53 protein-coding genes, 2 pseudogenes and 1 riboswitch (1 of these 56 running past the window's edge) are annotated in these 57,671 nt (G+C 54.6%); of the genes and pseudogenes, 22 read left to right on the plus strand and 33 right to left on the minus strand.

Annotated features, from left to right (window positions below):
* Positions 1-203 precede the first annotated feature (203 nt).
* The 8 genes from DI14_RS01870 to gatC form a co-directional block, all read right to left on the minus strand.
* Positions 204-521, minus strand: coding sequence for a hypothetical protein (locus DI14_RS01870; RefSeq protein WP_034804491.1), 318 nt, complete (start codon positions 519-521; stop codon positions 204-206).
* Between the two features lie 11 nt (positions 522-532).
* Entirely contained in the window at positions 533-1,795 is a 1,263-nt protein-coding gene (locus tag DI14_RS01875; RefSeq protein ID WP_034804493.1) for a hypothetical protein, read from the minus strand.
* 93 nt (positions 1,796-1,888) lie between these two features.
* Complete coding sequence (locus DI14_RS01880; protein WP_034804496.1) at positions 1,889-2,227, minus strand: hypothetical protein; 339 nt, start codon at positions 2,225-2,227, stop codon at positions 1,889-1,891.
* Positions 2,228-2,587: 360 nt separating this feature from the next.
* The gene (rlmD, locus tag DI14_RS01885; RefSeq protein ID WP_034804498.1) at positions 2,588-3,946 is read right to left on the minus strand and encodes a 23S rRNA (uracil(1939)-C(5))-methyltransferase RlmD; all 1,359 of its coding nucleotides are present in this window, start codon (positions 3,944-3,946) and stop codon (positions 2,588-2,590) included.
* A gap of 94 nt (positions 3,947-4,040) precedes the next feature.
* Positions 4,041-5,039 (minus strand): diacylglycerol kinase, encoded by a 999-nt coding sequence (locus tag DI14_RS01890; RefSeq protein WP_034804501.1) that lies wholly within the window; start codon positions 5,037-5,039, stop codon positions 4,041-4,043.
* 62 nt (positions 5,040-5,101) lie between these two features.
* Positions 5,102-6,532: an Asp-tRNA(Asn)/Glu-tRNA(Gln) amidotransferase subunit GatB gene (gatB, locus tag DI14_RS01895; RefSeq protein ID WP_034804504.1), complete on the minus strand. Its 1,431-nt coding sequence runs from the start codon at positions 6,530-6,532 to the stop codon at positions 5,102-5,104.
* 12 nt (positions 6,533-6,544) lie between these two features.
* A complete protein-coding gene (gene gatA / locus DI14_RS01900; RefSeq protein ID WP_034804506.1) occupies positions 6,545-7,987 on the minus strand; it encodes an Asp-tRNA(Asn)/Glu-tRNA(Gln) amidotransferase subunit GatA in 1,443 nt (480 codons plus the stop codon).
* Positions 7,988-7,997: 10 nt separating this feature from the next.
* Positions 7,998-8,288 carry an Asp-tRNA(Asn)/Glu-tRNA(Gln) amidotransferase subunit GatC gene (gatC, locus tag DI14_RS01905; RefSeq protein ID WP_024370560.1) on the minus strand — a complete coding sequence of 97 codons (291 nt, stop codon included), beginning with the start codon at positions 8,286-8,288 and terminating at the stop codon, positions 7,998-8,000.
* A 217-nt stretch (positions 8,289-8,505) separates the two neighbouring features.
* Between gatC and DI14_RS01910 the strand changes: the two genes are divergently transcribed.
* The gene (locus DI14_RS01910) at positions 8,506-10,209 is read left to right on the plus strand and encodes a methyl-accepting chemotaxis protein (protein WP_034804509.1); all 1,704 of its coding nucleotides are present in this window, start codon (positions 8,506-8,508) and stop codon (positions 10,207-10,209) included.
* 38 nt (positions 10,210-10,247) lie between these two features.
* Here the strand turns inward: DI14_RS01910 and DI14_RS01915 are convergent.
* From DI14_RS01915 to DI14_RS01925, 3 genes and pseudogenes are all read right to left on the minus strand, one after another.
* A pseudogene (locus DI14_RS01915) lies at positions 10,248-11,609 on the minus strand (alanine/glycine:cation symporter family protein).
* A 225-nt stretch (positions 11,610-11,834) separates the two neighbouring features.
* Entirely contained in the window at positions 11,835-12,272 is a 438-nt protein-coding gene (bcp, locus tag DI14_RS01920) for a thioredoxin-dependent thiol peroxidase (protein ID WP_081825801.1), read from the minus strand.
* A 13-nt stretch (positions 12,273-12,285) separates the two neighbouring features.
* A complete protein-coding gene (locus DI14_RS01925; RefSeq protein ID WP_034804515.1) occupies positions 12,286-13,089 on the minus strand; it encodes a hypothetical protein in 804 nt (267 codons plus the stop codon).
* Between the two features lie 170 nt (positions 13,090-13,259).
* Here DI14_RS01925 and pruA point away from each other — a divergent pair, with 170 nt between their 5' ends.
* Together pruA and DI14_RS01935 are read left to right on the plus strand one after the other, a co-directional pair.
* Complete coding sequence (pruA, locus tag DI14_RS01930; RefSeq protein ID WP_034804518.1) at positions 13,260-14,804, plus strand: L-glutamate gamma-semialdehyde dehydrogenase; 1,545 nt, start codon at positions 13,260-13,262, stop codon at positions 14,802-14,804.
* Positions 14,805-14,857: 53 nt separating this feature from the next.
* The gene (locus DI14_RS01935) at positions 14,858-15,226 is read left to right on the plus strand and encodes an iron chaperone (protein ID WP_034804522.1); all 369 of its coding nucleotides are present in this window, start codon (positions 14,858-14,860) and stop codon (positions 15,224-15,226) included.
* Positions 15,227-15,267: 41 nt separating this feature from the next.
* On the opposite strand, the gene DI14_RS01940 is transcribed toward DI14_RS01935, so the two are convergent.
* The 6 genes from DI14_RS01940 to DI14_RS01965 form a co-directional block, all read right to left on the minus strand.
* Positions 15,268-16,083 carry a ZIP family metal transporter gene (locus DI14_RS01940; RefSeq protein ID WP_034804655.1) on the minus strand — a complete coding sequence of 272 codons (816 nt, stop codon included), beginning with the start codon at positions 16,081-16,083 and terminating at the stop codon, positions 15,268-15,270.
* 128 nt (positions 16,084-16,211) lie between these two features.
* Positions 16,212-16,676, minus strand: a complete 465-nt coding sequence (gene ribE / locus DI14_RS01945) for a 6,7-dimethyl-8-ribityllumazine synthase (protein ID WP_034804525.1) — start codon at positions 16,674-16,676, stop codon at positions 16,212-16,214.
* Entirely contained in the window at positions 16,676-17,857 is a 1,182-nt protein-coding gene (locus DI14_RS01950; RefSeq protein WP_034804528.1) for a bifunctional 3,4-dihydroxy-2-butanone-4-phosphate synthase/GTP cyclohydrolase II, read from the minus strand. The genes ribE (DI14_RS01945) and DI14_RS01950 overlap by 1 nt, the downstream gene beginning before the upstream one ends.
* Positions 17,857-18,498 (minus strand): riboflavin synthase, encoded by a 642-nt coding sequence (gene ribE, locus DI14_RS01955; protein WP_034804531.1) that lies wholly within the window; start codon positions 18,496-18,498, stop codon positions 17,857-17,859. Before ribE (DI14_RS01955) ends, DI14_RS01950 begins: the two co-directional genes overlap by 1 nt.
* Complete coding sequence (gene ribD, locus DI14_RS01960) at positions 18,479-19,561, minus strand: bifunctional diaminohydroxyphosphoribosylaminopyrimidine deaminase/5-amino-6-(5-phosphoribosylamino)uracil reductase RibD (RefSeq protein WP_034804535.1); 1,083 nt, start codon at positions 19,559-19,561, stop codon at positions 18,479-18,481. The genes ribE (DI14_RS01955) and ribD overlap by 20 nt, the downstream gene beginning before the upstream one ends.
* 152 nt (positions 19,562-19,713) lie before the next feature.
* A riboswitch (FMN riboswitch) is annotated at positions 19,714-19,856 on the minus strand.
* A gap of 92 nt (positions 19,857-19,948) precedes the next feature.
* Complete coding sequence (locus DI14_RS01965) at positions 19,949-20,761, minus strand: undecaprenyl-diphosphate phosphatase (protein WP_034804538.1); 813 nt, start codon at positions 20,759-20,761, stop codon at positions 19,949-19,951.
* Positions 20,762-21,213: 452 nt separating this feature from the next.
* Between DI14_RS01965 and DI14_RS01970 the strand changes: the two genes are divergently transcribed.
* Positions 21,214-21,855 carry a homing endonuclease associated repeat-containing protein gene (locus DI14_RS01970; protein WP_235193366.1) on the plus strand — a complete coding sequence of 214 codons (642 nt, stop codon included), beginning with the start codon at positions 21,214-21,216 and terminating at the stop codon, positions 21,853-21,855.
* Between the two features lie 47 nt (positions 21,856-21,902).
* Here the strand turns inward: DI14_RS01970 and DI14_RS01975 are convergent, their stop codons facing one another.
* Positions 21,903-23,585 (minus strand): GGDEF domain-containing protein, encoded by a 1,683-nt coding sequence (locus tag DI14_RS01975; protein WP_034804541.1) that lies wholly within the window; start codon positions 23,583-23,585, stop codon positions 21,903-21,905.
* 121 nt (positions 23,586-23,706) lie between these two features.
* Entirely contained in the window at positions 23,707-24,537 is an 831-nt protein-coding gene (locus DI14_RS01980) for a DegV family protein (protein WP_034804544.1), read from the minus strand.
* 174 nt (positions 24,538-24,711) lie between these two features.
* On the opposite strand from DI14_RS01980, the gene DI14_RS01985 reads away from it, so the two are divergent.
* From DI14_RS01985 to DI14_RS02000, 4 genes are all read left to right on the plus strand, one after another.
* Positions 24,712-25,410 (plus strand): ABC transporter ATP-binding protein, encoded by a 699-nt coding sequence (locus DI14_RS01985; protein ID WP_081825802.1) that lies wholly within the window; start codon positions 24,712-24,714, stop codon positions 25,408-25,410.
* 5 nt (positions 25,411-25,415) lie between these two features.
* Positions 25,416-27,737, plus strand: coding sequence for an FtsX-like permease family protein (locus tag DI14_RS01990; protein ID WP_034804550.1), 2,322 nt, complete (start codon positions 25,416-25,418; stop codon positions 27,735-27,737).
* An 85-nt stretch (positions 27,738-27,822) separates the two neighbouring features.
* On the plus strand, positions 27,823-28,551 hold the full coding sequence (locus tag DI14_RS01995; RefSeq protein ID WP_235193367.1) for a hypothetical protein: 729 nt from the start codon (positions 27,823-27,825) through the stop codon (positions 28,549-28,551).
* A gap of 105 nt (positions 28,552-28,656) precedes the next feature.
* Complete coding sequence (locus tag DI14_RS02000; RefSeq protein ID WP_034804556.1) at positions 28,657-29,931, plus strand: RNA-binding domain-containing protein; 1,275 nt, start codon at positions 28,657-28,659, stop codon at positions 29,929-29,931.
* 8 nt (positions 29,932-29,939) lie between these two features.
* Here the strand turns inward: DI14_RS02000 and DI14_RS02005 are convergent, their stop codons facing one another.
* Positions 29,940-30,914, minus strand: coding sequence for a DUF5996 family protein (locus DI14_RS02005; RefSeq protein WP_152545852.1), 975 nt, complete (start codon positions 30,912-30,914; stop codon positions 29,940-29,942).
* A gap of 33 nt (positions 30,915-30,947) precedes the next feature.
* Here DI14_RS02005 and tnpA point away from each other — a divergent pair, with 33 nt between their 5' ends.
* Together tnpA and tnpB are read left to right on the plus strand one after the other, a co-directional pair.
* Positions 30,948-31,346 (plus strand): IS200/IS605 family transposase, encoded by a 399-nt coding sequence (tnpA, locus tag DI14_RS02010; RefSeq protein WP_034804558.1) that lies wholly within the window; start codon positions 30,948-30,950, stop codon positions 31,344-31,346.
* 5 nt (positions 31,347-31,351) lie between these two features.
* Positions 31,352-32,443, plus strand: coding sequence for an IS200/IS605 family element RNA-guided endonuclease TnpB (tnpB, locus tag DI14_RS02015; RefSeq protein ID WP_034804561.1), 1,092 nt, complete (start codon positions 31,352-31,354; stop codon positions 32,441-32,443).
* A 200-nt stretch (positions 32,444-32,643) separates the two neighbouring features.
* Here tnpB and DI14_RS02020 read toward each other — a convergent pair whose 3' ends face one another.
* The 5 genes from DI14_RS02020 to pulA form a co-directional block, all read right to left on the minus strand.
* Positions 32,644-32,967, minus strand: coding sequence for a thioredoxin family protein (locus DI14_RS02020; protein ID WP_034804564.1), 324 nt, complete (start codon positions 32,965-32,967; stop codon positions 32,644-32,646).
* 17 nt (positions 32,968-32,984) lie between these two features.
* The gene (locus DI14_RS02025) at positions 32,985-33,836 is read right to left on the minus strand and encodes a DegV family protein (RefSeq protein WP_034804567.1); all 852 of its coding nucleotides are present in this window, start codon (positions 33,834-33,836) and stop codon (positions 32,985-32,987) included.
* Positions 33,837-33,948: 112 nt separating this feature from the next.
* Positions 33,949-34,365 carry an RDD family protein gene (locus tag DI14_RS02030; RefSeq protein WP_235193368.1) on the minus strand — a complete coding sequence of 139 codons (417 nt, stop codon included), beginning with the start codon at positions 34,363-34,365 and terminating at the stop codon, positions 33,949-33,951.
* A gap of 18 nt (positions 34,366-34,383) precedes the next feature.
* Entirely contained in the window at positions 34,384-35,457 is a 1,074-nt protein-coding gene (locus tag DI14_RS02035; protein ID WP_034804572.1) for a nitric oxide synthase oxygenase, read from the minus strand.
* Between the two features lie 131 nt (positions 35,458-35,588).
* Positions 35,589-38,510: a type I pullulanase gene (gene pulA, locus DI14_RS02040; protein ID WP_034804574.1), complete on the minus strand. Its 2,922-nt coding sequence runs from the start codon at positions 38,508-38,510 to the stop codon at positions 35,589-35,591.
* A 215-nt stretch (positions 38,511-38,725) separates the two neighbouring features.
* On the opposite strand from pulA, the gene DI14_RS02045 reads away from it, so the two are divergent.
* Complete coding sequence (locus DI14_RS02045; protein WP_034804576.1) at positions 38,726-39,856, plus strand: GGDEF domain-containing protein; 1,131 nt, start codon at positions 38,726-38,728, stop codon at positions 39,854-39,856.
* A 234-nt stretch (positions 39,857-40,090) separates the two neighbouring features.
* On the opposite strand, the gene DI14_RS02050 is transcribed toward DI14_RS02045, so the two are convergent.
* Genes DI14_RS02050 through DI14_RS02075 form a run of 6 tightly spaced genes read right to left on the minus strand, consistent with a single transcriptional unit; the run spans position 40,091 to position 45,818 of the window.
* A complete protein-coding gene (locus DI14_RS02050; protein ID WP_034804577.1) occupies positions 40,091-41,749 on the minus strand; it encodes an FAD-dependent oxidoreductase in 1,659 nt (552 codons plus the stop codon).
* A gap of 12 nt (positions 41,750-41,761) precedes the next feature.
* Positions 41,762-43,048, minus strand: coding sequence for an arsenic transporter (locus DI14_RS02055; protein ID WP_034804579.1), 1,287 nt, complete (start codon positions 43,046-43,048; stop codon positions 41,762-41,764).
* A gap of 35 nt (positions 43,049-43,083) precedes the next feature.
* Entirely contained in the window at positions 43,084-43,362 is a 279-nt protein-coding gene (locus DI14_RS02060; protein WP_034804581.1) for a hypothetical protein, read from the minus strand.
* Positions 43,359-45,116: an arsenical pump-driving ATPase gene (gene arsA / locus DI14_RS02065; RefSeq protein WP_081825803.1), complete on the minus strand. Its 1,758-nt coding sequence runs from the start codon at positions 45,114-45,116 to the stop codon at positions 43,359-43,361. The genes DI14_RS02060 and arsA overlap by 4 nt, the downstream gene beginning before the upstream one ends.
* A gap of 11 nt (positions 45,117-45,127) precedes the next feature.
* On the minus strand, positions 45,128-45,487 hold the full coding sequence (gene arsD / locus DI14_RS02070) for an arsenite efflux transporter metallochaperone ArsD (protein WP_034804586.1): 360 nt from the start codon (positions 45,485-45,487) through the stop codon (positions 45,128-45,130).
* 13 nt (positions 45,488-45,500) lie between these two features.
* A complete protein-coding gene (locus tag DI14_RS02075) occupies positions 45,501-45,818 on the minus strand; it encodes a helix-turn-helix transcriptional regulator (protein WP_034804588.1) in 318 nt (105 codons plus the stop codon).
* 221 nt (positions 45,819-46,039) lie between these two features.
* Here DI14_RS02075 and DI14_RS02080 point away from each other — a divergent pair.
* The 8 genes and pseudogenes from DI14_RS02080 (at position 46,040) to DI14_RS02115 (ending at position 53,935) form a co-directional block, all read left to right on the plus strand.
* Positions 46,040-47,433 (plus strand): annotated as a pseudogene (locus tag DI14_RS02080) (SulP family inorganic anion transporter).
* 71 nt (positions 47,434-47,504) lie between these two features.
* Positions 47,505-47,915 carry a universal stress protein gene (locus DI14_RS02085; protein ID WP_034804590.1) on the plus strand — a complete coding sequence of 137 codons (411 nt, stop codon included), beginning with the start codon at positions 47,505-47,507 and terminating at the stop codon, positions 47,913-47,915.
* A 111-nt stretch (positions 47,916-48,026) separates the two neighbouring features.
* Complete coding sequence (locus DI14_RS02090) at positions 48,027-48,233, plus strand: PLD nuclease N-terminal domain-containing protein (protein ID WP_024370596.1); 207 nt, start codon at positions 48,027-48,029, stop codon at positions 48,231-48,233.
* Positions 48,230-49,075, plus strand: a complete 846-nt coding sequence (locus DI14_RS02095) for an ABC transporter ATP-binding protein (RefSeq protein WP_034804592.1) — start codon at positions 48,230-48,232, stop codon at positions 49,073-49,075. The genes DI14_RS02090 and DI14_RS02095 overlap by 4 nt, the downstream gene beginning before the upstream one ends.
* Positions 49,072-49,830, plus strand: a complete 759-nt coding sequence (locus DI14_RS02100; protein WP_034804594.1) for a hypothetical protein — start codon at positions 49,072-49,074, stop codon at positions 49,828-49,830. The genes DI14_RS02095 and DI14_RS02100 overlap by 4 nt, the downstream gene beginning before the upstream one ends.
* A gap of 108 nt (positions 49,831-49,938) precedes the next feature.
* Positions 49,939-51,495: a C39 family peptidase gene (locus tag DI14_RS02105; protein ID WP_034804596.1), complete on the plus strand. Its 1,557-nt coding sequence runs from the start codon at positions 49,939-49,941 to the stop codon at positions 51,493-51,495.
* 223 nt (positions 51,496-51,718) lie between these two features.
* Complete coding sequence (locus DI14_RS02110; RefSeq protein ID WP_235193370.1) at positions 51,719-52,897, plus strand: exo-beta-N-acetylmuramidase NamZ domain-containing protein; 1,179 nt, start codon at positions 51,719-51,721, stop codon at positions 52,895-52,897.
* Positions 52,898-53,008: 111 nt separating this feature from the next.
* Complete coding sequence (locus tag DI14_RS02115; protein ID WP_034804600.1) at positions 53,009-53,935, plus strand: CAP domain-containing protein; 927 nt, start codon at positions 53,009-53,011, stop codon at positions 53,933-53,935.
* A 28-nt stretch (positions 53,936-53,963) separates the two neighbouring features.
* Here the strand turns inward: DI14_RS02115 and DI14_RS02120 are convergent, their stop codons facing one another.
* A complete protein-coding gene (locus DI14_RS02120) occupies positions 53,964-54,164 on the minus strand; it encodes a CsbD family protein (protein WP_034804601.1) in 201 nt (66 codons plus the stop codon).
* 56 nt (positions 54,165-54,220) lie between these two features.
* Positions 54,221-54,619 carry a hypothetical protein gene (locus DI14_RS02125; RefSeq protein ID WP_034804603.1) on the minus strand — a complete coding sequence of 133 codons (399 nt, stop codon included), beginning with the start codon at positions 54,617-54,619 and terminating at the stop codon, positions 54,221-54,223.
* Between the two features lie 136 nt (positions 54,620-54,755).
* Between DI14_RS02125 and DI14_RS02130 the strand changes: the two genes are divergently transcribed.
* The 3 genes in view from DI14_RS02130 to DI14_RS02140 are tightly spaced (at most 5 nt apart) and all read left to right on the plus strand, a layout consistent with a single transcriptional unit that may run on beyond the window.
* A complete protein-coding gene (locus tag DI14_RS02130; protein WP_034804606.1) occupies positions 54,756-55,688 on the plus strand; it encodes an ABC transporter ATP-binding protein in 933 nt (310 codons plus the stop codon).
* 5 nt (positions 55,689-55,693) lie between these two features.
* Complete coding sequence (locus DI14_RS02135) at positions 55,694-56,833, plus strand: ABC transporter permease (protein ID WP_235193369.1); 1,140 nt, start codon at positions 55,694-55,696, stop codon at positions 56,831-56,833.
* Positions 56,820-57,671: the 5' portion of an ABC transporter permease gene (locus tag DI14_RS02140; RefSeq protein ID WP_034804612.1), read on the plus strand. Its footprint extends 252 nt past the window's final position; 852 of the gene's 1,104 nt are visible here — the first part of the coding sequence; its start codon is at positions 56,820-56,822; its stop codon lies beyond the right edge, outside the window. The genes DI14_RS02135 and DI14_RS02140 overlap by 14 nt, the downstream gene beginning before the upstream one ends.

A 57,671-nucleotide genomic window follows, 5' to 3' on the forward strand; every position in this document is an offset into this window, starting at 1 on the left:
AATTTTATAATCCCGAATTAAATACTTTAACTCAGCTATCTTTGAGATGAACGAATACTCGTCATTATTAACTTTGTATATTTCTTTGTTATTGGTAAGTAAAATATTGTTGATAGTCGAAATTAAATCTTCAAGAGTTTCCTTCGACTTAAGTTTATTATGTTCTTCATCCCAAGTAGATGGATTTTTAAATATCCCACAAGCTAAATCTTTAAAATATTTAAGTTAATTTTAAACGTCGATTTGAAAATTTCAAAAAGTATATTTTCATTTATGGATGTAACTACAGACAACTTTATTGATAACTTATCTAAGATTCTATTTTCCGTTAGTAAATCAGACAAGTTAATTTCATTAATTATTGTACCAATCATTTCATTTATTCTTTCATTGGACTCTTCTCTTTCTTTCGTTAGGGATACTAATGAGTCAAGCTGTTTCTCCTGTTTCTCTAGTTCTTCAATCAATGGTTTAGCTTCAATCCTGTCACCATATGCTCGATAAATTTCACTCACTTTCATTTCTGAAATCTTCAGTTTAATTTTTCTAGTGAAACATTAATAGAATCAATTTTTCGATTTAACTCTCCCTCAATTTCTGTATTTAATTTATTCAATTGAGATTTGTAAAGTTCATGGATAGAGTTAATTATTGGTCTTTTATCCGCTGGTAAACTAGAATTTAAAGCATAAAAATTAATTTGTTTTATAGATTCATAGTTTTTAATTTCCTGATTCAATCGCGATTCATTTGATATTTGATTTTGCATTTCTCGATTAAGCTTTTCAAAGTCATCGTCTTGAAACTTATTATCACTATACAGACTCTTTAATTTACTTTTTACTTCTTCGATATTATCTTTAATTTGATGTTCAGTTTGAAACTTATTGATTGTAGAAACTAAGGTGAGATTCGATTGACGTTCCCTCATCATTTTTATATTAATCTCTGTTACTACTTTGATTTTTTGATCAAGAATCATTTGTCGATTTTGATTGTCTTCGCCTATAATCTCAATAATAAATTTATTTCTCTTATTAACATCAGACGCAATTTCTTGAAGTTTGTCTTGATAAAAAAACTCTATTAATGTATCTCCATTAGTCGCTGAACCATCTAAAAGAAAGGCATTTGTATCTTCCAATTTCTCTTGTATCAATTGCTCGTATAAATTATTATTTCGTTTTAACGAGCTTACGTTACCAACTTTTTTTGCTAATAGAGAAAGAAGTAATGATTTCCCACTAGAGCGTCCACCGACAATTACATTCATTCCTGAATTAAAGTATATATGTTGCCCATCAAAATCTTTTTGAGGAAGCTTTATGTAATCTATCACTTTAGATTTCAGCTTTAAATCAGGGCTATTCGATTGAATACAAACTCTTTCTTCAGGTTCAAATAAAATTGATTTTAGACCATAAAAAGTCTTATCGGCTTTAATCCATGTGGTTTTTTCAATCTCATACTCAGTAAATCTTTCAAACGAATGAGCGTCCGAACCAGAAATGCATGGGTAAGTTTTATCATATATACTTCTGCATTCGTTTAGATAAAATAGTTTATCTTTTTTGTTGATGGTCTGGATTATATCTACCATTTCCTTCATAAAATTAAGATTTTGGGCGAATCCATTTCCTTCTTCTTTTGAAATTCCATCACTTCCGTTAGGAATTAATATAATACAGTCATCTTTATATCTGTCACCTAGACTTTTTATTAAAGCTTGTTTTACTGTTTCTATACTAGGTAGACTTGGAATTTTCCCGTTACTTATTAAAAAATTCAATGTCATCACTAAAGTTCATTGATTTACCGTTAGTACCAGATACTTCTAAATACCTTAAGAATTTTGTCAATTTGATTTCCTCAATGTTCTCATTAAAAATCAAATGAATATTAACATGGCTGTGCGGCTTTTTTTGTTTTTAGCTGAAATTAACCCCGTTACCCTCAATTCAATATTAGGGAATAACACAATTTCATTATTTAAGCCCCATTCTTCCCTATTGATTCGAAGTTTAAGGAAATTTTCAACAGAGAAATAATCAGTAATACCAAAACAACTAATCCCACTTTCATTTAGTTTCTCACAATATTCTTTCCATATTAATTGATTTTCAGATTGTTTTATACTTTTCCCTTCACTATCCAAAAATTGGTCATTAAGTTTTGTACCTGGCGTATGTATATGTAGTTCCCATTTGCTCCACAGTGACCCTCTCATAACTTACCTCCCCTGTTTAATTTAACGTTTCTATCTAATAAAACTCTATTTAATAAAACCCAAACTCGCATTTATTAAATATATGTAATCCCTCATTATTCTTCTTATGAATATCTCCCCTCTATTATATATTTCTATTTATTAATACTACTTTATAAAGTATGACAATAATAATGTTGAATTTCCATATTTAATTCATTTACATCCAATTACTTATATAAAAAAACCCCAAAATGAACTGCCCCACCAAAGTTGGACATGAAAAATCCAACTTTGGTGGGGCAGTTCAGTGTGGTAATTTTCAAGTGTCCATCATTCGGGGTTCAGTTCAATTATTGTCGTTCTTAAGCTCTTTAATTACTATAGTTTCTCCAACCACGCCACCGTCTCCACATGCGCCGTATGGGGGAACATGTCGACCGGTGTGACTTCGACAAGTCGGTAGCCGCGGTCGGCGAGGTAACGCATATCGCGCGCCTGCGTCGCGACGTTACACGACACGTAGACGATCCGCTTTGGTGCCATCTCGACCATCGTCTCGAGGAACGACTCGGCACAGCCTTTACGTGGTGGATCGACGACGATGACGTCCGGATTGATGCCATCCTGCTTCCACTTTGGAAGCACGTCTTCGGCTGCGCCACACGCGTACGTCACATTGTCGATCTCGTTGACGAGCGCGTTCTGTTTCGCGTCCTCAATCGCTTCCGGTACGACTTCGACGCCGTACACGTGCGCCGCTTTCCGGGCGAGGAACAGACTGATCGTCCCGATGCCGCAATAGGCGTCGACGACTTGTTCCGTCCCGGTCAGTTGCGCGTATTCGAGCGCCTTGCCGTATAACTTCTCCGTCTGGACCGGGTTGACCTGGAAGAACGAGTGCGGGGAAATCGTGAACGTCAGTCCACCGATCTTGTCCTCAATCGTCTCATGGCCATACAACAATTTGTTTGTCGAACCCAAGATGACGTTCGTCTTGTCCGGGTTGATGTTTTGCATGATCGACGTCACGTCCGGCAGACGTTTCACGATGTCGGCGACAATCTCGTTCACGCCTTTTATTTTCGTCGTCTTCGTGATCAGGACGATCATCAATTCACCCGAATGGTAGCCGTAACGGGCCATGACGTGGCGGATGACGCCGCGCCCGGTCTTCTCATCGTACGCCGGCACACCGTGCGCCGCGAGCACGTCACGGACGACTTGGACGGCCTCATCGTTGCGCTCATCTTGGATGAGACATTCCTTCATCTCGACGATATCGTGCGAACGTGGACGATAGAAACCGGCGACGAGGCGGCCGGCCTCGTCTTTGAACGGCACTTGTGCCTTGTTGCGGTAACGCCATGGTTCCGGCATGCCGATTGTCTCGTGGACAGGCACATCGAATTGGCCAAGTCGCTTCAACGCATCGACGACACGGTCCCGTTTTTGACGGAGCTGGCCGTCGTAGCTGAAGTGTTGGAGCTGACAGCCCCCGCACTGATAGAAAATCGGGCACGGTGGCTCAACGCGGTCCGCACTCGCTTGTTTCACATCGATCAAGCGGGCGAACCCGTACTGTTTGTTCGTCTTCGTCACGACGATCTCGACCGTCTCCCCTGGGAGCGCGTTCGGGACGAACAACGTATAGCCGTCGACGCGCGCCACGCCTGCCCCTTCGTGGGTGAGGTCGTGGATGTCGACGTCGAGACGGTCATTCTTTTTCACTGGTAGCATGTGCCTCTCCTTTCTCGATTCCAAAATTCCTGTATATACCGTTACCCGTTCGAGGCGAACGAAAAGCTCGACGTGTGCGCCACGCCGAGCCGACTCATTCTGCTTTCTCGATTGACACGTTGAACAGCTGTTTGATCATCTGTTCGCGCTCATATCGGGCGTTCAGTTCTTCCATCTCGCGAATGCGCGCGTTCGGTGCGAGCACCGTCAAGTGACGGAACAAGTTGCGCATCTCGCCGGTACATTCCCCGCCGTACTCGCCGTCGATGTTGAGGCTCATCGACTCCGTCGTCTTCATCTTGACGTGGCTCGTCTTGAAATGTTCGACGAGCGGGCTCGTCAAGTGCTCGCCACGGAGCAACAGACCGACGACATGGATGAACTCGAACAAATTACATTTCCGTAAGATGAACAAGTCGAACAAGCCATCGTTCAATGACGCGTGCGGTGAGATTTTCTCAAATCCGCCGACCGAGTTCGAGTTCGACGTGAGGAAAATCATCACCTCGCCGCTGAACGTCCCTTCGTCATGTTCGAGTTCGATGTACGTCGGTTTGATGAGCGGTAGCTTCTCCATCCCTTTGACGTAATACGCGAGCTGGCCGAGCGCCGTCTTCAACTTCGACGGCACTTCGTATGACAGCTCGGTCATGATGCCGCCGCCGGCGATATTGATGAAGTAGTGGATGTCACCCTTCTCGCCTTCAATCTCACCGAGGTCGACCGGCATCTCGAAGCCGTCGCAGATGACGTCGAGCGCCCCGACGACACTCAATGGAATACGCATCGCACGGGCGAAGTCGTTCGTCGTGCCGACCGGAATGAGCCCGATCGTTGGACGTGTCTCGAGCGGTGCAAGGCCCGAGACGACTTCGTTCAGCGTCCCGTCCCCGCCGGCCGCGATAATCAAATCGAACTCGGCCGCAGCGGCCCGGACGGCTTCCTGCGTCGCGTCACCAATCGCTTTCGTCGCGTACGTCGACGTCTCATAACCCGCATCCTCTAAGCGGTTCAAGATGTACGGGAGCTCCCGTTTGATCACTTCTTTTCCTGATGTCGGGTTATAGATGACCCGCGCACGTTTCCGTTGCATACTCTTTCTCTCCCTTTGCTCATATCGAGCGAAAAGCGAGGCACAAGTGCCTCGCCGCTTTATCAGCGTTTGGCAATCTCTTCGTGGAACAAGCCATCGAGGAGTGCCGGGTTCGCCATCCCTTTCGTCTGTTTCATGATTTGCCCGATGATGAAGCCTTTCGCCCGGTCTTTCCCGTTCTTAAAGTCTTCAATCATTTGCGGATGCGCCTCGAACAACTCAAGGATGTAGCCGCGAAGCAAGTTCTCGTCCGAGATTTGGGCGAGGCCGTTCGCTTCCACATACGCTTTCGGTTCGGCGCCTTCTTCCATCATGGCCGTGAACACACGCTTGGCGATCTTCGAAGAAATTGTACCGTCTCCAATCAAACGAATCAACTCTGCGAGCGCGCCCGGTGTGAGTTTCATCGTCTCGATCGTCTCGTCCGACTTGTTCAAGTGGCCGAGCACTTCACCCATGAGCCAGTTCGCCGCGGCTTTCGGCTCGGCACCGGCCGCCGTCGTCGCTTCGAAGAAGTCCGAGAACTCACGCGTCGACGTGAGCGCCTTCGCGTCATACGCCGACAAGCCGTAATTGCTCATGTAGCGTTCGCGACGGGCCGCCGGCAGTTCCGGAAGTGTCGCCCGGATGCGTTCTTTCCACGCCTCGTCAATCTCGAGACGGACGAGGTCCGGCTCTGGGAAGTAGCGATAGTCGGCCGCGCCTTCTTTGACACGCATGAGAATCGTCTTCTTCGCCGCCTCGTCGAAACGAAGCGTCTCTTGACGCATGACGCCACCCGTGATGAGGAGTTTGCGATGACGGTCTTCTTCATACTCGAGCGCCTTCAACACGTTCGAGAACGAGTTCAAGTTTTTGAGTTCCGTCTTCGTCCCGAACGGTTCTTGACCGAACGGACGGACCGAGATGTTACAGTCGCAACGAAGCGACCCTTCTTCCATCTTGACGTCCGAGACGCCCGCGAACGAGAGCACTTCTTTCAAGCGCTCGAGGTACGCGACGGCGTCTTTCGGTGAGCGCATGTCGGCCTCACTGACGATTTCGATGAGCGGTGAGCCGGTCCGGTTGAAGTCGACGACCGAATGCTTCTCACCCGTGTGGTTCATCTTCCCGGCATCTTCTTCGAGGTGGACCCGCTCGATGCGGAACCGTTTCATCTCGCCGTCGACTTCGACGTCGACGTGACCGTTGAAGCCGATCGGCTGGTCGAACTGCGAGATTTGGTACGCTTTCGGCGTGTCCGGATAGAAGTAGTTCTTGCGGTCGAACTTCGTGTCGGTCGCGACTTCACAGTTCAGTGCCATCGCGGCCTTGATGGCGAGGTTGACCGCCTCTTCGTTCAATTTAGGCAAGACGCCCGGGTGTCCGAGACAAATCGGACACGTCTGTGTATTCGTTTCGGCACCGTACGTGCGCGAGCAGCCACACCAAATCTTCGACTTCGTGCTCAGCTCGGCGTGCACCTCGATCCCGATGATCGTTTCAAAGTTCATCGTCCGTCCTCCTTAAAGCTGTGGCATTTTGAAACCGCCGTTTGCTTGTTCGAAAGCATGGGCCACGCGGTAGAGTGTTGGTTCACTGTAATGGTTCCCGATGATTTGAAGACCGACCGGGAGTCCTTCTGACAGGCCGGCCGGGACCGAGATGGCCGGGACGCCCGCCAAGTTGACCGGGATCGTCATAATATCGTTGGCGTACATCGTGAGCGGGTCTTCGAGCTGGTCACCGAGTTTGAACGCGATCGTCGGCGCAGTCGGTCCGATGATGGCATCATACTTTTCGAACACGTTCGCGAAGTCTTGCTTCATGAGCGTGCGAACTTGTTGCGACTTCTTGTAGAACGCATCGTAGTAACCAGAGCTAAGAGCGTACGTTCCGAGCATGATGCGACGTTTCACTTCTTCGCCGAACCCTTGCTCACGCGAGTACGTGAACACTTCTTCGAGCGCGTCGGCCTCGGCGCGGCGTCCGTAACGGATGCCGTCGAAGCGGGCGAGGTTCGAAGATGCTTCAGACGAAGCGAGCAAGTAATATGTCGGGAGCGCGTATTTCACCGTCGGGAGCGATACCGTCTCGACCGTCGCACCGAGCGACTTGAGCGTCTCGATCGCTTCCTCGATTTGTTTACGGACACCGTCCGATACGCCTTCCCCCATGAACTCTTCCGGGAGTGCGAGTTTCAAGCCTTTGATGTCGCCGTGAAGCGACTTCGTGTAGTCCGGAAGCTCGACCGTCGATGACGTCGAGTCCATCTCGCAATGCCCGGCAATCGCGTTCAACAAGTAGGCGTTGTCTTCGACCGTACGTGTGAGCGGACCGATTTGGTCGAGCGACGAGGCGAAGGCGACGAGGCCGTAACGTGAGACGAGACCATACGTCGGTTTCATCCCGACGACGCCACAATAGGCCGCCGGTTGACGAATCGAACCGCCCGTATCCGAGCCAAGGCTAAAGAGGACTTGTCCGGCCGCGACCGTTGCGGCCGAACCGCCTGAAGAACCTCCTGGTACACGCGTCGGGTCCCATGGGTTGCGGACGACTTTGAACGCCGAGTTCTCGTTTGACGAGCCCATCGCGAACTCGTCCATGTTGAGCTTCCCGATCGTGACGGCACCGGCGTCATGGAGACGCTCGACGACCGTCGCGTCATGGGCCGGGACGAAGTTCTCGAGGAACTTCGAGGCACACGTCGTCCGCGTCCCTTTCGTGACGATATTGTCTTTGACGCCGATCGGCAATCCGAAGAGCGGGTTGTCCGCTGTCTTCGCGAGGTCGTCCATCCGTTTTGCCTGCTCGAACGCATCCTCGTTGAGCGCCAAGAACGCACCGATTTTCTCATCCGTGCGTTCAATTTGGTCGAACGATTCTTTGACGAGGTCCGTCACCGTGACCTCGCCTTCTTTTAATAAGGCATGCAGCTTCGCTACACCGTGGTCGAATAAACTCATAGGGGCCTCCTTATTCAAAGACGGCTGGGACGCGGACTTGGCCGTTTTCCCAATCAGGTGCCATCCGTTCGACTTCCTCGCGTGGAAGCGACGGGCGGACCTCGTCTTTGCGTAGTACGTTTTTCAAATCTAGGGCATGGGTCGTCGGGATGACGCCCGTTGTATCGAGTTCATCGAGTTGCTCCGCGAACTCGAGGATTTTTGTCAATTGCTCCGTGAAGTGCGTCACCTCATCATCTGTGATCGCAAGGCGGGCGAGTCCGGCGACGTGCCGTACTTCATCTTCTGTGATTCGAGTCAATCTTCACACCTCCAACATGGTTTCATACATCGTTCCTTATCATACCACTATTTCATAAGACAAAAAAGAAAATCCAATCCGGTAAAAATCAGCTTCATTTTTTACAAACATGGGAAATCTGACCCGAACATTGACTCGTTTCCAAAAACGGCTATTCGATGAACCGCCCAATCTCCTTATGCTTAAAGAGAAGACTGTACATATGGGGAGGATCACTATGTCAATCCGGAATAAACTGATTGCCGCGTTCACCGTCTTGCTCGTCTTGTTGCTCGGTGTGAGCGGTTATGCGTTATACGCCTTGAACGCCTCGAAGGCCGCACAAGAAGATATGACCGTGTCGTGGGTGCCAGGCATGGACCAGATTCATCAAGTCGACAAACAGTTGCTCGAGATACGGCGCCATCTGATTCGACACGCTCTCGTCGAGGACGAAGTGACGAAACAGAACGTCGAGCGCGACGTCGAGACGGGCGTCACGATTTTAAAGCAACGGATGAGCGGCTATGAATCGACGATCATCACACAAGCTGACCAAGAACTGTTCGATCAGGCCGAGACGCAGTGGACGACGTTTCAAACGAACATCACGGAACTATTGCGCATCTCAAACGAGGAAGGCCAAGCTGAGGCCGAGGCGTATATCCGCGACACGGCGACGCCGAGTGCGGATGCGCTGTCGAACACGCTCGGCCTTCTCGTCAACTTGAACCGTGACGCCATCATCTCCGACACGGAACAAGGCGAGGCGCTGTTTGAACAAGTACAGCTCACGCTCATCGTCATCATGGTGCTCGCGGCCATCTTCACGGTGTCCATGATGCTGTTCATCTTCCGCTCCATCTTCGAACCGCTCAACGAGTTCAAAGTAAAGATGCGGGAACTCGCGACGAGCGAAGGCGATTTGACGACGGCAATTCCGGTGAAGCGCCGAGACGAGTTTTCGGGGCTCGCACGCGACTTCAACCAATTCATCGCCAACTTGCGTCAACTCATCCTACAGGTGAACGACGTGTCTCGCGGTGTCGCCGCACAGTCGGCCAACACGTATGAAGAGCTAAAAGCGCTCGACACGTATATGACGACGACGGCCGCGACGACCGAGGACTTGACGGCCGGCATGCAACAGACGGCCGCGAGCGCCCAGGAAATGAACGCTTCGGCTTCCGACATGGAACGGACGCTCCAACACATCGTCTCGATGGCCGCCGAACGAAAAGACGAGGCGAAACGGGTCGATGCCCGGGCCGTCGCCCTCCGTGGCCATGCCGTCGAAGCGAAATCGTCCGCTCTCCACGTCCTCGATTCGACCCGGCAACGATTAGAGCGGGCGATGCAAGACGCGAAGGCGGTACGCGAGATTGCGACGCTCACGAACGACATTCTAGACATCGCCGCCCAGACGAACCTGTTGTCTTTGAACGCCTCAATCGAAGCCGCGCGTGCCGGTGAAGCGGGCCGCGGATTCGCCGTCGTCGCCGACGAGATTCGAAAGCTCGCCGAGACGAGCCGCTCGACCGTCGAACGGATCCAAGGCATCTCGGCGACCGTGCTCCAGTCGGTAGACCATCTGAACGAGACGTCGAGCGAGATGCTCTCCTTCCTCGACACGAACGTCGTCAAAGACTACGACCAACTCGAAGAGGCGGCCGAACAGTACAGCGCAGACGCGGGACGGTTCGAGACGACCGCTTCCGAGTTCGCCGACGCCGCGACCGAGCTCGAACAGTTGACGTCGAACATGATATCTGTCATCCAAGACGTCGCCGTCACAGTGAACAACGGCGCGCTCGGCACGCAAGAGATTGCTGAGAAAGTGACCCTCTCGGTCGACCGGTTCGGGGAGTTGAACCGTGCCACCGAGATGTCGCAACAAAAGATGGACGAGTTGAACGAACTGATTAGCCAATTCAAAGTATAAAAAATGGAAGCTTCCTGTGAAGGAGGCTTCCATTTTGATTAAGCGATGGACTTCCGCAACTCTTTCTGTCGTTCCAACTCGAACCGTTTCGTCTCTGCGACGACGACGCCGGACAAGAACAATAACCCGATCAAGTTCGGGATTGCCATCAACCCGTTGAACACGTCCGAGATGGCCCAGATGAGGTTCAAATTCGTCGTCATGGCGCCGAGTCCGGCGACAACGATGTATAGGACACGATACGGCACGATCGACCGCTCGCCGAACAAGTAATAAATCGATCGTTCCCCGTAGTAGCACCAGCCGATCACTGTCGAGAAGGCGAAGAAGACGAGCGAGATGGTGACGATCAGCTCGCCGACCGGTCCGAGGAAATACGCGAACGACGCTTGCATCAACTCGATGCCTTGCAGACCGCTCGCGTATTGCCCGCTCATGACGATCGTCAAGCCCGTGATCGAACAGACGATGAGCGTATCGATCAACACTTGCGTCATCGAGACGAGCGCCTGTCGTCCCGGGAAATCAGTCTTTGCGGCCGCGGCCGCGATCGGTGCCGAACCGAGTCCGGCCTCGTTCGAGAACACGCCGCGCGCGACACCGTATCGAATCGCGGCCCCAAGCGCCCCGCCGCCGATCGCTTCAGCGCTGAACGTGCTCGCGAAGATGGTCGCGAACGCCGACGGAATCAACTCGAAGTTCATGACGAGAATGGTGAGACCACCGACGACGTAGGCGAAAATCATGACCGGCACGAACACGCCGACGACTTTCCCGATTGACTTCACGCCACCGAGGATGACGAACGCCGTCAACACCATGAGCGTGAGCCCGGTCACAATCATCGGGACGCCGAACGACGTGTTGAGCGCGAGGCTAATCGAGTTCGTCTGTACGCCGTTGCCGATCCCGAACGCGGCGATGGCCGCGAACAAGGCGAACGTCATGCCGAGCCAACGTTTCTTCAAGCCGTGCTCCAAATAATACATCGGGCCACCGGCAATCTCGCCCCGCTCATCGACGACGCGATATTTGACGGCAAGGATGGCCTACGCGTATTTCGTCGCCATCCCGATAAAGCCGGATAGCCACATCCAGACGATGGCGCCCGGCCCACCGAGGACGACTGCCGTCGCGACCCCGACCATGTTCCCGGTTCCGACCGTCGCGGCGAGCGCGGTCATGAGTGCCTGGAAATGGGTGATGTCCCCGCGTTGCTTCTTCTGTTCAGCTTTCGCTTTCGGGATGAACGCCTCTCTCAAGCCGAACCCGAGTCGCGTCACTTGGATGAAGCCGAGTCGGACGGTCAAGAAGATTCCCGTCCCAATCAATAAAATAAGTAAGTGTGGACCCCAGACAAGGTCCGATAACGCCGTTAACCAGTTTTCAAATTGTGTCATCTGTCCGTTCCCCCTATGTCGTACCGTTGCCCTTCCCATTTTTCAGAAGATTCACATACACGTCCAGTTCGTCCTGGCGCAAAATCCCCTCCTCCCCGTGTAAACAACTTGTCACAAACGGGCTGAGGCGTTCATATACGTGGACATCCATCACGGGAGATTGACATCAAATTGTAAACGATACCTACAAAAAAAAGGCCCCCTTTTTGGGAGACCGATTCAAACTTATGACGTGACGGCCGCGACGACTTCGTCGACGTGCCCGTTCACTTTGACGCTCCGCCACTCCTGTTCGATATAGCCGTCCTCATTGATGAGGAACGTCGAACGGACGATGCCGTAGTACTCTTTCCCGTAGTTCTTCTTCAGTTGCCAGACGCCGTAAAGCTCCGACACTTCATGGTCGGCGTCGACGAGCAGGTCGAACGGGAGCTCGTGCTTGTTGATGAAGTTTTGATGCTTCTTCTGGCTGTCGGCCGAGATACCGATGACGACGGCGCCTGACAGTTTCGGCATCGCGTCGCGGAAGTCACACGCCTCGGTCGTGCAGCCCGGCGTCGAATCTTTCGGGTAGAAATAGAGGACGACCTTTTGGCCGCGGTACTGTTCAAGCGAGATCATGTCGCCGTTTTGGTTCGGTAATGTGAATGTCGGTGCTAACATCATCGTTTCCTCCTTAACCGAACGACGGATCGACGAGTCGTTCGTCGTAGCCGTCGATGGCTTGTTCTAGTTTTTGTTTGAGCGGCTCGAGCACTTCCAAATACTCGACCGGGTCTTCCGTCGCGGCCGCCGCGCGTAACCCATCTTCCTGTTCATCATACCAGTTCACGTACGCCTCGAAATAGTCGACCATCACTTGCTGGTTCTCCGGGACGGTAAGCGTCTCCGACAACAGGAGGAAGACGTTGTTGTCCGCTTCGAGCGCGACATAGTCCGTCTGCGCGTTGACGCGGTCGTAAATCGGGGCGGCCTCGTCTTCCGGTACGTCAGCGAGACGGGCGTTCGCTTCCGGGTTGACCCCGTACTCGTTCGCTTCGATGCCGGTCAATAACTCGCCGACCTCGCCGATGACATCAATCGGGAGCACGGCCGGTGTCACGACGAGCTTCCAGTCCTCCCCGTCTTTGATGGCGACTTTCGCCAACCGGTTCGGCAGTTCATTCCCGTCCGCGTCTTCCATCTCGTGAACGAGATACGCCACGTCTCCGGCCTCGTTCACCCAACTCTCATAGATGTCTCCAGGGGAAAGTTCACGCGTCACGGCACCGGTCGCCGGGATATCGGTCCGCTCGCCCGCATAATCGAGGGCCGCGAGCGCCTCGGCGTCACCTTGTCGAAGCGCTTCCTGATAGTCCGCATAGACGGTCTCGACCGCTTCCGGGAGCGGTCGTTTCACCTCTTCGGCCGGTTGCTCTTCCCCGTTGCCGCACGCGCCGAGCATCACGACGAGCACGAGCGGAAGGATCCACTTCTTCATCCAATCATCCTTTCTCGTTACCTCTCTTGTCCTCATCCTACCATGACTTGATTTTGAGCGAAAACGACACGCTTTTCTGGAAAATTGTTTCACTAGGATTTCCCTTGATTTTTCGATACAATACAGACGTAAGCGCTTAAATGCACAATCACTTTTAAGGGGGAACGAGAATGATTCCATACAAACATGAACCATTCACAGACTTTACAAACAAAGAGAACGCCGCGGCCATCCAAGCGGCAATCGAGAAAGTGAACGGTGAACTCGGGAAAGACTATCCGCTCGTCATCGGTGGGGAGAAAGTGACGACAGAAGGCAAAATCACGTCTTACAACCCGGCGAACAAAGAGGAAGTCATCGGACACGTCTCGAAAGCGAACCAAGAGCTCGCGGAGCGTGCGATGCAAGAAGCGCTCACAGCGTTCGACTCATGGCGCCACGTCGACCCGGCTGTCCGTGCCGACGTCTTGTTCAAAGCGGCGAACATCGTCCGTAAACGGAAACATGAATTCTCGGCATACCTCGTGAAAGAAGCGGGCAAGCCATGGAACGAGGCGGACGCGGACACAGCGGAAGCGATTGACTTCATGGAGTACTATGCGCGCCAAATGCTCGAACTCAAACCAGGTAAAAAAGTCGAGAGCCGTCCGGGCGAATACAACCGCTATGACTACATCCCACTCGGGGTCGGGATCGTCATCAGCCCTTGGAACTTCCCGTTCGCGATCATGGCAGGGACGGCCGTCGCGGCCATCGTTGCCGGGAACACGATCCTCTTGAAGCCAGCTTCGACGACACCGATCGTCGCAGCGAAATTCGTCGAGGTCATGGAAGAGGCAGGTCTGCCGAAAGGTGTCCTCAACTTCATCCCAGGGCCGGGCGCTGAAGTCGGTGACTATCTCGTCGACCATCCGAAGACGCGCTTCATCAGCTTCACAGGTTCACGCGACGTCGGCCTCCGCATCAACGAGCGCGCCTCGAAATTGAACGACGGGCAAATCTGGCTCAAGCGTGTCATCGCCGAGATGGGCGGGAAAGACACGATCGTCGTCGACGAGTCAGCGGACCTTGAGCTCGCAGCACAGTCGATCGTCAAATCGGCGTTCGGCTTCTCAGGACAAAAATGTTCGGCTTGTTCACGTGCCGTCATCGTCGACAGCGTGTATGACACGGTTCTCGACCGCGTCGTCGAGTTGACGAACGAACTCTCGGTCGGAAACACAGAGAAGAACGAACACTTCATGGGGCCGGTCATCGATGCGGCCGCGTTCAAGAAGATCACGTCGTACTTCGACGTCGCGAAAGAAGAAGGACGCATCGTCGCCGGTGGGAAAGCCGATGACTCGACAGGCTACTTCATCGAGCCGACAGTCGTCGCGGACGTCGCGCCGAAAGCGCGTCTCATGCAAGAAGAGATCTTCGGACCGATCGTCGCGTTCACGAAAGCGAGCGACTTCAAAGAAGCGATCGACATCGCCAACAACACAGAGTACGGCTTGACAGGTGCCGTCCTCACACGTGACCGCTCGAACCAAGAGTATGCGCGTCAAAACTTCCACGTCGGGAACTTGTACTTCAACCGTGGCTGCACAGGCGCCATCGTCGGCTACCAGCCGTTCGGCGGGTTCAACATGTCAGGGACAGACTCGAAAGCAGGCGGACCGGATTACATCCAGCTCCACATGCAAGCGAAAACGACGTCTGAGACGTTTTAATCTTCAAGTCCGGCTCAACGTGAGCCGGGCTTGTTTTATAAGGAGGATTATTCATGGAAACGTTCGATGACTTTTTAACAACGATTGACGACCCGGAGCGACGCGCCAAGCTAGACGACGTGTTCGACTGGATACGCCAGACGTTCCCCCATCTCGAGGAGCGCATCGCCTGGAACCAACCGATGTTCACCGACCACGGGACGTTCATCATCGCGTTCAGCGTCGCCAAAGCCCATTTCGCGGTCGCCCCGGAAGCGGTCGCACTCGAACAGTTCACCGACCGGATCAAGGAATCTGGCTACACGCAGACGAAACAGCTGTTCCGCATCAAGTGGGACCAAGCCGTCGATCAGGAGCTGTTGCACGACATCATCGCCTTCAACATAAAGGATAAGGCGGATCACACCTCATTTTGGCGGTGAACGAAGATCAGGCACGACGGCGTCGACCGTCGTGCCTTTTTTCATCCTAACGCCACGTCTAGTATCATCATGATGGCGAACCCGAGCATCAACGCCATCGCCGCCAAATCCTTGTGCCCGTTCTCTTGCGACCCCGGGACGACTTCTTCGACGACGACGAAAATCATCGCCCCAGCGGCAAAACTCAAGGCGAACGGCAAGAGCGGCTCCATCATGTAGACGGCCCATACCCCAATCAAGGCGGCGACCGGTTCGACGACGGCCGACAACTGTCCGTAAAAGAAGCTTTTCCGCCGTGACATTCCTTCCCGCCGTAACGGCAACGAGACGGCTGTCCCTTCTGGAAAGTTTTGAATACCAATCCCGATGGCGAGCGCGATGGCCCCGGTCAACGAAGCGGACGGAAAGTCAGCCGCGACCGCGCCGAACGCGACCCCAATCGCTAATCCTTCCGGGATGTTGTGAAGGGTGATCGCCAAGACGAGCAACGTGCTGCGCTTCCGTTTTTCTGGCACAATCCCTTCCGCCTCATCCATCGAGGACGTCGGATGTAGGTGCGGCAGCAACTTGTCGACACCCCACAAAAAGAGTCCTCCTAACAAGAAACCGACTGTGGCCGGGAACCAGGACGGCCAGGCACCCTCGCCCGCCATCTCGATCGCAGGCGACAGGAGCGACCAGAAACTAGCCGCAATCATCACCCCACCGGCAAAACCGAGCATGCCGTCCATCAGCCGCTGGTTGATCGACTTCGTCGTGAAGACAACCGCCGCCCCGAGCGCGGTCATTCCCCATGTGAATAACGTGCCGATTAATGCCTGCATCGCCGGGCTCAAAGACACGAACCGTTCGACCATCGCTGCCGCCTCCGTATCCTCCGTCATGTGTGCTCCTTGTCCTTTTCCACCGCTTCGATCGAACGTAACCCGTCACCACCAAAAAAGAGAGCGAGACGCCCCCCTTTTTCTTCCTCCCTAAACCTTCCTCAAAAGGCGCGCATCAAGTTGGCCATCTCGATGGCCGACGTCGCCGCTTCCCAACCTTTGTTTCCGGCTTTCGTTCCGGCCCGCTCAATCGCCTGCTCAATCGTCTCGGTCGTCAAGACGCCGAAGATGACCGGCACTTCCGACTGATAGCTCGCCTGGGCGATTCCTTTCGCCGCCTCATTACAGACGTAATCGAAGTGTGGCGTCGCCCCGCGGATGACGGCACCGAGCGTGATGACCGCGTCATACTTCTTACTCATCGCCATCTTCTTGGCGACGAGCGGGAGCTCAAACGCACCCGGTACGAAGGCGAGCTCGACGTCTTCTTGTTCGACGCCGTGGCGCTTGAGCGCGTCTTTCGCCCCGTCTAAGAGACGCATCGTGATCAAATCGTTAAACCGTCCGACGACGATTCCGACTTTTAATCCTTTACCAACCAAGTTCCCTTCAAATGTGTTCACCATTATGCTTCTCCTCCAAAATGATTCATTTTTTGTTGTTTCGTCAGCCGATACTTCTCGTTCGCCGCATGTTCCCCGACGATGATTGGCACCCGTTCCATGACGGTGATGCCACACGCTTCGAGCGCGTCGACTTTCTCCGGGTTGTTCGTCATGAGCCGGACGGTCGTGACGCCGAGGTCACGGAGCATCGCCGCGCTCACCCGGTAATCGCGTAAATCGGCGTGTAAGCCGAGCGCGACGTTCGCCTCGACCGTATCAAGCCCATTCTCTTGCAGTTCATACGCCTTTAGCTTATTCAACAGCCCAATCCCGCGCCCTTCTTGGCGCATGTATAAGACGACACCGCCTTCGGCCTCGATTCGCGCGAGTGCCGTGTCGAGTTGCGGTCCACAGTCGCAGCGATATGACCCGAACACGTCACCGGTCAAACATTCCGAATGGATACGCACGAGCGGAACGTCGCTCAGCCCGTCTTTCACGAGCGCGACGTGTTCTTCTCGGTCGAGGACGTTCCGATACCCGAGCAAGCGAAACCCGCCCTTGGCCGTCGGGAGGGTGACGTCCGCCTCGCGCGTGACGAGATCGGTCTCCATATAGCGGACGAGCGCCTCAATCGTGACGAACTTCAAGTCATGGGCTTTTGCCACAAGTTCAAGGTCCGGCACCCGGGCCATCTCCCCGTCTTCACGGATGATTTCGCAGATGACGGCGACCGGTTCACTACCGGCGAGGCGGGCCAAGTCGACCGACGCTTCTGTATGTCCGCGCCGTACCGAGACGCCGCCTTTTTTCGCGATGAGCGGAAAGATGTGTCCCGGCCGTTGGAAATCAACGGGCCGGGCGTTGATGTTGGCAAGCTCGCGCACCGTATGGGCCCGTTCACTCGCCGAGATTCCCGTCGTCGAGTCGACGTGGTCGACGCTGACGGTGAAGGCGGTTCCATGCGGGTCGGTGCTGTTTTCGACCATCGGCTTTAAGTCGAGCCGGACGGCGACTTCTTCAGCGAGCGAGGCGCAGACGAGCCCTTTCCCTTCCGTGATGAGGAAGTTCATCGTCTCGGCCGTCATCTTGTCGGCAAGGACGACGAAGTCCCCCTCGTTCTCTCGGTCCTCATCGTCGACGACGATAATCGGGCGACCTTGCTTCAAGTCTTCAATCGCTGCTTCAATCGTGTCAAACATCACCATCCCGCCTTTCCGTATCCTTGTGACGCCAACGATTCGAGCGTCATCGGTTTTTGATTCACTAACTTCTCCATATATTTTGCCAACATGTCACATTCCAAATTGACCGTGTCCCCGGCTTGTTTCATCCCGAGCACCGTCTCACTGTACGTGTGCGGGATGAGCGAGAGCGTGAAGCCGCGTTCCGTCACATCGAACACCGTCAAGCTCGTCCCATCGACCGAAATTGAACCTTTCGGGACGATATAGCGGAGGAGCGACGGCTCGCAGCTGATATCGACGTACACCGCGTTCGCAAGCGGACGTTTCTTGACGATGCGCCCAATCCCGTCGACGTGACCGGAGACGAAATGTCCGCCGAATCGCCCGTTCGCCGGCATCGCCCGCTCCAAGTTCACACGTGTCCCCGGGCGGACGCCGTCAAGGCTCGACGCTTTGAGCGTCTCGGGCATGACGTCGACTGCGAACGTCCGCTCGTCGAACGTCGTCACCGTGAGACAGATTCCGTTGACCGAGATGCTGTCCCCGAGTTTCACATCCTGCAAGACGATGTCGCCCGTGAGCGTGAGCCTTAGCGATGGCCCGTTCCGTTTCACCGCTTTGACGCTACCGATTTCTTCAACGATTCCTGTGAACATCGGGCTCCCCCTTTCGCATGACGAGCTTGATATCGTTGCCAATCGTCTCGACAGAACGAACGTCAAACTGTTCGATTGCCTCGAGCGGTCCGTCATGATGCGAGCGATAGAACCCGGCCTTGCCACCGAAGACGCGTGGGGACTGATACATGACCCACTCGTCGATGTATCCCCCATCTAAGAGCGACGTCACGAGCGTCGGACCGGCCTCGACGAGGAGACGGCCGATGCCTCGGGCGTATAGTTCCTCGAGCACCCGTTCAAGCGTCGTATAGTCCGCCAGTTCGACACCGCGCGACTCGAGTGCCTCACGTCTCGACACATCATCGGACGTCGTATAGACGAGCACTGGTAGTTCGTTCGCCGTGCGGACGAGCTGGCTCGCGTGCGGCACGTTCAACTCTCGGTCTAACACGACACGCAGCGGTTGTTCGGTCGGCCGCTCGAGTCGCGCCGTGAGCGCCGGGTCGTCCGCGATGACGGTCCCGATTCCGGTCAACACCGCGTCGACGTTCGCCCGTAGCGCATGGACGTCGAGTCGGGCTTCTGTCCCAGTTACCCATTTGCTCTCACCTGTCTCAAGCGCGACTTTCCCGTCGAGGCTCGTCGCCGTCTTCAAGATGACGTACGGGCGCTTCGTCTCAAGCGAGCGTAGGAATGCAGGATTGAGCGCTCGCGCCTCATTCTCGAGCAGACCGACCTCGACTTCGATTCCCGCTGCCTTCAACCGGGCAATCCCGCGACCGGCGACGAGCGGATTCGGATCTCCCATCGCGATGACGACACGACGAACGCCCGACTCGATTAAGAGGTCTGCGCACGGCGGCGTCTTCCCGTGATGCGAGCATGGCTCGAGCGTGACATAAACGGTTGAACCATACGCAGACGCCCCGGCCATCTGGATTGCGTGTACCTCGGCATGCGGCTCACCTGCCTTCAAGTGAGCACCAAATCCGACAATTCGGTCGTCTTTGACGACGACGGCACCGACGAGCGGGTTGACCCCGGTCTGTCCGTCCGCGCACTTGGCCAATTGAATGGCATGTTGCATGTACTGTTTCATAATCTCCCTCCTTGTTTCGTACAAACAAAAAAGACCTGAAGGACATGTCCTCAAGGTCTCGGTGGGAGGTGTCAGCCGTATTTGGGCAAGCCAAATAAACGTTTTCTTTACAGAAAAGCGTACGACGAACTACAGGTCGCGCGGACCTGTCGATTTTCCTTCTCCCATCCAGACTATACTGTCGGCTCTAGAGTCTCACTAGATCCACCGTTCGCACACGTGCGCCCGGGTCACGGACTTAAGGCGTTCGCCTATCACCGCCGGTTGGGACTTTCACCCGACCCCGAAGGAATATTTGTTTGTACGCCCTTACTTTAGCGCAAAAAAGAACGGAAAGCAAAGAGGAAAGTGCAAAAAAAGCGCCACTCCGAGGAGCAGCGCTTCAAATCAAGCCAAGAAGAGGACGACGAGAATCCCGACCGCCCAGCAATAGAACGAGAAGTACTTGAGCTCGCCCTTGGCCATGATGTGTTGGAACCATTTAAGCGACACGGCCGTCAAGATGTATGAGGCGATGAACGCCACGATGAGCGGCCCGAACAGCTCGCGCGTCTCCGGGTTCGTGAACAGTTCCGGTCCGTCCAACACGATCGTGCCGAGACTGACGGGGATGAACATGAAAAACGAGAAACGAAGCGCCGTCTCTCGTTTGATACCGAGGAGGAGCGCCATGACGATCGTCGCCCCTGACCGGCTAATCCCTGGGATGAGCGCGACCGCCTGAGCGAGACCAATCAAGATGGCGTCACGGAGCGTGATGCCGACGTCGCCTTTGCTCCCACGCATGTTGCGGATGAACCAGAGCGCGAGACCTGTGAGAATCAACGTATACCCGACCGTCGCGACACCGCTTAGCGTCTCGCCGATCCAGTCACCGAAGACGACACCGAGCACGCCAGCCGGCACCGTCGCCACGAGCAACAGCCCGATGAACTTGACGTCGACCATCGTGTCGTCGCTCCGGTCTTTTTTAAACAGGAACGTCCAAAGACTGACGACGAGGCGGACGACGTCTTTCCGGTAAATCGTCAAGACGGCGAGGAGCGAGGCGAAGTTGACGAAAATCTCGAACGACAGCCCCGGCAACTGAATGTTGAGCAGCTCTTGGAAGATGACCAAGTGCCCGCTCGATGAAATCGGAATCGGTTCGGTGAAACCTTGAATCACACCGAGCAATAAGTAAAATAACCAGATTGTCATATTAAATGTTCCTCTTTTCTTTTTTCACTCAATGCGGCTATTTTAGCAGACTCCGTCCGGCGCTGACCACTCTTTGAAAAAAATCATATATTTTAAAAACTTTTATTGATTAGTCTGAAAATTAAATTTACTATAGAAGGGTACTCAACTGGTGCAAAGGCGATGACCCCATTGACCAGTTGGGTACTTTTTTGTACAAATTATTACATTTTACCCATTTATAAAACTTTTTGTTTACAATTGGAACCATTTGCTATTAAATTTGTAATAGAACTGTTACCCTTTTTTCGAATTCTGAACCTGACTTTAGACCTAGTCTTCTGTTAAAACGTTACAAAGAAATTACGAAATCCACTTATGATTTCGAAAAACTGTCCGATAGTATGATTGTAGAAGCATTTTTCGTCATCGTTGTCGGTTCAGATATGAGTCCATGGAAGGAGGAACCATCATTGAGTCAATCGCTATCCACTAAATCCCATCACCTGTCCACCGAACAGCAGAGGATGATCCACTGCATTCGCCTCCTCGGGGACTTGTTGAAGGAACGTCCGCGCCGCTCCGTCTATCGCCGCTTCGCGATGGAACAAAACTGGCCGTCCCCCGAGTCGATTATCCGTCAGTTCGGCTCATGGGCCGAGGCGCTCGCCATCGCCGGTTACGAATGGCACGGAGAGACGACCGTCGATCTTCCGGATAAGATGCCGAAGTATACGCGTGATGACATCATCGAGACGCTCGCGCTCTATTCGCGTGACATGGGCTCGATCATCACATTGAAAAAGTATCAGGAATGGCGGAAACTTCATCCAAAGGCCCCGAGCCATTACCACATCGTCAAGACGTTCGGGTCATGGCACGACGCCTGCGCCGAAGCCGGTCTTGAGGCGAGTGTCACCTATTCGAAGTCGGAACTGTCCGGCGCGCTCCGGGAAGCGATTCACGAGATGGGCTTCTCCCTCTCCTTCGAGGCGTATCGCGAATGGGCGAAACGAAACAACAAACCTTCGACGAAAGCCATTTTACACCGTTACGGTTCTTGGTCGGCTGCCATCCACGCGGTCGAATCTGAAATATTTAGTTCGAAATTATAATCCATCATTCATGCAAAAAGGAGAATCCATCGCGGATTCTCCTTTTCTTATTGAATTCGTTCCGTCGACGTGTCCCGATAATGGGCGACCCGGTCGCGTCCGTTGAACTTCGCCCCAACATACATCGCCCGGTCGGCGTTTCGTAGGACGGTGTCGAGCTCGTCGAACTCGTGAATCGTCTCGATGCCGATACTCGCTGTCACTTGAAGCCGGACCCCTTCCGTGCCGAACGGATGGGCCTTGAGCGCTTGACGGATCTTTTCCCCCGTCAACAAGGCCGACATCTCGTTCATCCGCGGAAACACGAAGACGAACTCTTCCCCGCCATATCGTGTGACGAGGTCGCCGCCACGGACGAGTCGTGTGAACAGCGCCCCCGCTTCGATTAACACCTCGTCGCCGAACGCGTGTCCATACGTGTCGTTGACCGATTTGAAATGGTCGAGGTCGATCAAGAAGACCGACAACGGATACGAGGCGACATCGTTCATCCGTTCTTTCGTCCAGCGCCTTAGTGCCCGTTGGTTCGGAAGACCGGTGAGCGGGTCGGTCAGGCTCTCATGTTGCAGCCGGTCGCGCTCGTCAATGCGTTCGAGCGACCACGACAGCGTCTTCAACAGACGATGCAGCTCGACGGCGAGCGCCTCTTCATACGCCCCGTTCGCCGTCGTCGAGACCATGAAGCTGACGGCGTTCGTCGGGCTATACACCGGCTGGATGCCGAGCGCCGAGTGATGGAGCTCGCTCTGATGGGCCAACAGCTCGGGGTGCCATTCATGGAGCGAGTCGTAGAGGAAGTACGGTTCGGAGGCGTCCCGATGCCGTTCGAGCGTGTAGGCGTCCGGGATGCCGTGGTCGACGCGCCCGGTCATATCGTAGAACGTGCGCACCCCTTCCCGGTTCACTTGAATCCAGCCACGCTCGACCTCGACGATCTCGCGAATCCCGTTCCAAAACTTCTCGATGAGGAGCGGTTCGCTGTCGACGCGGTACAACTGTTCCTTCAACCGTTCGATTTGATCGATCTTCGTCTGCGTCTCTTCCGTCTCCGTCGCCTTCGAAAGACTCATCTTCAAGAGCGACAAGACGAAGAACGTCCCCATCAAGCCGACATAGCCGAACAGCTGATACGCCTCGATGGCGACCATCGTGAACAGTAGTTCGAGCGAGACGACGAGCCAGTCGAAGCGGAGCAGCCGCCACATGATCGGCAGCGGGATTCGCTCCCCAATCAAGAAACGGGACAAGACGAAACTGAAACCGAGGACGAGATAGAGCGTCGCGAAGAACGCGAGGAGCGCCACCCCTTGCTCGAGCAGATGGACCGATGCGCCAATCTCGCCGCCGAGCCGTAAGTAGACGAGCCCCGGCACGAGCAAAATCATCGCCTCGATCAGTGTATTGAGCGGATAAAAATGCAGGAAGCGACGCCGGCCGACCTTCTTCGTGAACGAGCGTGCCTGGAACGTAAGTAACAACAATTGACCTATGACGAGCGCCGGCACGAGCCCATACAAGAAGAACGTCATGAAGACGAACATCTCGTGGAACGTGAAGTGAAGATGGCGCCGTTTGAGCGGGTTCATGACGAATAAGGCACCGAGCGTGTATATGAAACCGAAGAGCGTCCAGTCGAACGCCCCCATGTTCTGCCAAGTGGCGTAAGCGATCCCGGTAAAGACGAGCGACCACGACAACCAACTGCGAACGAGATATTTGCGAAATCGCATCGTCTTTCCTCCCTTTCAACTTAGCATTCGTTTACAGTATGAAGGGTTTTGGTGGAAGATTCCAGCCGAAGTTTGAAAGTTGTGACAATAAAAAACCGTGGCCGAGGCCACGGTTCGCTCGTTATTTCGCTTTCAAGTACGAGATGCCAATCGAGCCCGACCCGGTATGGGCGCCGAGGAGCGGTGCGAGCGTATCGATTCGAATCGGCACGTCGTCCCCGAGTTGTTGCTTCCATGATTCGGCCAACTCTGGCACGTTTCCGTGGAAGATGGAGACGTCCGTGCACTCGCCAGACTCGATGGCGGCGCGGATGACCTCGAACAGATGGGCCTGCGCCTTCTTGTACGTCCGCACCGTCTGATACGGCACGATCAACCCGTCCTCGAAACGGAGCACCGGCTTCAATTGGAGCATGTTGCCGATGAGCGCTTTCGATTTCGAGATACGTCCGCCCTTTTGCATCTGCGTCAAGTTTTGAATCGTCAACTCGATGCGTACGTCCTTGACACGCTCGTTCATATACGCCTCGACGTCTTCAAGCGCATCGCCGCGCTCGACGCGCTCGATCAGTTCCTCAAGCAAAAGTCCCATCGTATAGATGCCGGCGCGTGAGTCAATCGCGAGCAGTTTGAACTCGGCGATTTCCGCCCCTTGGACCGATGCCGAGTACGTACCGCTCAAATCGGATGACAAGTGGATGGCAATCCCCATGTCGTACGTCTGTTTCAACTCTTCATAAATCGTGACGAAATCCCCGATCGCCGGCTGGCTCGTCGAGACGCGCTCACCCGCGTCAATCCATTCATAGACCGTCTCCGCGTCGACCTCGATGCCGTCTTTATATGGCGTGTCCCCCTTGACGACGTAAAGCGGGACGATGTGGATGTCCGGGTGGTGTTTAATCGAATCCGGTAAGACGACCGTGCTGTCCGTAATGTAAGCAATCTTCATAGTAGTTTCTCCTCCAAACAAAAATTAGTACCTGGTAATATTATTTTATCACAGTTGAAGCGGTTTCACTATTTTTTAAAAAATGTACCCGTTTTCGTGAAATGTTCAAACGGATTCGACACCACTTCTGTGAAAGCGGGTACATAACCTGTAACGGACAAAGGAGGGTTTCTGATGATTCGACTCGAGCACGTATCGAAAATCTATAAGACAGGCGACATCGAGACGACTGCGTTGAAAGACGTCGATGTGACGATTCAGGACGGGGCGTTCGTCGTCATTTTAGGACCGAGCGGGAGCGGTAAGAGCACGCTCTTAAACGTCATCAGTGGTCTCGACACGGTCACATCCGGTACGATCACGTTCGACGACATCGTCCTGACCGACCTCACCCCGGAACAGATGACGGCGTTCCGACGTGACCACCTCGGCTTTATCTTCCAACAGTATAATCTGCTCCAAAACTTGACCGTCTATGAGAACATTCAAATCGGCGCCGACTTGACGGACGACCCGCTCCCGATTGACGAGTTACTCGACCAAGTCGGACTGAAAGGCGCTCGCGATAAATATCCGTATCAACTGTCCGGCGGGGAGCAACAGCGCGTCTCCATCGCCCGGAGCCTTGCGAAAAACCCGTCCATCGTCTTTTGCGACGAACCGACGGGCTCGCTCGACGAGGACAATTCGAAGAAAGTGCTCGAGCTGCTCGAACGCTTGAACGAGAAATACCGCAAGACGGTCGTCGTCATCACGCACAACACCGGCATCGGGGCGATGGCCGACGACGTCATCAAGATGAACTCGGGCCGCATCGTCGAACTGACGCACAACCCGGTCAAACAAGCCGCTCGTGACATCCACTGGGGGTGAGACAGATGCTGTATAAAAACGTATGGAAGACGCTCGCCGGCAAATGGATGCAACTCCTCGCCATCGCCGTCATCATCGTCATGAGCTCGCTCACGTACACGATGATGTTCTATGGCATCAGCGGCATCGAAGTGCCGACCGAGGAATATCTCGCCTCGTCGAATCAGGAAGACTTCGCCGTCGAGATGCTCAACCGCGTCACCGAGGAGGAGGCGGCCACACCGGCGCTCGCTGATTTCATCGCCGCTGGCCGGTACACGCTCGCCGACTTGAAACGTGACGACGAGGCGGCCTTCGAAGCGCTAATCGATTCCCGCATCGATGCCATCGTGCGTGAGATGGGCGATGTGACGCTCGAACTCCGTTCCTCGAAGTTGTTCAACTTCACGTTCGACGGCAAGGAGCATCGTGGGCTCGTCTTAAAAGACGCGGACACGATCAACCTGTCCTACCTCGAGGCCGGTCGACCCCCGAGCGCGGACGACGAGGTCGCCATCAATACGAAGTCAGCCGAAAAGAACGGGATCGACATCGGCGACACGATCGACCTCGGGTCACCGTTCACGGTGACCGGGTTCGTCTTGTTCCCGGACTATACGTTGCCGCTCTTTGACGACAACTTCTTCAACCTGGACCCGGGCACGCAGACGCTCCTGCTCATGACGGATTCGGCTTACGAAACGCTGAGCGGGACGGAATCGTTCCGTCTCGCAGGCGTCACGGACGAGACGGTCCAAACGGACGTCGACCTCCCGTTCGTCATCTCGGTCATGGAGACGGAAAACATTATGCGTAGTGGCGCCATCTATAGTGAGATCTCGTCCGGTAAAGCGATGGCGCTCGGCTTGAGCCTCTTCATCGTCTCCATCGCCGTCATCATCGTCGCCATCTTGATCTCGAACATGCTCGAGGCCGAGCGCGGTCAAATCGGCCTGTTGAAAGCGATCGGTTACAGTCGACGCCAAATCGCCCTACCGTATTTGGTGCTCATCTTGCTGTTCGCGACCGTCATGCTCGTCGTCGGCTATTTCCTCGGCCTCTATTTCGCCGACCCGCTCAAAGACCTATATCTCGATTTTTATCTATTGCCGTCCATCACCATCGCCCAAAGCCCGCTCGTCTTTCTCACGGCCGTCTTCGCCCCGCTCCTCTTCTTCACGCTCGTCGCCGGGGCCGTCATTTATAAATTGATGGGTGAGAGCGCGCTCGCGCTCCTCTCACCTCGCGACAACGTGTCGCTCAACCGTCTCAGCCGCATCGTCAGCCGTCTGCTTCGAAACGCACGCGGTAAGACGAAGTTCAAATATTTATACGCCGTCAAGAGCACGGGCAGCTTCATCATCTTCTTTTTCGGCACTCTCTTCTCGACGCTCCTTATCGTCTTCGCCCTCATGATGAACGGGGCGGTCGATCGGATGACGGTCGGCGAGTTGAACGAGGCCGACTACGCGTACGAGGCGTACACGACGACGCAACCTACGCTTCGCGACGGGCAAGAGCCGTTCCTCACCTATCCGTTCGCGTTCGTCGAAGACAAGCTCGTCACGCTGAAAGGACTCGACGACACGGCCACGCTCTATCGACTGACGGACCGAGACGGGAACGACTTGACGCCCGCCTCAGACGAGGTCATCGTGAGCGCTTCGCTCGCCTTGAAGCTCGGTCTCGAGGCCGGGGACACGCTCGAGGTCGCCCTTGACAACGAGACGTTGTCGTATCCGGTTCGCGGCATCGCCGACGAGTACGCGGGTGACATCGTCTACTTGGCCCGCACAGCGCTCAGCGAACAGTTGTCGGACGGGACGTCACGCGACTTGTTCAACGGTATTTATGCGACCGAACGACCGGACGAGACCGACTATCCGACGATTTTGTCGCGTGACAGCTTGATCGACCAGTCCAAATCGATTAACGAATACATGAACTTCATGATGAACGTCATGATCGGCGGCTCCGCGTTAATCGCGTTCAGCATCCTGTTCGTCCTGACCGCGCTCACAGTCGAAAAAAACTATTACGTCATCTCGCTCTTGAAAGTGATGGGTTACGACCGACGTGAGGTCCGATCGATGATTCTCGACAGCTATTTCGTCTATGCGCTCGTCTCGGCGCTCCTCAGTATCCCGATCGCGCTCCTCGTCCTTCGGCTCATCATCGTCTTGTTCGCACAAGATTACGGACTCGTCCTGCCGCTCGAGTTCGAATGGATGTACCTGGTGTATACGCTCGGCGCGGTGACGCTCCTCTTCTTCGCGAGCACGTTCATCAGCCGCCGCAAAATCGACAATATCCCGCTCCAAGAAGTATTGAAGACGTATCAAGAATAATTTGTCCCGAAATAGGGCATAATAAGAGAAGAGACCGGGCCTCTCGCATGAGGGGCCTGACTATTTGCAGAAAAGGATGATTCATATGAACCGTACACAAGTGTTGCTCGCCATCCCAGGAAACTGGTCATCGGCCGAGGCAGTCAACGAACAAATCAGTTTACATAGCGAAGGCTACACGATGGCAGGTCTATTGCTACTTGAAGACGAGACCGGTAAAGCGTTCACGGTCGAGGTCATCGAACGCGACCCGGCGCTCGCCGAGGCGATGATTCATGCGAGCACGAGCGGCTTCACGCCAAAAATCGCGAAAGGACTGGCCCGTCACACGCACATCGTCTACTTGATCGTCGATGTGAACGACGTGTCGGACATCGCGGCGGCCCGTCGTGCGGCGAACGCGCTCTTGAACGCGGGCGGCCTCGGTGTCATGGTCGAGACGGCAGGCGTCGCCTACTCGAAAGAGGAGTGGCAAGAGTCGAAAGAAGAAGACCTCGCCCTCGACTACTCGCTCCTCACGGCTATCACTGAAGAGGAGACGGCCTACATGTCGTGGGGCATGAAAGCGTTCGGTCAAGCCGACGTCGCCGTCCCGTCGACGCTTGACGTCGAAGATGCGATTCACGTCATCCATTCGTTCAACTTCCACTTGATTTCAGGTGGCTCGATGTTCGGCGACGGCGACAGCTTCGCCTTCGATGACGGCAGAACGTTCACGGTCGAGATGGGTGAAGACGAACGCACGTCGATTGACAACTTGCTCCACAACCCGTTCGGCTTGATTTACCTCGTACCGCAGACAACAGAAGGCTAATTTAGATGATTGATTTGGACTTCCATCCAAATCAATCTTTTTTGATTAATCGATTATAATCGATTATAATTTATCTATACAAATAATAGATTAGAGGTGAATCCTATGAAAGAATCGCCTACGGTTGAGTTCAAACGAGAACTTACTGACGCTGTCGTTCATGAAGTAATTGCGTTTGCCAATACGCAGGGCGGCGTCCTTTATATCGGGATTGAAGATGATGGGACAGTAACCGGTGTCCCTGACGCGCATAAAACACTCGAAGCAGTTTCAAACAAAATGCATGACAACATTCAACCAGATATTCTTGTCCACTTATATCTAGAAGTTATAGAACTAGACGAAAAAGAGGTCATAAAAATAGCTGTGTCCCGAGGGACAAGACGCCCATATCATTTGAAAAAGAAAGGCATGAAATCGTCGGGTGTCTTCATCCGGTACGGTACATCTGTGACTAATGCATCGGAAGAAAACATTCGTCAAATGATTATCGAGTCGGATGGAACGAACTTTGAAACGATGCGTAGCCTAAAACAAGATTTGACTTTTGAGGAAGCTTCTCACGTTTTCAATCAAGCCAAAGTCAAGTTTGGCGCGGAGCAACAGCGTACACTCGGTCTCTTGACCGATGATGATTATTACACAAATTTAGGACTTCTTCTTTCTGACCAATGTGAACACTCAATCAAGTGTGCTCGCTACCTAGGAAATGACAAACTAGAATTTCAAGATCGCAAAGAATTTAGCGGCTCCATTCTTGCACAAGTCGAATCCGTCTATGAGTACCTCAGCCTAAACAATGCAACGTCAGCACGCTTTGTCGGGTTAAATCGAATCGAGACCGAGAGTTATCCGAGCCCTGCTTTGCGAGAAGCTCTTGTAAACGCCGTCACACATCGCGATTATAGTTTTAGTGGCAGTACGTTGATTCATTTATTCCAAAACCGAATCGAAATCGTCTCGGTAGGCGGACTCGTAAAAGGCTTAACGCTCGAAGATATTGATTTAGGTATTTCCCAAAGCCGAAATCCAATGTTGGCCAATGTATTGTATCGACTGAAATGGATTGAAAGTTACGGCACCGGGTTACAACGAATCAAAGAAAGTTACAAAGAAAGTCTCGAACGACCATACTGGACTACGAGTCCGAACGCTTTTGTCATGACGTTGCCTAAACAAAAACGAACGACACCAGACGCTGACGAAAACGAACTCGAACACTGGCTCAGTCAACGGTCTGAATTCACGACAAAAGAACTCGAAGCTTATTTAAATAAAAGTAAAGGGACTGTCCGAAAACTCATCGAACAGTTGATTGCCGAACGAAAAGTGACCCGCGTCGGAAACGGTCGAACGACGCGCTATCGCACATTAAACTAAACAAGAGCTCACGGACTTTCGTCCGTGGGCTCTTGTTGCGATTGCTCGGGCATCTTGAGCGGTAAAAAATAATGGTCGCATCCTTCCCACCCTAGCCGCTCGCTCAACAAATCGAACGACGTACGGAAGAAAGCCTGAACGTCCCCGTCCGATGTATGTTCGAGTGACAAGAAACATTCGCTCATCGCCGCGTCATAGTAGGCGTCCGCCGGTTGTAGCCGCTCCGACGGGAGTTCCTTATATTGGAACGGATACGGCAAAATGAAAAATGTCGGCACGTCGACGGACGCATCCCCGAGCCAAAAGCCGAACTCAATCATCGGCTCGTCAAACGCCGCCTGCTCGATGACCAAATCTTTCGGGAACGGTTCGTGTGCGTTATAGACGATGAGCGACGAGACGTCGAACGTGCCCCAGAACAAGGCCGGCATCACTTTCCGGCACCGGAGCGGGGCGAGGAACATTGCTTGTTCCCTTGCCGCATCACGGAACAACTGGAGTCCTTTTTGCGCCGCATCGGCGTCATAGGCGAGCGGCGTCTCGTTTCGGTCGAGCCACCACGTCTCGGCCATCTCTTGCGATTTCGAATTGATCCTGACCGTGACGCCAGACGACTCGAGCGCCCAGACGATGGCGTCGTAATACGATTTGATGGACGTCCCGTCGGCTAGCAGGATGACCGCTCGACTCCCCTCGACTTGCACGGTGATTTCTGAGGTCAGGACATCGACTTCAATCTCGAACCACCTGCCCCCGCCATAGAGCGGTCCGGTCGAGAAGCCGCTCACGGTGAGCGGTCCGGTCGAGAAGCCGCTCACGGTGAGCGGTAACGTGACGTGCGCCCATTGCGGCTCTTGCGGGGCAAGCCCGAGTTTAACTAAATTATGCGAGAATTCTCCCTCCTCTAAGTGTCTTGGGGCGAAGCCCAGCGTAGGTGGGAGATGAATCGCCCGTCTTGGCAGGATTACAATTGTTTGATACAATCAGTGTAACCAATCAAAAGGACTGATATATCAATGAAAATGGATACAAACAAACATTCAGTCTTCCTTCTGAATTACCACCTCGTCTTGGTGGTCAAATACAGACGCAAGGTGATCGACGACGCAGTCTCGGGGTTCGCGAGACAGACGTTCGAACGGATCGGCGCGTCATACCGTATCACACTGACCGAATGGAATCATGACGGCGACCATATCCATGTGTTGTTCAAGGCTCACCCGAACACAGAGATGTCGAAGTTTCTGAACGCCTACAAGAGCGCCAGCAGCCGACTGATCAAACGAGACTTTCCGCACGTCAAGAAGCAACTGTGGAAAGAGATGTTCTGGTCCCGGAGCTACTGCCTCGTGACGACCGGTGGTGCGACGATCGACGTCATCAAGCACTACATCGAAAAACAAGGAGAGGAGTGATCACTTTGCTGAAGGCGTACAAGTTTCGACTATACCCGACAAAGCCACAACAAGAACATTTCATGAAAACATTCGGGTGTGTCCGTTTCGTCTACAATAAGATGCTCGAGGAACGGATCCGGTTATATGAAGAGTCGAGGCTGAACCCTGACGCGAAGCAGAAGCTCCCGACCCCGGCGAAGTACAAGCCCGAGTTCCCTTTCTTGAAAGAGGTCGACAGTCTATCCCTGGCGAACGCCCAGATGGACTTGAACAAGGCGTATGCCAACTTCTTCCGCGACAAGTCTGTCGGGTTCCCGAAGTTCAAATCGAAGCACGGCGACCGCGCCTCCTACACGACCAACAATCAGAACGGGAGCGTCCGGATCGAGGACGGGAAGGTGAGACTCCCTAAGGTGGGGTTCGTGCGGTTCAAACAACATCGTCCTTTCGAGGGGATCATCAAGTCTGCGACGGTCTCGATGACGAAGACAGGCAAGTTCTTCGTCTCTATTCTTGTAGACCAAAAGGAAGAAGAATGGATTCCTGCTAAAAACAAAGTGGGTATCGACCTCGGGCTGGAACACTTCGCCATCATGACAAATGACGAGATGGTTTCTGAGAAGATCGACAACCCTCGCTTTCTTCGCAAGTCAGAAGAGAAGGTCAAGAAGGCGCAGCGCGCTTTGTCTCGCAAGAAGGTTGGGAGTAAAAATCGAGAGAAGGCCAAGCTGATCCTCGCCAAGAAACACGAGAAGATCGCAAATCAACGCAAAGATTTTCTTCATAAGTTGTCAAAACGTATCGTTGACGAGAACCAAGTCATCGTCGTGGAGACATTAAAATCGAAGAACATGATGAAGAACCACAAGGTCGCCAAATCGATCGCCGACGTCAGTTGGTACGAGTTCGTCCGCCAGCTAGAATACAAGTGCAAGTTCTACGGACGGACGCTCATCAAGGCAGATCAATGGTTTGCTTCTACTCAAATCTGTTCTTCTTGCGGCGAAAAAGGCGAGATGAAGACCATGGACATCCGAGAATGGACGTGTGCCTGTGGCGCGCATCATGACCGTGACATCAACGCGAGCATCAATCTTCTGATGTTAGCTGACTAACGGCTCTTCAGGGTGGGAACCACCCGACGAGCTTGGTAAATAAACGTAGCTAATAAAAGTACGTTCTTCCCAAGAAGCTCCCACTTCAATTTGCGAAGCAAATAAGTGGCGAGTAGTTCACCGTCCGACGTGACTCTCTTACCATTTCCCGATGAGATGGTGCGACAATCAAAAAAAATCCACAGGCGTCTGCCTGCGGATTACTTACGCATGTCTTGAATTCGTTCAAGTTGGTGGGTCAACTCGCCGATTGGCACGAACCGGGCCCGGCGGAGTATCTCTTTTCCGTTCATGAAATATAAGACGACAGGCACGGTGAAAATCGAGTACGCGCCGGCGATGTCGGGCACTTCGTCCGAATCGACCGCGACGGATGCGATTTGCGGGAACGCGGTCAGCATGTCTTCGACTTGCGGCTTGAGCGCATGGCAGACGCTACATCCCGGGTGCGAGACGTAGACGAGGAGCTGGTCCGCTTCTCTGATCCGTTCGTTCAAGGCGTCAAGGGTCGTCACGCTTTCCATATCCATCCCTCCTTCCGTTACGCGTCGAGCCAGAGCACACCGACCGTCTCGAAGCCGGCATGGACCGCGATCGACGGGCAGAAGCGCGTGCGCACGACATCAAGTGTCGGCAGTTTCGATTCGATGAGCGCGACGAGGTCGTCTTGCATCGACGGAGCGAGCGCCGTCTGGACGAAGACACGGTTGTCTTTCACCCCGTTCGCGGCGTGACGGCGTTCGAGCTCGGTCACCATCTCGGCGTACGCTTTCTTGAGCGAGCGTGCCTTTTTGAACGGGATGACTTTCCCCGTCTCATCGAGCGTGATGATCGGCTTGATGTTCAAGATGTTGGCGAGGAAGAGCTCGCCTGACGAGACACGGCCGCCACGGCGCATCGTCTCCATGTTGCCGATAATCATGAAGAAGTTCTTCTTGTCGCGCCACGCCTCGAGCAAGGCGACGATCTCTTCTGGAGACTTCCCTTCTTCTTCAGCGGCACGTCCAAGGCGGACGAGCTCTTGTTGCGCCTCGAGCGCGGCGTGGCAGTCGACCGTGAACACCTTGAAACCGGCCGCTTCGGCCGCTGCGCTCGAATTTTTCACCGTCGAGCTCAACCCGTTCGAGCAATGGACGGCGATGGCGCAGTCGTAGCCGTCTTCTTTCAGCCGCTCATAGCGGGCGATGAAGTCACCGAAGATCGGTTGTGACGTCTTCGCCTCTTTCTTTTGTTCAATCATATAGCGATGCAAGTCTTCAAGCGACAAGTCCGTCTCGCTATAGCCGCTGCCGTCGACGATCAATTGAATCGGGACGATCTCGACGCCGAGCGTCGCCGCCTCCTCTTTCGAGAAGTTGGCCATACTATCTGTGATCCATGCGATTTTTGTCATAAGTACAAGTCCTCCAGTGGTCGTTCTAATTTGTCTTCTCTCATTATACATGATTTCAGGCGCCACTTGCCTGATGAAAAAAAGCAGGACGATTCGCATCGCCCTGCCCGAGTCATTTTGTCGAAATCAGTTTCGTGTGGGCGAACTCGTCGTGCGGGAGTTCGACGTCCTTGTTCGACTTCATCTGTTGGAGCGCCCGGAGGAGTGGGAGCCCGAGCGTCGCCGGGTAGACGACGTCCTTATAGAGCGTCCGTTTCACGACTTGTTCGAGCGAGAGCGGACGGCCGTCTTGGCTGACGACTTTGATGCCGACGACCTGGTCACCGATCGTCTGGCCGTTCCGATTCAAGAGGAAGTATACTTCTCCGGCGATTGTGACGAGCGTCGGTAAGTAATAACGCTTCACTTCTTTTTTAGGCCAAATTGCTTTGCGAATCGATTTTTCAATCAGTTTGGCCGGTGTCTGAAAAATGAGTTGGTCGATTTGACTGGCGACGGCACGCTTCCAGATTGGGACTGCCACGTTCATCATCCTTTCGTTTCGGTTCTAGCCTTTCAATTCCTCTTTTGGCTTCGCTTGAAACGAGGAAAACGGGCAGCCGGAACGGGCGAACAAGTTCGGTGTCATGACCCGGTCCTCATAATGTTGATGGAACACGTGCGTCGCGGCCGGTGAGAGCGGCGGGATGAGCCAGCTCCACTGCCCCGTGACGTCACGTCCCGCGTCCGTCTCGTTCTTCTCGAACCGCTTGAACTGTTTGGCCGCCGTATGATGGTCGACGATCGTCACGCCGGACCGCTCGAACGACTGCAAGACGGCGACGTTCAACTCGACGAGCGCGCGGTCGCGCCAAAGCGTCCGCTCTTTCGTGGTGTCGAGCCCGAGCGACGCACCGACGAGCGGAAGCAAGTCATAACGGTCGGCGTCGGCCAAGTTGCGCGCCCCAATCTCGGTTTCCATGTACCAGCCGTTGAACGGCACCGACGTGAAACGGAGTCCTCCGATTTCTAGTTCCATATCGGCGATGGCCGGGACCGCATGCCACTTGATGGTCCGCCCGTCAAACAAGTCGTAGTCGTCATGGCGAATCTCGACCTCGAGCACCGCATCGTCCGGCAATTCGTACAACCGTACGTCTTGCCCGTCCGTAATTAGGAGTGGCAACACGTCAAACGCCGTCCCGGCACCGCGCCATCCGAGTCGTTCGGCTTGTCTCGTCATGTTGAGCGACAACGGGTCGCCGATGATCCCTTCCGCCGTCTCATAGCCGGCGTAGCGGACGAGCTGGCTGTTCAAAAGACGAAATTCGTTTGGGAGAACGGTCATCGTCGAGCGGATTTTGCCGCCGTTCGTGGCGAAACGGAGATGCGCGACGAGCGCGTCGAACACCTCGTCAAACGTCGTCACCTCCCGGGCGTCACGCACGTGGAGCGTCTGCCAGAACAGTCGGCCGATGCAACGGTTCGAGTTGCGCCAGGCGAGCTTCGCCCCTTCCGTCAACTCTTCGGTCGTCAGCGTATATGTGCCCGTCCGATTGATTTCCGACTCCACTTCCATCCATCGTTCCGTCTGGTCCCCTGTCAATTGTGAGAAAAAGTCTCGTGCTGCCTGTACCATCATGTCTATCTCCTCTTCATATCTGTCTTTCTCATCTTATAGAACTTGGGAGATGTGCATCAACTGAATTATTTAAACGGATATGCATATTTTTTATCCATAGTAAAAGACCACGGATAACCGTGGTCTAGAGATTATGGTTGTTTCACCACGACCGTCGCGTACGCCGGCACCTCGACATAGCCCGAGACGCGTTTAATCGTCTTCGTGCCTGCCTGCTTGCCGTCGACGATCACGTTCCACTGCCCAGTCGGGAGTTTCACTTTGACCGTTTTCGCGTTGGCGTTATGTGTGATGAACAAATCTTTCTTCTGGCCTGGTGCCTTGTCGTCAATCAAGTACGTGATGACGTTCGGCTCAGAACGGTAGAACTTGACGTTTTTCTTGACGTCTTTCGCGTCCGTCATGCGAAGGCCTGGGTTGGCTTTACGCATCTCGATTAAACCTTTCATGTACTGGACGTCCGCCTTCCGGTCGGCGGCGCGTTTCCAATCCATCTGGTTGATTCGGTCCGGCGACTTGTACGAGTTGTGGTCGCCTTCTTTCGTCCGCATGAACTCTTGGCCGGCGTGGATGAACGTCGTCCCTTGGCTCGTCAAGAGGATGCTCGAGGCGAGACGGTGCATCTTCGTCCGGTCCGCTTCCGACGTCTCCGGGTTCGTGAGCTCTAGCTTGTCCCAGAGCGTGTGGTTGTCGTGCGCTTCGACGTACGTGATCGCTTGTGTCGGTTGTTTCGTGAAGCCTTTGATGTCCGCGTTGTAATCGATTTCCCCGACGATGCCGGTCTTGATGCGGTTCTCAAGGCCGTCTTTGCCGTTGATGAAGCCGTTGTCCGTGTCGATGAAGACGCTGCCTTTCAAGCCGTCACGGATGTTGTCGTTGAAGTGCGCGACGCCTGGCATCTTGTAGGCGTTCTTTTGGTTCGCTTTCAATGCCGGGTCGAGCGGTGTGCCGAGGTCCCAGCCTTCGCCGAAGACGAGGATCGACTTGTCGACCTTGTCGAGCGCTTGGCGGACTTTGTTCATCGTGTCGACGTCATGGATACCCATGAGGTCGAAGCGGAACCCGTCCCACTTATACTCGGTTGCCCAGTACACCGTCGAGTCGACGATGAGCTTTTGCATCATCTTTCGCTCCGAGGCCGTGTCGTTTCCGACGCCAGTCCCGTTCGCGAAATCGCCGCCTGCCGTGTAACGGTAGTAATAGCCTGGAACGATTTTGTGAAGGTTCGACGCCTGGGCATCGAACATATGGTTGTAGACGACGTCCATGACCGCGCGCAAGTTATGGTCGTGGAGCCCTTGAATCATCTCTTTCAATTGCGTGATGCGAACTTTCGCATCATACGGGTTCGTCGAATACGACCCTTCCGGCGCGTTATAGTTTTTCGGATCGTAACCCCAGTTGTATTTCGCGTCCGGGTTCGTCTCATCGACCGATGCCGTGTTATAGTCGTACACCGGGATAAACTGGACGTGCGTCACGCCTAAATCTTTGACGTGGTCGAGCCCTGTCTTCGTGTTCGTCTTCTTGCCATTCTCAATCAAGCGAGTACCAGGTTGGACGACACCGAGGTATTTGCCTTTATGGCGAATGCCTGAGTCGTACGTGTTCGACGTCACGTCGAAGATTGAGAAGTCCCGGACGTGCGTCTCGTAAATGATCGCGTCCGTCGATTGCTTCAACTGTGGTTTCATGTTGTTCCAGCGTTTCGGGTTCGTCTCTTTCAAGTCGACGATGACCCCTTGGTCGCCGTTCACGCCGACTGCTGTCGCATACGGATCGACCGCACGGACGCTGCCTGAAGCGTGCTTAACGTTATACGTGTAGCCGATGCCGTCGAGGTCACCGCGTACTTCTGCGATCCAGGTGCCGCGTTCCCCACGCTTCATTTGAATCGTTTTCTTGATGTCTTGATCGTTTGCCGGTCGGTCTTTCGGCATGTTCCAAAGTTCGAGTTTGACGTCTTGAGCTGTCGGGGCCCATAAGACGAAGTTCGTCTTCGACTTTTGGTACGTGACGCCGAGCTTGCCGTCATACGCATACTTCGCGTCGAACTCCGGTGAACGGAGCACGTCGCCCGCTTGGAGCACGCGTTCCCCGAACGTCGGGTGCGTCGCCGTGATGACTTTCGTCAAATCGATGTCCTCGTTGAAGTGGACCGTGACCGATTTGTCACCTGTCACCTCGACTGATTTCACGTTCGCCCCGTTAATCTTCAGTTCGTTCGCGAAGGATGCATCGATCGCGCGGTTGAGCGTGAGCTTCGCCGCGCGGAACGTCGTCGCCTCGAATCCTACGATTTTCGGGGAGCGATCGATTTCAGGCTCCGAATAGTAAATCGTTGACTCGCCTTCGACGAGCCAAATCTCTTTCGCCGTGCTGAGGGCGAAACGGTCTTCGCCGTCTTTCTCGGCCCACTCACCTTTTTTCGTGATGAGACCGATCAGGTTTTTCGCGTCCGGATTCGCGAACTTCACGTTCGCCACGGCGCCGAACTCGTCCGTCTCGTCGAACGCGATGCTCTGGCCGTCTCCGCCGTCCGGCCAAGTCCAAAGGCCCCAGTCCGTGTATGTATTGTCATAGCGGAAATAGTGTACTTTCATGTCGACTTCTGTCTTCGCCGTGTCCCCGTCCGGGTTCGACGTGTAAATCTTCGAGTCCCCCGACTTGATCCACACTTCGGCGACGCCGTCTTTAATCATGTCGCTCGTGATGAAGCGGTCGTTCTCAGACCCTTTGTCTTTGTCCCAATTGTCCGTGCGGACGATGAGACCGAGTCGTTCCGGTGAATCGACCGGGAATTCGTAGGCCGCCACCTTGCCGAAGTCGTCCTCACCGTTGAAGGCGAAGCCTTTGTTTGGGAAATAATCTGGGCCATTCGCCCAAAGCCATAAGTTCCAATCCGTCTGATTGCCAGGCGCCTCTTGATAGTGGACGACGACTAACGTCGACTTTCCTTTATCGAGGGCTGACGCTGACATCGGAAACATTGACAGAATTAGTGCAAACGTTAGCACAACTGCCCATACGGGTTTCCATTGTTTGTTGACCATGTGGGTCCCTCCTTGTAGCATGAAATTTGAGAAAACGCTTACACAAAAATTGTAAACGTTTCCTTCCTTGAATTCAATGTTTTTCTAATCAAGCACCTAAGCTCTGCCACTTCGCGCCAACGGTTGGCAAACCACCTCGATTTACCAATTAAAAAACGATTGCAATTTGGGAGAAATGGACTGTATATAGAAAGGAGAGGAGGATGGTTCACCATATGTCACTGACACAGCTCATCAATAATTTGGTCGCCAATGCGAGCCTATTGCTCGCTGGTCTTTATATCATTTCCCGGCTCACGCGCCTCGGCTTCACGACGAAGCTCCCGCTCCGGCGTCAAGTCACCATCTCATTTTTACTAGCCGGCCTTTCCGTCCTCATTACGCTACACGGCGTGTTGTGGAACGCTCAAGCCGACTTTCAATACGGCTTCGTGCCCATCATCATCGCCGCTCTTTACTTTGGCCTATCAGGCGTGCGGATCACGTATGTCGCGAGTATTCTCGTCTTGCCGTTCATCTTATCGGAGACGCTCTTGTTGATCGCATTTTTGGATTATTCGCTCGCGGCCCTTGTTTCTGTCGCGTTCCTGCATTTTCGTGAACGCATCATCCCGGCCCGAGATATCCGCATCGTCAACGGCATCAGTCTCGGTTTCATCACGCTCTTTTCCCTGCTAAATTTTTACACGTATGATCAGGCCGAGACATATATTTGGACGTTCCTCGCCTTCCTCACAATCGGGTACGCTGCCGGATTCGTCCTTCATATCGTTTACGGCGGCATCCATAAGATGCAACGGTCGGAGCGGCTCATCTCCCAATACAAGGAAGCGGCGTTCACAGACGCGCTTACGGGAACCGGCAACCGCCGTCGCTTCGAAGAAGAGATGAAACGCGTCGACGAAGAAGTGTTCACCGGGACGCAAGACGTTGCCTTGCTTTTACTCGACATTGACCACTTCAAGTCAATCAACGATACATACGGCCATGACGCGGGGGATGTCATTTTAGTCGAACTTGCCAAACGCTTGAACGACACGGCGCGCAGTGACGACGACGTCTGCCGAAACGGCGGGGAAGAATTTACCGTGCTCTTATCTGATTGTAACCTGTCCCAAGGTTTCGTCATCGGTAAACGCTACTTGCGTCAAATCGCCGAGACCCCGTTCGTTTTACCGGACGGATCCCCGATTGACGTCACCGTCTCCATCGGGATTGCGAGCACGTCGGAGGCGAAAGTCGTCACGTCTGCGCAACTGACCAAGAAAGCAGATGTCGGGTTATATGTCGCCAAACGGAGCGGTCGCAACCGTCTCGGCAAGTGGAAAGAATTGAAAGCGAACTAACCCCAGTGCACGGCACTGGGGTTAGTTCGCTTTCGTCGATTAGTTGACGGTCGTTCGAGCGCATCGTCCGTGGCGCCGGAGACTCCTTAGGAAATCGCAAGCAAAGGGAGACCCAGCAGCGTTCAGCGATGCGGCTCCCTGCTTGCCCTAGGAAAGCGAAGGCGCCAAAGGACGATGCGCCAGATCCTTCTTTATAAACAAAACGGCGCCCGAATCACTCGGACGCCGTCTGACTTAATTTCCGTATTTCTTGAACAACTGATAGTTCTTGTTGCCGCCTGACAAGTTGTACACGTCGGTGAAGCCGAGGTTACGAAGCACGTTTTGCGCCGCGTTCCCCGTCACGCCGCCGTTGCAGTAGACGACGGTCGGCTTGTTCTTGTCCATGTCTTTCGCCGCCGCACGTAAATCACCGAGCGGCACGTTGACGGCGCAGTCGACGCATGCCTTCTCGAACTGTGCCGCTTTCCGCGTATCGATGATTTGCATGTCCTCACCTGCATCGATTCGCTTCTGCAGCTCAGCCGGTGTAATCAGACGCGCCGATTTGTTCATGCTGTTCGCGAGCGCCATGCCCGTGTACATGACCGGGTCTTTCGTCGTCGAGAACGGTGGCGCGTAGGCGAGGTCGAGGTGGAACAAGTCATCGACTTTCGCCTTGAACGTCATCGCCGTGACGAAGACATCGATTCGTTTGTCGACCCCTTCGAAACCGACGATTTGAACACCAAGCAACTGACGCGTCGCCCGGTCGCCAATCGCTTTAATCGTCAAGTCTTTCCCGCCCATATAGGCCGGCTTGTCCGGTTTTGTGTTGTGGAGCACTTCGACATCATAACCGAGCTCACGCGCCTCACGCTCTGAGAGACCCGTCTGCGCGACGGCTTGACCGAACACTTTGAAGATACCCGTTCCGAGAATGCCGCGATGCTCGAGGTCGCCGCCCGTCAACAAGTCGCCGAGGGCACGGCCCATCTTGTTCGCCGTCGAACCGAGCGGACGCCAAATCGGCTTCCCGGTCACGAGTGAGAAGCTCTCTGCGACGTCACCGGCCGCGTACACGTTCTCGACGTTCGTCTCCATCCGCTCGTTGATGGCGATTGCACCCGTCTCGCCGATGTTGACGCCAATGGACTTGGCGAGTTCCGTGTTCGGCCGCACGCCGACCGACAGGATGACGAGATCGGTGTCAATCGTCTTGCCGCTCTTCGTGACGACACGTTCGACGTGCCCGTCCCCGACGAGTTCCGTCACCGTCTCGCCGAGCAGGAGCTCAATGCCGTTCTTCTCGAGATGGTCCTCGACGCGGCACGCCATATCCTTGTCGAGCGGCGGCATCACTTGCGGGATGCGTTCGATGACCGTGACGTCGACACCGCGCAGCTTGAGCTGCTCGGCCATCTCGAGCCCGATGAACCCGGCCCCGATGATGGTCGCATGTTTCGGACTCGTCGCATCGACGAAGTGTCGTGTCGTTTCCGCGTTCTGGATGTTACGAATCGGGAACACGTTGTCCGAATCGACGCCCGGGATCGGCGGGATGATGCTCGAGGCGCCAGTGGCGAGAACGAGGCGATCATACGTGTCCGTGAACGTCTCTCCCGTCTCGAGGTTTTCGACCATGATCGTCTGCGCATCTTTGTCAATCGCCGTCACGTTATGGCGCGTCAACACGTCGAGCTGATAGCGTTTCTTAAAGAACGCCGCGTCACGCGGTGTCAAATCATCACGCGACTCGACTTCTCCGCCGACGTAATACGGGATGCCACAACCCGAGTACGAGATGTCGTAATCCCGGTCGTAGATGGTGATTAGTGCGTCTTCGTTATTCCGACGTGCCTTTGCCGCGACCGATGTCCCGGCAGCGACTGAACCGATGATGACTAATTTCATATTAAACTCTCCTTAATAAAGTAATAGACTGATGTATAAGCCGAGCAAGGTGATGGTGAGCGTCGGAATCGTCAAGATAATTCCGACTTTAAAGTACTGCCCCCACCCAATCTTGAGTCCTTTTGACCGGAGCACGTGAAGCCAGAGCAGCGTCGCGAGCGAGCCGATTGGGGTGATCTTCGGACCGAGGTCGGATCCGATGACGTTCGCATAAATCAATGCTTCCCGAATCTGACCGGTCGTATTCGTCAAATCGATGGCGAGTGCGTCAATCATGACAGTCGGCATGTTGTTCATGACCGATGACAAGATGGCCGCTAAGAAGCCCATCCCAAACGTCGCTGTGAACGCGTTGACGGCGAACCAGTCGATGAAATTGGCGAGCACTTGTGTCAGTCCTGCGTTTTGCAGACCATAGACGACGATGTACATCCCGAGCGAGAAGAAGACGATCGCCCACGGCGCGCCGCGGAGGACCGTGTTCGTCCGAACGGCCGGTGAACGGTTCGCCATGATCAGGAAGAACAAAGCGATGATCCCGGCAACGATGGAGACGGGGGACCCGACGATGTCGCTCGTGAAATAGCCAATGACGAGCAGGGCGAGCACGACCCACGACATACGGAACATCCGATGGTCTTTAATGACCGAGGCCGGTTCGACGAGCTTCGAGACATCATAGTGTTTCGGAATGTCCTTTTTGAAGTACAAGTACAAGACGAGCAAACTTCCACTGACGGCGAACACGTTGACGAACACCATCCGGGCCGCGTATTCGGCGAACCCGATGCCGAAGAAGTCAGCCGAGACGATGTTGACGAGGTTCGAGACGACGAACGGCAGACTCGCCGTGTCGGCGATGAAGCCGGAAGCCATGACGTAAGCCAACACGACCGCGTCCGGCAATTTGAGCGCCCGCACCATCGCGAGGACAATCGGCGTCAAGATGAGCGCCGCCCCGTCGTTTGCGAACAGCGCAGCGACGAGCGCACCGAGCAACGTGATATAGACGAACAGCTTCACCCCGCCGCCTTTTGCGATACGGGCCATATGTAACGCGGCCCATTCAAAGAAACCAATCTCATCTAAAATGAGCGAGATGACGATGATGGCGATAAAGGTGAACGTCGCATTCCAAATGATGCCCCAGACCGTCCCGACGTCATCAAAATTGACGACGCCGGTGATGAGGGCGACGGCGGCCATCCCCATCGCCGAGTAACCGATGCCGAGGCCTTTCGGTTGCTTGATGATGAGGAAAAGCGTCACTAAAAAAATGATACTAGCAATCCACTGCACAATGTGTTCCTCCAATAACCTCTATTTGTGTTTAGTTAGCAAGTTTGTTGCAGACCGCGAAGGACGAGGCTCACGCCGTCCTCCGTCGATTCGACGTCGAGGGTGACGTTCTCCGCCATCGCTTCGGCGTCTTTCGCAACGGCGAACATGAGGCCGTCGTAATCTTTCACGTCGTCCGTCGCTTCTGGCGCGGCGATATGGAGACCAATCGTCGGACCACAGCACCCTGCCTCCATACAGATGCGGACCGATTTCGTTTCTTCCTCGGCGAGCGCCGCTTTCATAAAGTCGATTGCTTCATTTGTCACCTTCATTTGACTTCCTCCTTGAGTAGTTGGGATAGTGCCGGATAACCGACCGGCAGTTGTTCTTGCCACGACAGGAGTGTCGGGCGCGGTTGCTTACTCACACGGTCGAGCCATTGCGTCTCGCTCGCGACTTTCGCCGTCAGTAGTGTGCTCGTCACGTCGAGCGGTGTGAACGATTGGTTGACGACCCAGGCGAACGGGTGAATCTCGGCCCGTTTCAAATCGACGACGAGCCGTTCCGCCTCATACACCGGTGTCGCCTCTGGGAGCGTCGTGATGACGACGTGCGTCTGTTTCGGGTCACGAAGCTTCGGTAGCAAATCACGCACCGCTTCTGGGACGATGCCAGTCGAGCGTTCGAGCTCCCGGTGATAGCTCTCGGTCGCGTCCAAGAGGAGAAGCGTATGGCCGGTCGGCGCCGTGTCGATGACGACGAAGCGGTCTTTCGCTTTCGCCACTTGACTCGCGAAGGCGCGGAAGACGGCGATCTCCTCGGTACACGGTGACCGTAAATCTTCTTCGAGCATCAAACGCTGCTCATCCGTCATCTCGCCCGCTTCCCGGAACACGTCCATCCGGTACTTCTCGATCTCGACTTTCGGGTCGATCGCGTCGACCGTGAACGTCGACGGCACGTCTTCGCCGATCGTGAAGGCGACGTGCGCCGCCGGGTCGGTCGTCGTCAAGTGGACCGCATGGCCCCGTTCGCTGAGTGCGACGGCAATGAGCGAGGCGAGTGTCGTCTTGCCGACCCCGCCTTTCCCCATCGTCATGACGACGTTCGGTCCGTCCGCTTCCATCGCATCGACGAGCATATCGATCGAGCCGTAACGGCTCGCGTCATACGTCTTGTCCGGGATGGAGACCGTCTCCCCGTTCACCCAGCGACGCAACGCCGGCACGCCGACCAAGTTCTCGTACGCATACGGGAGCGTGAACGTCTCGAGATGGGCGACGGCTTCTGGAAGTTCGCCGAGCGCTTGTTGTTGCCGTTCGATGAACCGTTTCGTATAGCGGTCTGTCCCTTCGTCGAATGCGACGACGCCGTTGATGACGAGTTGCATCCGCTCGATCCCGATGGCGTGAAGCTCGGTCGCGGCACGTGCCGCCTCGACGAGCGTCGAGACTTCAGGGCGGGCAACGAGCAGCAACGTCGTCTCCGCTCCGTTCGACAACGTCTCGACCGCTTGCTTATATTGGTTTTGCTTATCGGCAAGTCCTGCGAGCGGACCGAGACATGAGGCGCCGGTCGTATTCGTCTCTAAAAATTCATCCCACGCACTCGGCAACGTCAATAACCGCAACGTGTGACCGGTCGGTGCGGTGTCAAAGATGACATGATCGTACGCCACACGTGCCTGTTCTGACGTCAACAGCTCGGTGAACTGATCGAACGCCGCAATCTCGACCGTACAGGCGCCAGACAGCTGTTCTTCCATCGACTGGATGGCGACGTCCGGGAGCACGCCGCGATACGGTCCGACCATGCGTTCCATATACTGTTTGGCAGCCTCTTCCGGGTCGAAATTCGCAATCGAGAGCGCGGTGCCAGGCACCGTCCGCGGCGTCTCGTCAAGTTCCATCTCGAACACGTCCTGCAGATTGCTCGCCGGGTCGGTCGAGACAAGTAAGACGCGCTTGCCGCGGTCGGCGAGCGTCAACGCGAGACTTGATGCGGTCGACGTCTTGCCGACGCCGCCTTTTCCCGTCAAAAACACGTAACGGGTCGGCTCGATCGTCTGAAAATCAAAGCGGTCCATAAGCATCCTCCTTATTTTTTGAGCGTGATGCGCACTTTCGGCTTCTCTCCGTCTTGTTTCGCGAACGCCGTGACCGGTAGTCCCGTCAGTTCGGCAATCTCGTCGTTCGTCAAATAGGCGCCGCGCTTAAGAATCGCCCCGTCGACGAGCGTGAGTGGAAGCGTATCAAGCCCTTTCGCGATCTCGGCCTGTACATGCGCGTTTTCGACGAAGCGGTTCGGCTCAGATGCGAGATTGTAACGCGCGACGTCAAAGCCACGTTGTTTCAACACGTAATGGACGGTCGCGATGCGTGTCAGTTCTGGGTCAATCGACGGACCGCACAGTCCGGTCGGACAGCACATGGCCGGTTCGAACACTTCTAGTTTCATTTTCGTTTCCCCCTTAAATGGCACATTCGGTCTCACAGCCACAGTCCGCAACGTCCGTCTCGACGTTGTTCAATAACTCGATGACGATCGGATAAAACGGGCTCGTCTCGTTCAATCGATAGTGAATCCACTGTTTGTCGCGACGCTCCAAAAGAAGCCCCGCTTGCCGCATCATCTTCAAGTGACGGCTGATGGCAGGCTGCGAGATGTCGAAGCAGTCGACGAAACTGCAGGCGCACTGTTCGCCGTCTTGCATCTGCTTGAGCATCGTCAAACGCGTCGCGTCGCCGAGCACTTTGAGCACCTTGCTCAACTCTTCTGCTGTATGCATCTTCATTCTCCTATCTGTATAACAATATCGTTATATAACCTTCACGTTATGAAACTAACATAGTTTTTAACGAGAAGCAATTGTCTTTCCTGAAAAAGTTGGGTATGATAAACGACGTTGTGAAACTAGGTGTCGGCAGGAACACTTTCTTCATATAAAACGCATTTTGATCTTCGTGAGACTCGGAGGTCAAAGTCAAAAATATAGAGAGGTGTGTTCTTTTGGAAAAACTAAATACAGTAAGACAAGATTGGCTCGGCAACGTCCGGGCCGACGTGCTCGCGGGGTTCGTCGTCGCGCTCGCGCTCATCCCAGAGGCAATCGCGTTCTCGCTCATCGCCGGTGTCGATCCGATGGTCGGACTCTATGCCTCGTTCATCATCGCGATGGTCATCTCGATCGCCGGGGGGCGGCCGGGATACTCGCCGGAATCATTCAAATCGCACTCGGTTACTTCGGCATCGCCCGGTTGATGAAATTCATCCCGCGTGCCGTCATGGTCGGCTTCGTCAACGCCTTGGCGATTTTAATCTTCCAGGCGCAGCTGACGAACTTTGAAGGGGAGAGTTGGATCATCTTTGCGCTCATCGCCGGTTCGCTCGCCATCATCTTCTTGTTCCCGCGCATCAACAAAGTCATCCCAGCGCCGCTCGTCGCCATCGTCGTCATGACGATTTTGGCGGTCACGCTCGGGCTTGAGACGAAAAACATTAGCGACATGGGGACGATTTCCGCAACGCTACCGGAATTTTTATTTCCGAACGTCCCGTTGACGTTTGAAACGTTGATGATCATCCTCCCTTACTCGATCTCCCTCGCCTTCGTCGGATTGATCGAGTCGCTCCTGACCGCACAAATCGTCGATGACATGACCGGTACGGATTCGAATAAAAACCGCGAATCGAAAGGTCAAGGCATCGCCAACATCGTCGCCGGTTTCTTTGGCGGGATGCCAGGTTGCGCGATGATCGGCCAATCGGTCATCAACGTCTCGTCCGGTGCCCGTGGCCGCCTGTCGACGTTCGTCGCCGGACTCGCCTTGTTCATCATGATCATGACGATGAGTGACATCTTGATGCTCATCCCGGTCGGCGCGCTCGTCGGCGTCATGTTCTTCGTCTCGTACGCGACGTTTGATTGGGGCTCGCTCAAAGGCCTGCGGACGGCACAAAAATCGGACACGGTCGTCATGCTCGTCACGGTACTTGTGACGGTCATCACGCACGACTTGTCGATCGGTGTGTTCGCCGGGATTTTGACGGCGGCAATCCTCTTTGCAGCGAAGATCTCAAAAGTCGAGCTCGACCGTAAAATTGACCAAGACCGGGCACATTACGTCGTGAACGGCCAACTGTTCTTCGCCTCGACGTCCGAATTCGTCAACCGGTTTGACATCGAAGAAGACACGGAAGCCGGAATCAAACACGTGACGATCGACTTCGCGAACACGCATCTATGGGATGACTCGGCCATCGGTGCCATCGACAAAGTCGTCTTCAAATACCGTGCCCTCGGAATCGAGCCGGAACTGTTGAACTTAAACAAAGACTCGGAAAAATTGCTCAACACGCTCGCACTCCATTTGAAACAACAAGATGCGAACGCCGGACATTGATGAATTTGCTGTCCGTCATGTTGGTCAATCGCATATACTAAAAAGAGACTGTGTGAAAGAGGAGGACTTGTATGGGAAAGGTATTTATCGCGGCAGACGGATCTGCCCACTCGAAACGTGCGCTTGAGAAAGCGATTCAACTCGCCAAGGCGTCAGACGCTACAATCGATCTCGTTCATGTCGTCAGCGCGAAAGAGTCAAAAGAAGCCGCGCTCAACTCGACTGGGAAAATCGACCTCGAGACGAAACGAAAGCGGATGCTACAGCCACTCTTCGATTTGATTGAGTCAGCAGGCGTCGAGTATGAGTACATCGAGCTCCGTGGCGAACCGGACGTCGAGCTCGTCAAGTACGCCAACCACGAACCGTACGAGTACGTCGTCGGGTCGCGCGGGTTGAACGCGTTCCAAGAGTTCGTGCTCGGCAGCGTCAGCCACAAGCTCGCCAAGCGGGCACTCGCCCCTGTCATCATCGTCAAATGAGCCTATCCCTTTCTCCATTTCGAGAAAGGGATTTTTTGTGTCCGATACAGGAACTCACCGCCATATGTGGAATGGAATTAAAGAATACTTTTAAACTAAGGAGGGATTGTCATGGAAATCGCAAACGACCCCGGCATGTTATTGCTCATCTTATTGCCGCTACTCATTTTACAGCTCGTCTTGCTGACGTTCGCGTTAATCGACCTATTTAAGCGAAATGAGACGAACGGGCCAAAGTGGGTGTGGCTACTCGTCATCTTGTTCATGAATATCCTCGGGCCAATCATCTACTTCCTCTGGGGACGGACGAAACGATGAAAGTGGACCATCTCACGAAACGGTTCGGCACGTTCACCGCGCTCGATGACGTCAGCTTCTCGCTCCGTCCCGGCTGTACGTCACTCCTCGGCGAGAACGGGGCCGGTAAGACGACATTGCTCAACATGATGGCTCGGGTGACAACGCCGACGTCTGGTAAACTGATTGGTCATGACAGCATTCGCATCGGTTACTTGCCGCAGCGCCCGGCGCTCTATCCATCACTCACCCCTGTCGAGACGATTCGCTACGCGGGCGAACTGACCGGAACAAAACCGGATCCCGTGAAACTGCTCGCCCGCGTCGGTCTCGAGCCGGTCGACCGACCTGCTTCCCAACTTTCTGGCGGAATGCGGCAAAGGCTCGGCATCGCCCAAGCGCTCGTCCACGATCCGGAACTGCTCTTGCTCGATGAACCGGTGTCGGCACTCGACCCACGCGGCCGTCGCGAGGTGCTCGATCTGTTGAGTGATTTGAAACGCGAGCGGATGATTTTGTATTCGACCCACGTCTTGCCGGATGCCGAGGAAGCGAGCGATTGGGTGTTGTTGCTCCGTCAAGGCAAGCTTCTTATGGAAGGCACAGTTACGGACCTACTTGGGTCGAAGTCGTCGATCCAACTCCGCTTGTTCGCTGACGAGACGACCGAGGACGTTTGGCGAGCGCTACCTGGCGTCGTCCGCGTGACGCGCTCCGGGACGTCGTGGGAACTCGAGACGTCAGCGAAAGACGTGACGGAACAAGCAATCTTGCGAACAATCCTCGAACGTGGCTTGCGTGTCCAATCTCTCCACGTCGGTCATCCGTCGCTCGAGTCACTCTTCTTGGAGGTGAACGCATGAAGACCGCCATCTTTAAACAAGAGTGGAACGAGTCTTGGCGCAACAAACGACTCATTTGGGTCCCTGTCGCGCTCATGCTACTCGCCGCGATGCAGCCGCTCACGCTCTACTTCTTACCCGACATTTTGGCAGCCGGTGGCAACTTGCCGGAAGGCGCCGTCATCGAGATCCCCTCGCCTTCACCGGCCGAGGTGCTGTTGTCGGCTGGTGAACAGTTACGGCAAATCGGACTGCTCGTCGTCCTGTTGTCGGCGATGCATACGTTCAGCCAAGAACGGACGCTCGGTACGCTCGCCTGGCTGAAATCATTGAACATCCCGGCGACGCGCATCGTCGTCAGTAAATGGGGACACTACACGCTCCTTTCGACCGTCTCGCTTTTACTCGCACAAGGAACGGCCGCGTATTATACGTTCATCCTCTTCGACACGTTCAATGTGACAGACTTCCTCGTGTCGACCGGGCTGTTGATCGCCCATTTCGTCGTCCAACTTTCGATTTTCTTCTTGTTCGCGGCCTTGCTCGAAAGTGGCCTCGTCGCACTCGTCATCACGCTCGGCGGCCATCTCGTCTTGTCGCTCCTCATCAGTTGGCTCGAGTGGGACTGGCTGCCGTGGCGGCTCGGCGGTTTGTCCGGGGAAGCGCTTCTTTTAGAAGTGGAGCCTCTATGGACGCTCGCGAGCGCGATGCTTCTCATCGGTCTCTGTCTATTCTTCGCATCGAAAGCCTTGCGCTTTTTGAGCAAATCGTCCTGATGTACATCCCAGAAAAATAGGCCCTTTTCAGTCGTTCATCCCACCTCATTTCGGGTATATAATGATTACAAAATAATTCCAATTCTAACGAATGATGGAGGGACATGAATGAAGCGATATGTGTGGATGGTGGTGCTTAGTTTCGCCATGCTCTTGCCGATTCACGCCGAGGCCGGGTTCGAGACGACACCGGCCGGGACGGTGTACACGGCGACGGACGGGACGCTTTTGACCGGGTGGCAGACGATTGACGGGAAGACGTATTACTTCGATGCGAACGGGATCATGGTGACAGGCTGGCAATTGATTGAGCAGGCTACATACTATTTCAATCCGGACGGCGCCCTCGCCACCGGTTGGCTCTCCCTTGATGGGAAACGATACTATCTCTTTCCGGACGGGAAGATGGCAACTGGTTTTCAACCGATCGATGGGAAGACGTACTTGTTCGGCGTCGACGGCGTGATGCAAAAAGGTTGGCAAACCGTCGCCGGCAAACGCTACTTCTTCCATTCGACCGGTGTCATGTTGACGGGGTTCTGGACCGTATCGAACAACCGGCATTACTTCGCCCCGAACGGTGCCCTCTTGACCGGGTGGCAGACGATTAACGGAAACCGCCATTATCTGTTCGCTGACGGCATCATCCGCACCGGCTTGTACACCGTCAGCGGACAGAAATATCTATTTCTTACGAACGGGAAGATGGCAACAGGTTGGCAGACGCACGGGACGAACGTCTATTTCTTCGGGACGGACGGCATACGTCGTCACGGTCTCCAGACGATCGGCGGAAAAGTGTACGGCCTGCATCCGACGTACGGTTACCGGTTACGTGGCAAGCAAACGCTCGACGGCGTGACGTATCACTTCCATTCGACCGGCGTCCGTGAGACCGGTTGGAAGTATACGACCCAATACGAATACTTCGCGCCCGCCCTCACGAAGAAAACGGATTGGCAATTGATTAACGGCAACTGGTACTTCTTCGATGCGTCCGGTGTCATGTACAAAAACAAGCGCGTCGGCAACGCCACGTTCGGCAGCCGCGGCGCCTATGCCCCTGCCTTGTCAGTTTACAAGATGAACGTCCCGCTCTATCGTCAGTTCCAGATGGGCTATCCGTCCGGCTGTGAGTTCTTCTCGCTCAAGATGGCGCTCGAGAAAAAAGGACGGGTCGTCAGCGCCGAGACGCTCTATCGCGAGATGCCGAAAAGCATGTGGAACGCCCGCTACGAGAATCGATTGTACCGCTGGGTCGACCCGAACGTCATGTTCACCGGCGACCCGAAAGGCACGCTCGGCAAGTATCGGAACTATGGTATCTATCCGAAAGGCATGATCGGTTTCTCGAGCAAATATCGGCCCGTGAAAGACATGTCTGGGCAAGGGCTCGCCTCGATTGAGCGTGAGCTGTCGATGGGGAACCCGGTCATCGTCTGGGCGAGCGTCGATTTTAAGACGCCGTATGGCTATTTCAACTGGTACACGGCCTCGAACCAAAAGTTCACCGGCTTCTTGAACTATCACGTCATGCTTGCGACGGGCTATGACAAGAACAACCTCTATATTAACGACCCGTATCGCGGCCGCTTGGTGATCCCGAAGTCACAAGTGAGCGCCGTCATGGGGGCGACCGGCTGGAAGGCGTTGTCCGTCCGCTAACACTTACGAGTCAGACGTATACGCGTCTGGCTCTTTTTAGGTATTCTGAATCATTTTGAGAAATAAAACTTCCTATTTTCAATAAAATATATTGAATTAAAAATACAGAATGCTACACTTCAACTAAATAAGTGAAGCGCTTACATTTTCTGAAGGAGGAATTTTTATGAAGAAATGGATTGGGGGCATCGCTGCCCTGACGCTCATCACCTCATCGCTCGTCATGCTCGAGACGGATGCTAACTCGGTGCCGAAGAAGCCAAAAGTCGAGCTCGGGGTCGAACGGCTTATGTCCGACACATCGCTACTCGACGGCAAACGCGTCGGCTTAATTACGAACCCGACCGGTGTCGACTCGTCGATGACGAGCATCGTCGACTTGTTCCACAACACGGACAGCTTCGAACTGACGGCGCTCTACGGTCCAGAGCACGGCGTGCGCGGTGACGCCCAGGCTGGGGCCACGGTCAGCTCATACATCGATGAAGTGACCGGCCTCCCCGTCTACAGCCTGTACGGGGCGACGCGGAAACCGACACCGGAGATGCTCGCGGAGATCGATGTGCTCGTCTTCGACATCCAAGACGTCGGCACAAGGTACTACACGTACATCTACACGATGGCGTATGCGATGGAAGCAGCGGCCGAGAACGACATCCCGTTCGTCGTCCTCGACCGGCCGAACCCGCAAGGCGGCCTCCGCGTCGACGGACCTGTGCTCGACCCGGCCTACTCGAGCTTCATCGGTCTCTATCCGATTCCGCTCAAACACGGCATGACCGTCGGCGAGCTCGCCGGCTTGTTCAACACAGAGTATCAGATTCAAGCGGACCTCGAAGTCGTCAAGATGAAAGGCTGGAAGCGTTCGATGCTGTATGAGGACACGGGGCTCCCGTTCGTCATGCCGTCACCGAACATGCCGACGACGGACACGGTCAACGTCTATCCCGCGACCGGGTTATTCGAAGGGACGAACCTATCGGAAGGCCGCGGCACGACGAAGCCGTTCGAGTTGATTGGCGCACCGTACATCAAAGCGCATGAATATGCCCAGACGTTGAATGACCTCGCACTCCCTGGCGTCACGTTCCGCGCCGCCTCGTTCACACCGACGTTCTCGAAGAACGCGGGCAAACTGTCGCACGGCGTCGAGGTGTACGTCACCGAGCCGACGAAGTTCGAGGCGGTCAAGACCGGCATCGCCATGGTGAAGACGGCGCACGACTTGTATCCGGATGAGTTCGAGTTCCTCGCGAACGACTTCATCACCCGCCTGACCGGGAACGCCTACGTCAAGGACATGATCCTCGCCGGCGAGTCGCTCGAGGCGATCATGACGAAAGTCGATGCCGAGCGTGACACGTTCTTGCCGATTCGGAAAGAGTATTTGTTGTATAAATGATTTGAAGGCAGGCTCATCTGAGTCTGCCTGTTTTGTAATGAAATGGTAATACCCATCATTCCCCTTCTCAATATATTATGGAGGTAGATTACTCGAAAAGGAGCCATCCCCTTGAAAAAACCAATCGCACTCCTCACCTCCGCCGCCCTCGCGGCGACGCTCACGTTCACCCCGTCGACGTCCCCGTTGCCGCTCGAACCGACAACGGTCGAGGCCGCTTATACGGAAACCGCCGTCAACACGAAAGGGAGCGTCACCGGCATCAGCCAACTGCCAGTCCGCAAGACCCCGTCACTCTCGGCCGCTCGGCTCGGTCTGATCCCCCGGAACGGCACGATGACGGTGCGGACGTCGTTCAACGTCAACGGCACGCCGTGGTACAAGATTCAATGGGGTGCCGGGTTCGCCTACGTCCCTGCCGCCTACGTGAAGCTGTCGACAGCTGAGGTCGCTTATAAACAGACGGCCTACGTCGCGCCATCGAGCGTCTACTTGAAGTCGGGCGCCTCGACCGTCTCGTCGAACCTCGCCTTCCTTCGCCAAGGCACGAAGTTCGAGACGATCAGCTACCGCTACACCGGTCCGACCCGTTGGTACAAAGTGAAAGTCGGGACGCAAACGGGCTACTTGATGGCGAAACACGTCACGTTCACCGCACCTGCGACCGTGTCCGTCTTGAGCGAGACGAACAAGGAACGCCAGGCGGCTGGTCTGTTGGTTCTCGGTGCCTCGGCGGAAGCGAACCGCGTCGCCCAAGTCCGGGCCGACGAGATGGCGCGCACCGGTCAGTTCTCCCACCAGCTCCGTGAGAACGGGAGCCCGGGTGACACGCTCGACGCCTATAATGTCAGCTATCGCGGTTGGGGCGAGAACATCTATATGGGATCAAGCGATCCGGCGACAGTCGTCCGAGCATGGATGAACTCGAGCGGCCACCGCGCCAACATCTTGAACACCCGTTTCACCCATCTCGGGACAGGTGCGGCCAAAAATGCGCAAGGGCAGACGATTCACGTCCAAGTGTTTTTGACCAAATGAAAAACGGGCTCGTCGTGAGCCCGTCCATTTAACGACGATCGTTTTTCAGACTGTCCAGGTCTTGTTGCGCCTGGCCGGTCTTTTCTTTTGCCGTGCCCTTCACCTGGTCTTTCTTCCCTTCACGCTCGAGCGAACGGTTGTCCGTCGCCTTGCCGGCCGCTTCTTTCGCTTTGCCTGCCGCCTTATCGATCAATCCATCAACTTTTTTGTTCAATCCGTCTTTACTCATGTGTGGTGTCCTCCTTGTGGTATCGTGTCTAATTCATGTACCACTGTGAGAAAAACTCAAACATAGTGCTCTTTGACGAGGACGCGAAAACGCGGGCGGACCGTCAGCTCGATCGTCGTCACCGTCCGGTCCCGGTCCTCGCTCATGACGATCAAGAGCTCGCCATGGTCGCGCCGGTCCTCGAGCACTTCGACCTTGCCGACGGTACGGAGCAGCTGGTAATAAAGGAGCTCTCCGCGCTCGTCTTTGACGTTCACCTCGAACTCGTGATAACTCGGCGACACTTTGAAATAAAACGACTCGCTCCCGTTCGAGAAACGGAACACCGACTCATCATAATAAAACGGGAGCGTCGCATCCATCCGTTTCGGCTCGACCGTGCAAAACAGCGCCCATGCCATCTCGTCAGGGAACTTCTCTCCCGATTCTCCTTTGTTGAATTGCCATCCTTTCATGTGAATCCCTCACTTCATCTTCCGATAGTTGTCTGAATACTCCGGCTATTATTTTTCATTCGACGAGGCGTTGAAAATCCCTGCAAACGGGAACAAATCTTTGTATAGGTTTTCACGAGAAAGGAGCTGCGTTCCCGTGTCCATCATCGCGCTCGACCATGTGACGAAACGGTTCGGGGAGACCGTCGCCTTGAACGATTTCTCCCTCCACGTCGAAGCTGGCACGTTGTTCGGTCTGCTCGGACCGAACGGTGCCGGTAAGACGACCGCCATCTCTGTCATGCTCAACTTGTATCCGGCCGACAGCGGGACAATCCGCATTTTCGGTCAATCGATGCCAAAAGACGAGCTCGCCATCAAACGACGCGTCGGCATCGTCCCGCAACACGTGTCCGTCTATGACCAGCTCACCGTGTTCGAGAACATCCAGTTCTTCGCCGAGCTGTATGGCTTCAAGCCCGACGAGGCGAAGCAGAAGACGCTCGCCGCCCTCGACTTCGTCGAACTGACCGCGCATCAAAAGAAACGTCCGCCGGAACTGTCCGGGGGACTGCTTCGCCGTCTCAACATCGCCTGTGGCATCGTGCACGAGCCCGAGCTCATCTTCATGGACGAGCCGACCGTCGCCATCGACCCGCAATCGCGGAACACGATTCTCGAGAATATCCGTGAGCTCAACCGCCGCGGGGCGACGATTATCTACACGTCTCACTATATGGAGGAAGTCGAGCTATTATGTGACCGGGTCGCCATCGTCGACGAAGGCAGGATCATCGCCGAAGGGACGCAAGACGAGTTGAAAGACCAAGTCATGACGCTCGAGACGGCACGGATCAAAGTCGAGGCGCTCACCCCTGGCCTACTTGACCGGCTCGGGGCGCTCGAACGGGTGCGCCGCGTCGAGTACGAGGAGCCGTACCTTGACGTCTCGCTCGAGAAAGACACCCCGCTCGCGCCGCTCCTTGACGTGCTCCACGACGAACGGGTTCGCTTCACCGCCATCACCGTCGACCGACCGTCGTTGAACACCGTCTTCCTCGCCTTGACCGGCAAGACGCTCCGGGAGTGATCATCATGAAGACATGGACGTTCATCAAATATGACATCAAACAGCAACTGCGTGACCGGTCCACCTTGTTTTGGATGCTCATCTTCCCAATCGTCCTCATCTTCGGCCTCGGGACGATGTTGTCGGCCATCTTCAGCACCGAGTTCTCACTCCCGGTGACGGACGTCGCCTACGTCGAGGAATCGACCGATGCGTATCGGGAACCGCTCGAGACGTTCCTCACGTCGGACGACATGCGTGAATTTCTGACGCTCACGGCTTACGATACAGTCGACCGTGCCGAGGCGGCCGTGAACGATGGGGACGCCGATGTCATCCTTCATCTCGTCGGGCCGGACGTGACGCTGTTATATGAAGAGCCGACGACGGTCGAGGTCGACGTTTTAGAGGCGGTGCTCACGCAATACACGGATATCGCCAATCAACAGATTTTGCTCGCCGAAGCGGGCGCATTCGCACCGTACGAACCGTTCACCTTCACGGACAGCGAGAGCGTCGACTTGTCGGGCCGCACCCCGACGTCGCTCGAATATTTCACCGTCACCATCTCCATCATGACGGCCTTGTTCGGCGCATTCTATATCACGTCGATGCTAAACGATGAGCGGCCGATGCGCGGCAGCTACCTCCGGATTCAGGCCGCGCCCGTCCGGCTAATCGACTATCGGCTCGCCCGGACCGTGAGCCGCTATGGGCTCATCTTCCTCCAGCTCGTGCTCGTGTTCTGGTTCAGCCATTTCGTCTATCGGAGCTTCTCGCTCGATCACGTGCGCCTCGAGCTGCTCCTCATCGGTTGGGTTGCCCTCGCCACGTATGGCACGGCGTTCGGCTTCTTCATCTCGAGCCTGCCGCGCCTCGCCTACTCGACGAAAGACGCGATCGTCAACGGCTTCGTCGCCATCATCATGATTCTTTCGGGCGGTTACGTCCCGGGCTTCGATCAAGTGACGCTCGCATACGCACCGTGGGCCCGTTACGTCTTCATGCCGATCTTCATGCGCGACGGCCTGCTCGCCGTCTTGTTGCGGGGCGGGGACACGTCGCTCTTTTGGCAAAGTCTCGGCTGGCTGACGCTCCACGTGCTCGTCTTCGCCGCACTCAGCTTGTTGTTTTGGAAAGGGGTGAAGCGCCATGGTGCTGTTTAGACACGTCGCCAAACGGATGCTGCGGAAGAAGGGGTTATGGGTGTTCACGTTCGTCTCGATGTTCGGTTTCGCCCTCGTCTTGTCGTTTTTCAACTCGACGTCGACGCTCAACGCCTCGATTGGCATCCTCGATCGCGACGGCGGGCTCCTCGCCGAGCGCCTGATTGAAGAGGCCGAACGGTTCGGCGACGTGACGTTGTTGCGTTCGACCGCGCAGGAAGACACGTTCCTCGAAGGCCAGGATATCGTCCTCGTCATCCCGGAACGGTTCACGGAAGCGATGTTTCAAACCGAGACGCCTCGCCTCGCCTTCAGCGCGACGGAAGGGAGTGACGCCGCCCTCGTCGAACAGGCACTGAACGCCCACTTGTCCCGGGAACGACAACTGCTCGAGGCGAGCAACTATGACTTGACGGTGTTCCGGACGCTCATGGATGAAGAACCCTCGGGGGGCTATACGCTCACGAGCGAGCCGTTCCGCGAGAGCGTCCAGACGACGGCACGGACGCAGGCGTTTCTCGGACTCCTGTCGTTCGTCATGATGTCGGCGTTCCTCCAGTTCATCCCGCTATTCGTCGCCGACGACCGGGACGAGTCGATTTATGCCCGTCTATTCGCCGCCCCGATTTCACCGCGCAGCTATATCGCGTCGCTCACCGGCTCGTTTTTCGCGGTCGGCACGTTGTACGTCCTCATGTTGCTCGCCTTCAGCTCCGCGCTCTATCGGGATGACATCCTCCCCCATCTGCCGGTGCTCACACTGCTCTTTCTCACGTATTTAGGCAGCTGTCTCGCCATCGGGTCGCTCATCGCCGTGTCGGCGTCGAACCGGGAGAAG

The sequence above is a fragment of the Exiguobacterium sp. AB2 genome, from assembly GCF_000696055.1.
GTDB lineage: Bacteria > Bacillota > Bacilli > Exiguobacteriales > Exiguobacteriaceae > Exiguobacterium > Exiguobacterium alkaliphilum.

Coding starts and splice junctions, on each gene's coding strand:
- DI14_RS01870 (WP_034804491.1), bottom strand. CDS start 521: ATGAAAGTGAGTGAAATTTATCGAGCATATGGTGACAGGATTGAAGCT.
- DI14_RS01875 (WP_034804493.1), bottom strand. CDS start 1,795: ATGACATTGAATTTTTTAATAAGTAACGGGAAAATTCCAAGTCTACCT.
- DI14_RS01880 (WP_034804496.1), bottom strand. CDS start 2,227: ATGAGAGGGTCACTGTGGAGCAAATGGGAACTACATATACATACGCCA.
- rlmD (WP_034804498.1), bottom strand. CDS start 3,946: ATGCTACCAGTGAAAAAGAATGACCGTCTCGACGTCGACATCCACGAC.
- DI14_RS01890 (WP_034804501.1), bottom strand. CDS start 5,039: ATGCAACGGAAACGTGCGCGGGTCATCTATAACCCGACATCAGGAAAA.
- gatB (WP_034804504.1), bottom strand. CDS start 6,532: ATGAACTTTGAAACGATCATCGGGATCGAGGTGCACGCCGAGCTGAGC.
- gatA (WP_034804506.1), bottom strand. CDS start 7,987: ATGAGTTTATTCGACCACGGTGTAGCGAAGCTGCATGCCTTATTAAAA.
- DI14_RS01910 (WP_034804509.1), top strand. CDS start 8,506: ATGTCAATCCGGAATAAACTGATTGCCGCGTTCACCGTCTTGCTCGTC.
- bcp (WP_081825801.1), bottom strand. CDS start 12,272: ATGTTAGCACCGACATTCACATTACCGAACCAAAACGGCGACATGATC.
- DI14_RS01925 (WP_034804515.1), bottom strand. CDS start 13,089: ATGAAGAAGTGGATCCTTCCGCTCGTGCTCGTCGTGATGCTCGGCGCG.
- pruA (WP_034804518.1), top strand. CDS start 13,260: ATGATTCCATACAAACATGAACCATTCACAGACTTTACAAACAAAGAG.
- DI14_RS01935 (WP_034804522.1), top strand. CDS start 14,858: ATGGAAACGTTCGATGACTTTTTAACAACGATTGACGACCCGGAGCGA.
- DI14_RS01940 (WP_034804655.1), bottom strand. CDS start 16,083: ATGGTCGAACGGTTCGTGTCTTTGAGCCCGGCGATGCAGGCATTAATC.
- ribE (WP_034804525.1), bottom strand. CDS start 16,676: ATGGTGAACACATTTGAAGGGAACTTGGTTGGTAAAGGATTAAAAGTC.
- DI14_RS01950 (WP_034804528.1), bottom strand. CDS start 17,857: ATGTTTGACACGATTGAAGCAGCGATTGAAGACTTGAAGCAAGGTCGC.
- ribE (WP_034804531.1), bottom strand. CDS start 18,498: ATGTTCACAGGAATCGTTGAAGAAATCGGTAGCGTCAAAGCGGTGAAA.
- ribD (WP_034804535.1), bottom strand. CDS start 19,561: ATGAAACAGTACATGCAACATGCCATTCAATTGGCCAAGTGCGCGGAC.
- DI14_RS01965 (WP_034804538.1), bottom strand. CDS start 20,761: ATGACAATCTGGTTATTTTACTTATTGCTCGGTGTGATTCAAGGTTTC.
- DI14_RS01975 (WP_034804541.1), bottom strand. CDS start 23,585: ATGCGATTTCGCAAATATCTCGTTCGCAGTTGGTTGTCGTGGTCGCTC.
- DI14_RS01980 (WP_034804544.1), bottom strand. CDS start 24,537: ATGAAGATTGCTTACATTACGGACAGCACGGTCGTCTTACCGGATTCG.
- DI14_RS01985 (WP_081825802.1), top strand. CDS start 24,712: ATGATTCGACTCGAGCACGTATCGAAAATCTATAAGACAGGCGACATC.
- DI14_RS01990 (WP_034804550.1), top strand. CDS start 25,416: ATGCTGTATAAAAACGTATGGAAGACGCTCGCCGGCAAATGGATGCAA.
- DI14_RS01995 (WP_235193367.1), top strand. CDS start 27,823: ATGAACCGTACACAAGTGTTGCTCGCCATCCCAGGAAACTGGTCATCG.
- DI14_RS02000 (WP_034804556.1), top strand. CDS start 28,657: ATGAAAGAATCGCCTACGGTTGAGTTCAAACGAGAACTTACTGACGCT.
- tnpA (WP_034804558.1), top strand. CDS start 30,948: ATGAAAATGGATACAAACAAACATTCAGTCTTCCTTCTGAATTACCAC.
- DI14_RS02020 (WP_034804564.1), bottom strand. CDS start 32,967: ATGGAAAGCGTGACGACCCTTGACGCCTTGAACGAACGGATCAGAGAA.
- DI14_RS02025 (WP_034804567.1), bottom strand. CDS start 33,836: ATGACAAAAATCGCATGGATCACAGATAGTATGGCCAACTTCTCGAAA.
- DI14_RS02030 (WP_235193368.1), bottom strand. CDS start 34,365: ATGAACGTGGCAGTCCCAATCTGGAAGCGTGCCGTCGCCAGTCAAATC.
- DI14_RS02035 (WP_034804572.1), bottom strand. CDS start 35,457: ATGATGGTACAGGCAGCACGAGACTTTTTCTCACAATTGACAGGGGAC.
- pulA (WP_034804574.1), bottom strand. CDS start 38,510: ATGGTCAACAAACAATGGAAACCCGTATGGGCAGTTGTGCTAACGTTT.
- DI14_RS02045 (WP_034804576.1), top strand. CDS start 38,726: ATGTCACTGACACAGCTCATCAATAATTTGGTCGCCAATGCGAGCCTA.
- DI14_RS02050 (WP_034804577.1), bottom strand. CDS start 41,749: ATGAAATTAGTCATCATCGGTTCAGTCGCTGCCGGGACATCGGTCGCG.
- DI14_RS02060 (WP_034804581.1), bottom strand. CDS start 43,362: ATGAAGGTGACAAATGAAGCAATCGACTTTATGAAAGCGGCGCTCGCC.
- arsA (WP_081825803.1), bottom strand. CDS start 45,116: ATGGACCGCTTTGATTTTCAGACGATCGAGCCGACCCGTTACGTGTTT.
- arsD (WP_034804586.1), bottom strand. CDS start 45,487: ATGAAACTAGAAGTGTTCGAACCGGCCATGTGCTGTCCGACCGGACTG.
- DI14_RS02075 (WP_034804588.1), bottom strand. CDS start 45,818: ATGCATACAGCAGAAGAGTTGAGCAAGGTGCTCAAAGTGCTCGGCGAC.
- DI14_RS02085 (WP_034804590.1), top strand. CDS start 47,505: ATGGGAAAGGTATTTATCGCGGCAGACGGATCTGCCCACTCGAAACGT.
- DI14_RS02090 (WP_024370596.1), top strand. CDS start 48,027: ATGGAAATCGCAAACGACCCCGGCATGTTATTGCTCATCTTATTGCCG.
- DI14_RS02095 (WP_034804592.1), top strand. CDS start 48,230: ATGAAAGTGGACCATCTCACGAAACGGTTCGGCACGTTCACCGCGCTC.
- DI14_RS02100 (WP_034804594.1), top strand. CDS start 49,072: ATGAAGACCGCCATCTTTAAACAAGAGTGGAACGAGTCTTGGCGCAAC.
- DI14_RS02105 (WP_034804596.1), top strand. CDS start 49,939: ATGAAGCGATATGTGTGGATGGTGGTGCTTAGTTTCGCCATGCTCTTG.
- DI14_RS02110 (WP_235193370.1), top strand. CDS start 51,719: ATGCTCGAGACGGATGCTAACTCGGTGCCGAAGAAGCCAAAAGTCGAG.
- DI14_RS02120 (WP_034804601.1), bottom strand. CDS start 54,164: ATGAGTAAAGACGGATTGAACAAAAAAGTTGATGGATTGATCGATAAG.
- DI14_RS02125 (WP_034804603.1), bottom strand. CDS start 54,619: ATGAAAGGATGGCAATTCAACAAAGGAGAATCGGGAGAGAAGTTCCCT.
- DI14_RS02135 (WP_235193369.1), top strand. CDS start 55,694: ATGAAGACATGGACGTTCATCAAATATGACATCAAACAGCAACTGCGT.